This window comes from Pedobacter steynii (assembly GCF_001721645.1).
Classification (GTDB): Bacteria; Bacteroidota; Bacteroidia; order Sphingobacteriales; family Sphingobacteriaceae; genus Pedobacter; species Pedobacter steynii_A.
In genome coordinates, this window is record NZ_CP017141.1 from 2,249,186 (window position 1) to 2,306,856 (window position 57,671).

A 57,671-nucleotide genomic window follows, 5' to 3' on the forward strand; every position below is an offset into this window, starting at 1 on the left:
AGGAACAGATTTATATTGATCAGCTAAAAATGTTCAGCACAACTCCCAATTTATGTGGGATAGCTCCCTGGCTTTTATTTGATTACCGTTCATTGGGTAGAATGCACCCGGTTTATCAAAAAGGGTTCAACCGAAAAGGGCTGTTATCTGAAAAAGGGGAGAAGAAAAAGGCTTGGCAAGTCATGCATGAGCATTATTTGAAATACAAAAAATAAATTATTAAGGTGAAAAAATCTATAACACTATTCGTATTAACGATACTTATTTCATTATCGGTTGTAAAATCGCAGGAAGTGAATCCATTCTTCCCGGCAAAGGATCTGATTACAACCGGAATATACTATTATCCGGAACACTGGAAGGAAAGCCAATGGGAACGGGACATCAAGAAGATTTCAGATATGGGCTATGAGTTTGTTCATCTTGCCGAATTTGCCTGGTTTAAAATGGAGCCGAAAGAAGGGCAGTTTGATTTTGCCTGGCTGGATAAGGTGGTCGCCCTTTGTGTCAAACATAAACTTAAAGTGCTCATGTGCACACCATCGGCAACTACACCAGCCTGGATGAGGGTAAATTATCCTGAAACATTTGTGATGGACGGGCATTATATCCGGGCCGAGCATGGGACGAGGGGGCTTGGCTCAATCGTCAACCCTAAATATCGGTTGTTTGTAGAAAAGGTGGTTACGGAAATGGCAAGGCGCTACGGACAAAATAAAGACGTGATCGGGTGGCAGCTGGATAATGAACCGGATGCCAAACCAGATTATAGCCCTTCATCGCAGGAGGCTTTCAGGCAATGGCTAAAAAATAAATACAAAACGGTTGAGTCATTAAATGATGCCTGGGGTACAGCGTTCTGGAGCCAGTGGTACAATAACTTTAACGAGGTGATGATCCATAATACCAACCTGGTGGGTTGGTGGGGAAACAACCCTCATGCCTTACTCGATTTTAAGCGTTATTGTGCGGATGCTCAGGCCGAATTTCTTGATTTTCAGGCCGGCACCTTGCGTAACTACATTTCAAAGAATCAATACATCACCACTAATTATACTGCAGTTTCTCCGGGGTCTGATGCGGGAAGAACAAAGAAACTCGATTTTGCAGCCTACACCGCTTACCCTAACGGAGGCAGTGACAATATCGGGGAGCTTGGTTTCAGATTGGGAGACAGTAAAGTGATCCTTTTTGCATCAGCCTATTTTAAGCACTTGGGAGGGGTATCTGGAGTCATGGAGATCCAGCCGGGGCCGGTAAACTGGGGAGCATATAATCCGCTTCTTTTGCCCGGAACCGTACGCATGTGGTTGTACCATACCTTTGCTGCTGGAGGGAAACTGGCCTGTTCCTATCGGTTCCGGCAGATTTTGTACAGCTCCGAGCAATACCATGCAGGGGTCATTCAAACAGATGGGGTTACGCCTTCGCCCGGGGGTGAGGAGTATATCGAATTCATGAAAGAAATCAAGGAGCTGCGGCAGCAATACAGGCCGGGTGTTAAGGTGCCGGAAAAACTTGCCGCGAGGTCGACTGCAATTCTTTGGAACCTGGAAAACTATTGGACGATCGAAAGGCAAAAACAAACTACACAGTGGAATACCTGGAATTACCCGGTTAAGTTTCTGGAAATGGCGAAGTCTTTAGGCGCCCAGGTTGATGTGATACCTGAAACTACCGATTTGTCGGATTATAAAGTAGTCATCGTTCCCGCTTACGAACTGGCGGATGCCGCTTTAATTAAGAAATGGAATAATTATGTGTCCGCCGGAGGGCATTTAATCCTTACCTGTCGCACCGCAACCAAAGATCGTATGGGGCATTTCTGGGAGGCTAAGCCGGCAGCGCCAATCGCTGACCTTATCGGAGCTCAGGTGATCGCAACTGATATGCTTTCAGCTCATGCGAAAGGCGATATCCGGATGAAGTCAAAACATTACAGTTGGAATAACTGGGCGGATTTGCTATCGCCTGAGCGGAATACAGAAGTACTGGCAACCTATGAAAACCAATTTTACAAGGGGAAGGCAGCTGTGGTAAAACGGAGAATCGGTAAAGGGTCTGTAACTTATATCGGCGTAGATACGGACGATTCCAATCTGGAAAAGGACATCTTAAAAAACATCTACGCTGATGCGGGAGCAACCACAGAAGACTATCCGCAAGGTGTTTATGTGTATTGGAGGGATGGTTTCTATATGGCTGTAAATTATTCTTCTGCTGATTATACCATGAAGATCCCGGAAACTTCAAAAGTGTTTGTTGGAGAGAAAATATTAAAGCCTGCAGGCGTATTGGTTTGGAGCGAATAATCGGATCTGAAATACTATAATTCTCAAAAGATATGATGATTTAATCGTAGTTTAGCTATGTTAACAATAAACAACCAATTATAACTGCCTACGGCTTCAGCTTTTACCATTGAGGGATTTTAATAGAAAGATATATGTTTCAGCTTTAGTACTGATCAGCATATTCATCCTGTGCAATCCACTTTTTGCACAGGAAAATGTGTACCGGTTTTCCCATCTGGATATGTCAAATGGCTTATCAGATAATCAGGTTAATGCCATATATAAAGATCATAAAGGGTTTATGTGGTTTGGAACCCTGGCTGGTCTCAACAGATATGATGGGAATGAGTTCAAGGTATTTAAACACAATTCAAAAGATAGTACCAGCATACCGGATGGTTATATTATTAAGATATTTGAAGGGCCGGGGAAAGACTTATGGGTTAAGTCCAGTAATGGTTTTAACATTTATGATCCCTCAACGGAGAAGTTTGAGCGGTTTCAGGACAAGCACTTTAAAAAGTATAAAATCCCCGGAGGATACCTGAGAGATATCAAAACCAATAACCGGGGCAGGTATTATTTTTTTATCGAAAAGCAGGGTATCTTTTGTTACGATGAGAAGAGTAAGGTAACCACCCGTTATGCACATAAGAAAGGTGAGTTACAGTCTTTACATTCAGATCAGATTAATGATTTTGTAGAAGACCTAAAGGGTAATCTATGGGTGATTTACAATGATGGTGTCCTTGATAAATTTAACTTAAAGGAACGAAGAGTAATCAACCGATACCTTGAAGTCAGCAAACGTTTCAGGAAGCAGGAAACTTTCAACCTGAATCATGATTCAGAAGGCAATATTTTTATTTATAGCAGGGGTAATCCTTTCGGACTGTATTACCTTAATGCAGCTAGTGCTCAATTTAGTTATTTTGGGAAAAAGCAAGACCATTCGGGCCTGAGTTCGACCAATGTAAGTGATATCATTGAGGGCGATGATGGAAATATCTGGATAGGAACTGATCATGGCGGAATTAATATGCTGAATAAAAAGACGGGTAAACTCAGCTATATTTTAAGTAAAGAAGACGACCTCAGAGGCTTAAACGATAACAGTATCTCTACTTTATATAAAGACAACAATGGGATCATTTGGATCGGCTCCTTTAAAAAGGGGATTAGTTATTACCATAAAAGCATCTATAAGTTTCCCCAAAGTCAGTATTTAACCGCGAAAAACGCCATACATAAAGATGTGAACTCGTTTGCAGAAGATCATAAGGGAAATTTGTGGATTGGTACAAACGGGGCTGGCCTGTTGTATTTAAACAGGAGCACCGGTCAGATTAAAACTTACCGTAATGACCCGGGAAACAGTAATTCCCTAAGCAGCGATATTGTGGTCAGCCTTTGGATTGATCATTCTGGCCTGTTATGGATTGGCACGTATTTAGGAGGCCTTGATGCTTTTGACGGACAGAAGTTCAAGCATTTTAAGCATTCCGCAGACCCTTCCAGTCTCTCCGATAATCGCATTTATGCATTGTTAGAGGACTCCTCCAGGAGGCTTTGGATCGGTACTTTAAATGGTGGATTGGATTTGTTTGACCGGAACACTAATAAATTTAAGCACTTTAATCCCTCTGTTAAAAACACGCTGAATTCTTATGTCGTTTCTTGTTTATATGAAGATAAAAACAAAAATATCTGGATTGGGACTACAGCAGGTGTTAATATTCTGGATCATAAAACATCCGGATTTAAGTATTTAAAAAACAACAGCAAGGATACAAATAGTCTGGTACAGAATGATGTCAATTCCATTGTAGAAGATGCAAGAGGCTGGGTCTGGATCGGTACCAGGGAAGGTTTGAGCATTTACCATCCCAGGACGGGAAAGTTCAAAAATTTAAGCGAAGATGTTGGTTTGCCGGAAAATACAGTATTTGAACTTCTGGAAGATGAAGACCATCATATTTGGTATAGCTCCCGAAAAGGGCTATACAAGATTTCTGTAATTGCTGAAGGGAAAACGTATAAATTCAGGTATAGTAAATACAACAAATCTGATGGACTGCAAAGTACACAGTTTAATATCAACGCGGTAGCTAAAACAAGAGCTGGCGAGTTAATTTTTGGGGGACCAAATGGCTTCAATATTTTCAGGGCGGGTCAGATCAAAAACAGTCAGGTTCCTTCCGGCTTGCTACTGACTGATTTAGAGGTGTTTAATCATGAAGTTCGTGTTGGAGAAAGTATCAATGGACGTACAATTCTGCCCCAAACCATCACAGAACTTAAGAAGTTAACCCTTAGCTATAAGGAAAATGTCTTTTCAATCAGATTTGCCTTACTTAACTATTTTAATCACCACAAGATAACCTATAGGTACAACCTGGAAGGATTTGACAAGCGCTGGCTTACTGTTCCTTCTGAAATACCTAAAGCTACTTTTACCAATCTCGATCCCGGGGAATACACCTTTCATGTCAAAGCCTTTAATGGAAATGATGTGGTTCCTCTGGCGGAGTCAGAACTGAAGATCATCATTTTGCCTCCTTTCTGGCGCACAACATGGGCATATGTGCTGTACATTTTAGCAATTGGCATGCTGTTGTTATTTATTAGAAGCAGGGGGATCAACAAGCTGAAACGGGAGTTTGCGGTAGTGCAGGAAAGAAACCGCGCCCGGCAATTACGCGAAGAAGATCGTAAGGAAGCAGAAAGGTTGAGGGAACTTGACTTATTAAAAATTAAATTTTTAACCAACCTGAGTCATGAGTTCAGAACACCTATTTCCCTGATTCTTGCTCCTGTAGATACACTTTTGTCGGAAGCTAAAGAGCAGGAACGGAACGGCAAGCTGTCCATGATCAAAAGAAATGCCAGGCGTTTGCTAAACCTGGTAAACCAATTGCTCGACTTCCGTAAAATGGAGGAGCAGGAGTTGCGGCTAAATGAGGGGGAGGGCGAAATCGTGTCTTTTATCAGGGAAGCAACGGATTCTTTTTATGATCTGGCAGAACGAAAACGGATCAAACTGATCTTTAAAAGCGCTGTTGAAAATCTATATGTTTCTTATGATCATGATAAAGTGGAACGGATATTATTCAACTTACTTTCGAATGCTTTTAAATTCACACCAACTGGAGGAACAGTAAGTGTTGAATTACAACAGCTGTTCGATCAGACAAAGGATGACCGGGTTTCAGTGGAGTTGAAGGTGTCGGACTCAGGAATTGGCATCCCAAAAGATAAACAGGAAAAGATCTTCGAACGGTTTTTTCAAAATGAAACTTCTTCTTCCATTCTGAATCAGGGATCGGGTATTGGGCTGTCGATCACGAAAGAGTTTGTGAAAATGCAGGGAGGCGAAATCATGCTGAAAAGCGAGCCTGGTTTGGGCAGTTGCTTTACGATACACCTGAATCTTAGCCCAGTTGCAATAGCAGTCCAGGAAGACAAAGCGATCGGAAATGCGGATTCGCAATGCGGAAATCCAGCCGAAAAGAATCAGGAAAATAACGCTGCGGATAAACGCCTGCGCATCAGAAATGCTCCGGTTGTTTTGCTGGTAGAGGATAATGAGGACTTCAGATTTTATCTTAAAGAGAACCTGAGCTTTTTTTACAAGATCGTAGAAGCATCAAATGGTAAGGAAGGCTGGCAAAAGGCACTTGCCCTGCATCCGCACCTGATTGTTTCCGATATCAGTATGCCTGAAATGAATGGTACTGAATTGTGTGAAAAGCTAAAATCAGACGAAAGAACGAAGCACATTCCAATTATTTTATTAACGGCTTTAACTGCCGAGGAAGAACAACTCAAGGGGCTGGAAACAGGAGCGAATGATTACATGACGAAGCCATTTAATTTCGAAATTCTACATTCTAAAATCAAGAACCTGCTCACACTTCGTCAGACATTTAAAAAAACGTATTCCAGGCACATTGAAATGGCCTCACCAGAGATGGAAATTGAATCAGATGATGCTAAATTTCTTAATACTGCCTTGCTTTATATTGAAACAAATCTTCATAATTCCCAGCTATCGGTAGAGGATTTAAGTAAGCATATGGCGATGAGCAGGGTGTCCTTATATAAAAAGTGCTTAAAAGTTACCGGTAAAACCCCCGTTGATTTTATCAGGTCTGTTAAACTGGAAAAAGCAGCAGTTTTATTGGAAAAAAGTAATAAAACCATTTCCGAGATCTGCTATATGGTGGGTTTTAGTACCCCTAATTATTTTGCTAAGTCTTTTAAAGCAAAATACAATGTCCTCCCTTCTGAATATATCGTAGAAAAGAGAATTGGTTAACATTTCTTCTTACCTCTTTAACATTCCTGCCCCACCTTCAAAATGGGGCACCGTAGTTTTACCCTATTGGCGCGCAAGCTAAACCCGCGTTAATTAACTTTTTATGAAACAATTCCTTTTTTTTATTGCATTCTCACTTATCGTGGGAAAGCTGCTCGCTGCCGATCCAGTCCAAACGCTGGATAATGGCATGAAGCTCCATCCTAAAACCGGAGCGGCCAGGACCATCGAAATAAGTGTGATCAATAGCCGGGTTGTCCGGGTGCAGGCCTCACCGGAAAGCAATATCCCTTTTGTTGCAAGCCTTTGCGTATTGCCCGGACTAACGCCTGCAGTGCCTTTCAAAGTAAGTAGCAATTCAGAATTCGCAGTTCTCTCTACCGATGAACTTAGGGTAAGGGTTTCCCTTCTTACAGGTGAAATTTCATTTATGGACAAGTCAGGAAAAGTGTTGCTTCAGGAGGCAAAAAGGAGTTTTAGTCCTTTTGTGGTTGAAAACGATAAAGGATACACCATGCAACAGGTTTTCTCAGGAATGCCGGGCGAAGCCATTTATGGGCTTGGACAACACCAATCTGAGGACTTCAACTATAAACATAAAAGCGAAGACCTTTTTCAATACAATACAAAAGTAGCGGTGCCATTCATCCTATCTACTAATAACTATGGGATCTTGTGGGACAACTATTCGCAGAGCAAATATGGAGATCCCCGCGATTACAAAGATCTGAATCAGTTTAGCCTGTTTGATAAAGCAGGCAAAGAAGGTGCGCTTACTGCCACCTATACGCAAAAAAGCGGCAATCCGATTGTCCGACGGGAGTCGGCGATTGATTATGAAAACCTGACCACCGTAAAGAAGTTTCCTGCGGACTTTAATTTTAATGATGGTGCTGTGGTTTGGGAAGGAGAGCTCCTTTCGAGCCAAACTGATGTTTACAAATTTAGTCTCTATTATGCAGGCTATACCAAGGTCTGGATTAACGATTCCTTAGTGGTGCCCGAACGTTGGAGAACTTCCTGGAATCCGAACACTTACCGGTTTTCGTTCCCGTTAACAAAGGGGAAACGAGCTAAAATTAAACTGGAGTGGAAACCAGATGGAGGCGTTTCTTATGTTGGTCTTAAAGCGCTTTCTTCCTCTCCATTGGAAAAAAACGGAAACCTGTCCTTTTGGTCAGAAATGGGGGATAAGATGGATTATTATTTTGTCAGCGGTAAAAATATGGATGAGGTGATCAGTGGCTACCGCACGCTGACTGGTAAAGCGAGCATTATGCCAAAATGGGCGATGGGCTTCTGGCAAAGCCGTGAGCGGTACAAGACTCAGGATGAGCTATTGAATGTGGTAAGCGAATATAGAAAACGCAAGATTCCACTTGACAATATTGTGCTGGATTGGAGTTACTGGCCGGAAGATGCATGGGGCAGCCATCAGTTTGACCTGAAGAGATTTCCAGATGCCAAAGGGATGGTAGACACGGTGCACCGGCAAAATGCACATATTATGATATCTGTATGGCCTAAATTTTATACGACAACTGACCATTTTAAACAATTCAGCAAAAATGGATGGATGTATATGCAGGCGGTGAACGACAATGTCCGCGATTGGATTGGTTCCGGTTATGTCGGATCCTTTTATGATGCCTATAACCCGGAGGCCCAAAAGCTTTTTTGGAAACAGATGAAAGATAACCTTTATGTAAAGGGAATCGATGCCTGGTGGATGGATGCTTCTGAGCCCAATGTAAGAGACTGTACCGATATGGAATACCGTAAGAAGCTGTGTGGCCCAACTGCACTTGGATCTTCTTCGAAGTATTTTAACGCATACGCACTGATGAATGCAAAAGCCATCTATAACGGACAGCGGGAAACTGATTCCAACAAACGGGTGTTTTTGCTAACACGTTCCGGTTTTGCAGGCTTACAAAATTATTCCACTGCTACCTGGAGTGGCGATATTGCAACCAGGTGGGAGGACCTGAAAGCTCAGATTCCGGCCGGATTAAACTTTGCGATGTCGGGTATTCCGTTCTGGACGATGGACATTGGCGGATTCTGTGTAGAGAAACGCTATGAAAAAGGCCAGCTTATTTTTGACCAGACCGGTAACGAAAATGCAGATCTTAATGAATGGCGTGAATTAAATTTACGTTGGTTTCAGTTTGGCGCATTTTGTCCCCTGTTCCGCAGTCATGGCCAATTTCCTTACCGCGAGATCTATAACCTGGCACCTGAAGGTCATCCGGTTTACAAAAGCCTTGTTTACTATGATGAGCTTCGCTATCGCCTAATGCCTTATATCTATTCATTGGCAGGAATGGCTTATCATAATGATTATACCCTGATGAGGTCGCTGGCAATGGATTATACCGCTGATCAACAGACTTACGGCATCAGCGACCAATTCCTTTTTGGCCCGGCATTGATGGTTTGTCCTGTATACAGTTATAAAGCCCGAAGCCGTGAAGTTTATTTCCCGGCAGGAACCAGGTGGTATAATTTCTATACCGGCGAACAAATGGAAGGTGGAAAAAAGGTAACCGTAGCAGCAGCCCTGGAACGTATTCCTCTTTTTGTTCCTGCAGGGACTATCTTGCCTGTAGGAGAGGTGATGCAGCATACCGCTGAAAAGAAAGCGGATGATATTGAAATCCGGGTTTATCAGGGTAAAGACAGCAAGTTTAGTTTATATGAAGATGAGGGGACCAATTACAATTACGAAAAAGGTGCTTTTTCTACCATAGATTTTGACTATAACCATACTGATGGTACGCTTTCGATCAGCGACTGCAAGGGGAGCTACGATGGAATGTTAACCCAGCGTACTTTCCGTGTAGTTGCTATTGGTAAAACAACTGCAGCGCCCAGAATTGTTCCCTACAATGGCGTTAAAACAGTGATAAAGCTATAAAAACCGATAACAATAAAATATCAGAAGAATAAACAAATAATGAAATCAATAATTTTAACGATAGCAGGAGCAGGGATCTCGTTGATGGTTGCCGCACAACAGAAACAACCGGTTTACCTGGATGTAAATAAACCCATAGAAGAGCGGGTCGAAAGTGCACTTTCAATCATGACTACCGAAGAAAAAGTGTCCCTTTGTTATGCACAATCTAAGTTCAGTTCGAAAGGTGTGCCACGTCTGGGAATTCCCGAAGTCTGGACTGATGACGGGCCGCATGGGATCCGTGAGGAAGTTCTTTGGGACGAATGGGGCGGGGCAAACTGGACAAACGACTCCTGTACTGCCTTTCCGGCACTTACTTGCCTATCTGCGACATTCAATCCTGAATTGTCCCTGCTTTATGGCAAATCAATCGGAGAAGAAGCCCGTTACCGTAATAAAACGGTGTTATTGGGGCCTGGTATAAACATTTACCGTACCCCATTGAACGGGCGTAATTTTGAATATATGGGGGAAGATCCTTACCTCAGCTCCCGCATGGTGGTGCCTTATATTCAGGGAGTTCAATCCATTGGAGTAGCTGCATGCGTGAAACATTTTGCATTGAACAATCAGGAAGAGTGGCGTGGACATATCAATGTTGATCTTAGCGACCGTGCGTTGTATGAAATTTATCTCCCGGCTTTCAAAGCAGCCGTACAGGAAGGAAAAGCCTGGTCAATCATGGGCGCCTACAATCAGTTCAGAAAGGAACACTGTTGTCATAATGGTTTGCTTTTAAATGAGATACTGAAGAAGGACTGGGGATTTGATGGAGTGGTTGTGAGCGACTGGGGTGGTGTTCATAACACCGATCAGGCGGCGAAGAACGGACTGGACCTCGAAATGGGTACCTATACCAATGGTTTGACCACTAAAGGGAATTTTCCTTACGCTGAATACTATCTTGCCAATCCGTTTCTTAAAGGGATTAAGGAAGGAAAGTATGATATCGCTTTGCTTAACGATAAGGCCCGCCGGATACTTCGTTTAATTTTCCGTACCACGATGAGTGCCAACCGGCCTTTTGGTCGTTTCGTTTCTCCTGAACACAGTGAGGCTGCCCGTAAAATCGCTCAGGAGGGAATTGTACTGTTAAAGAATGAACAACGGTTTTTCCCTGTCCTTCCTGGCAAATTCAAGAAAATTGCTGTCATTGGAGAAAATGCCAGCCGCAGCCTGGTCATTGGTGGAGGATCATCGTCGCTGAAGGTCGCATACGAAAGTTCTCCATTGGATGGATTGATCGCTAAGTATGGGAAAGACCATATTGTTTATAGCCTTGGCTATGCTTCAGGGCCATCTGTATATGGACGGGAAGAACCCTCCAGATTAAATGCAGATTCGCTGATCGCGGCTGCGGTTAAAGCTGCTAGGCATGCCGAGGTCGTGTTCTTTGTCGGAGGATTGAACAAAAATCACTTTCAGGATTGTGAAGGTGGGGACCGCCGATCGATGAGCCTTCCTTTTGGTCAGGATCAACTGATTGATGCCTTGTTGAAAGTCAATAAAAATATCGCTGTGGTACTGCTTAGCGGGAATGCGGTGTCGATGCCATGGATCAATAAGGTGCCTGCTATCGTGCAGGGATGGTACCTCGGCTCTGAAGCTGGAAATGCATTGGCTGATGTCATCTCAGGTGAAGTAAATCCCTCGGGTAAGCTACCCTTCTCTTTTCCGAAAAAGCTGGAAGATAATGCAGCACATGCTTATGGCAAAATCTCTTATCCGGGAGACAGTGTGAACCAATATTATAAGGAAGATATTCTGGTCGGATACCGCTGGTTTGATACCAAAAAAATCACCCCTCAATATGCCTTCGGATATGGACTTTCTTATACCAGTTTTGATCTGGGAACGCTTTCTGCTGATAAATCGATCTATAGTAAGGATGAGGTTATTAAGGTCCGGTTCAGCGTAAAGAATACAGGATCTCAGGATGGTGCCGAAGTTACTCAATTGTATGTAAATGACCCGGTGTGCACGGTCAGTCGTCCGGTAAAAGAGTTAAAAGCTTTTAAAAAGGTATTCCTGGAAGCCGGAGAAACGAAATCTGTTGAAATGGAAATAAAAGTCGCGGATCTTGCTTTCTATGATGAGGGTAAAAAGGATTGGAACATCGAGGCCGGAGACTTTGTTCTTCAGTTGGGAAACTCATCAGCTAATATTTCTCAAAAGCTGAAAATAACGGTAAAGGAATAGATGGTAACGTTTGTGATGTCTTCAAAAAAATTACTTTTGTAAAGTATTGAAATAATGTAAGATAATCAAAATGAAAACCGATTACACAAGGGTGTTTAAAATGTCTTTTGCAAGTGTCTATCCCCATTACATTCAAAAAGCGGAGAAAAAAGGACGCACAAAAGCAGAACTGGATGAAATTATATTCTGGCTTACAGGCTATAACGAAGAAACATTGCAACATCACATTGACCATAAAACTGATTTCGAAAATTTCTTTGCGCAGGCCCCGCAGATCAATCCCAATGTGTCAAAAATCACAGGTGTAATCTGTGGATATAGAGTAGAAGATATAGAAGATGAACTGATGCAAAAGATCCGATATCTGGATAAATTAGTGGATGAACTGGCGAAAGGTAAGAAAATGGAGAAGATTTTGAGAAAGCCTTAGATTTTCTAAGGCTTCCTTGTTTTCAATACTTTGCAGGTTTAATTCTCTGCTAATATTAAAACAGTTTTTCCTGTGGAGGTTTAACACCTGCCAGTCGAAGGTATACCGTTGTTTGACCCCTGTGATGAGCCTGATGTTCAAAAGCTTTAGCGAAGGCTGCTTTTTTAGACAGATCAAATTTTCCAAACAATTTGATCGCTTCGTCTGCTTGTGCCTCAGGCATATTTTTTATCTGATCAATCACAAAATCATAGCTTGCCAGCACTAAGCTGCTCACGTTTGCCTTTGATTTATCACTGGTTTTTTCCAATTCGCCCTGACCAACGGGGCTTTTTGCACCAGTTGCTGCTGAAGCAAATGCATAGTTGGCATCGCCCAGGTGTAATACCTGCTCTGCAAAAGATCGCATTTCTGGTGTAGGCTTTAAGGCATACCCGCTTTCTGGCATGGCATCCAGGTATTCTTTAGTATAAGCCTTTGACCTTTCCCAGTCCTTTACCAGATCAGCTACTGTTCCTTGCGCCTTTGCCAATTGACTGCCTACTACTAAACATAGTACAACTACCAAACTTTTAAGTTTCATATTTTTTAGATTTAGGGTGAATATTTAGATTTTCATAAGAAATTTGATGTTTACAGGAATCCTGAATTTGCGCCAATGTCAAATTTACGAGAAAATTATGGGCTCTTGGATAGGGTAAACTGGACATTATAGCGGGGTGATCTGGACATTAATATTAGTTTAGAGATTCCTTATTATATTTTTGCCTGTATTCCAATGGCGATAGGCCCGTGATCTTTCTAAAGACTTCCCGAAAGGCTTTCTGGTCCGAATAACCTACAGCATACATGACCTCGCTAATCGTTTTCTGACTGGTTTCAAATGTTTTCTTAGCTGACTCAATTTTTACCCTTTGTGTGTATTCCACAGGTGTGTTTCCGGTAGCTTTAATAAACCTTCTGTCAAAATTCCGCCTGCCAATAGAAAAGAGCGAAGACAAATGTTCAACAGATATCTTTTCATCGATCTTGCTTTCAATATAATCCTGTGCTTTTCTGATCATTTCGTCGTCGTGCCTCTTCTGACCGGTAAATATGGTAAAGGCCGACTGGCTCTGTCTGTCTATCTCAATCTGAAATACTTTAGAACAGAAGATCGCAGTTTGCCTGTCGTAATATTTTTCTACCAGATAAACCATCAGATTCAGAAAAGAATACGCTCCTCCATTGGTATAAATGCCATTCTCATCAGTAATCAGCTGATCGGCATGTAAAATCACCTTAGGAAACATCATCCTGAAATTATCGGCTGCAGCCCAATGTGTAGAGCAATTTTTTCCATCTAATAAACCTGTTGAAGCCAGCAAAAATGCTCCGGTACATATGCTGGCAACTTCTGCCCCTGCTCGATACTGATTTGCTATCCAGGCAATCATCAACTCATTTCCTCTTACCGCATCCTGATAATTATGGTTTAACGAAGGGATAATAATGAGGTCAGTTTTGTCTAATTCTGTAATGTTAATATGTGGTTTCACTGTAAATAGCCCTTCATAAAGGTCCACTTCTTTAGAAATGCCAGCCAGTTGAATTTTAAACAATTCCTCTTTTCCGCTATTTACCCGGTATTGATTGGCTCTTGTAAATATTTTATAGGCACCGACGATGCTGCTTAGGTTATTCTGTCCATCCGGAACAACTATAGTAAGGTGCTTCATGTCTTCTTTTTAACGAATATAATGATTTTTGCTGTCCAAATCAACCCCTCGTAATGTCCATTTTGCACCCTGCTGATCAAAGCTTTAGGCCTTAATTTTACTTAAAAAAGGAGGACTTACTCATGGCAGATATCTTGCATAGAATTGGAATTAAATCGTCATCTCTTGACGATGTTTATCAGGCATTGACTACCGAACATGGTCTGGCCGGATGGTGGACCAGCAACACTCAGGGAGAAGGTAACCAGGTTGGCAATATCATTAAATTTCGCTTTGGTGCGGGAGGATTTGATATGAAAGTTTCCGAACTTAATGCACCTGATCATGTGGTATGGGAGCTTGCAGAAGGACCGGAAGAATGGATGGATACCACCATTAACTGGGAATTGAAACAAGACGGCGACTATATTATCGTTCTTTTCAAACACCTGAACTGGAAGGAGCCCGTAGAGTTTATGCACCATTGCAGTACCAAATGGGCAATATTTCTGATGAGCCTTAAAGCTCTCGTCGAAACCGGAAAAGGGGCTCCTGATCCGATTGATGTGAAAATAGACAATTGGAATTAGTGTCTAGGTAGATCCGATCGCATTGTCTATATTGTAAAATGAAATTACCACCTTATAGCGCTTTCCCAAATATTACTGGCGATAAGATCTCATTACGACAAATTCAGCCTTCCGATATCAATGACATTATTGAAATTTCCTATTATGACGCTGTTCAGGCAACAACATCGCAACAGGCGATAGAAATGCAGGATAAAATCAACAAGGATTATCTTGATGGCAATTCAATTCATTGGGGTATTGTAGATAATGCAAGCAATAAAATCCTTGGAACCTGTGGTTACTACCGCGGATTTGATCAGGGGAGCGGAGAACTTGGTTGTGTCTTATTGCCTCAGCACCAGGGAAAAGGTTTCATGACTTTGTCCATGTCCTTAGCTATAGAATTTGGCCTCAATAACATGGGTTTAAAACGGATCTGGGCAGCAACAGGTCAACAAAACGATAAAGCAAAGGCACTTCTTGAACGACTTAACTTCATTAAAGTTGCCGATCTGGAAGATGATGAAATTGAATATGAATTAAGGCAGGTAGATTTACTATAGCGCTGTAGCGACCTTCACACTGCAACTCGTTCTACTTTTAAGCTTGCTCTTGAATGCTGATGGTATCTCAACTTTAATGGTAACAGGGGATCTTTCAATCAATTTTATAAAGTTCCCACTACTGTTTTCTGGTGGAGTAATCTTAAAAGTATCTGCTTCATTTTTTCTACTGTTGATCTCTTCAACCTTGCCGGACAGATTAAGTTCAGGAAAACCATCTACAATAATTTTAGCAGATTGTCCCTTAAGCAAGTGTTGTACCTGATCTGATTTGAAACGGGCAGTAATATAAAATTCATCAACGCCATTTGTTTCTTTTACATCAAGATAGGCATCATCAGTATATTCAAAATTCCCTGTTTTTGATGGAATGATTTTGCTGTTCAACAAAATTTCCGACCATTGTTTCAGGAAGTCCGGGGAGAATTTTGATGTTTTTACTGAAATAAGGACAATGTGCCTGCAGGTTTTGCCATCTACCAGGTAAGTAAGGCTAGAAACTGGTGTTTGTTCAGATTTAAGCGTTCGGTTTTCCAGACTGATGAGCTTATAAGGGAAAGGGCCGCTTCTCTTTTCAGCAAGGAGGTTAAAAACGATACCTTTATCATTTGATAAGTCAGGGAGCACATTAATACTGTCCAGACTCTTTGTGTTTTTTGTAATGTCGTCATTGAATATCATCGCTATTTTTTGCCAGGTTCCCTGATCGTCTTTAAGATCCCATTTTTGACGACGGCGAGAAAAATCAACCTGGATCGATAGCTTTTCATCAAGTACCCATTTCTCGGTTTTAGGCCAGCGTATTTCTATATCTTCTCTATTGGATTGGGCCTTGGCCAATCCGCAGATTAACATTAAAAAACTAATTATAAAGATATTTTTCATGTAAGATACCGGCAATGCACTATAAAACTTCATTTAATATAATAAGCTCGATGAATCCAATTTGGATGGCTCAATTCAAATTTAATTTCTCCATTGGGATAGTTGCCAACCGGCGTCCAGCCCTGAAGATTATAGAATCGCTCAGCGCGGGTATTAGGCGCTGTGCCTAATACTACCTTTTCTTTGGTCTGCTCAAAATACCAGTCTATCATTAGCCTGTGCAGTTCCTTGCCGATTCCTTTTTCTGCAAAGTCGGGATCTACAAACAATGCCCAAACGCTTTTATTTTTCAGGTCAACAATTGAGAATCCTACTATCTGACCTTCTACTTCGCAAACCCAGCCCCTTCCTTTCTCCGTGATGTAATAGATCACATCCTTATCGGGGACAAGATTGGGGTTACTGAGTGTATTCTCTTTCACCAGATGTCTTACCTTCTGGATCTGCTTAATATCGGAAAGTTCTGCAATTCTAAAAATCATATTCAAATATATTAACATAAATTGTCTGTCTGTGTTTTTAAATCAGGAATTAAGAGTAATAAATATTTAAATTTATTGGACTAAAAAACAAATGGCTATACACGTCGCGATCACCCGAAAAATACTCCCTGGAAAAGAACAGGAATTTAAAGAATCTCTACGCCATTTCCTCGGAGAGTCATTTATACATGGTGGCGTGCATGGCGCTGCGATGATCTCTTCTTTCCCGGGAGCAGACAGTAATGAGATTGGTATTCTCAGAACATTTAAAGACGAAGAGGAACGGGACACTTTTTATAATTCGGCATTGTTTAAAGAATGGGAAGCCTATGCTTCAACACTTACAGAAGTTCCGGTTTATCGGCAACTCACCGGACTGGAGGCCTGGTTTAGATCTCCTTCGGCACCACCACGATGGAAAATGGCCATTGCCACACTATGCGGTGTATTCCCGACAAGTTTATTTTTGTATTATACCATGGGCATGTTTATTGGCGGTCTGCCACCCGTAATCCGGCTTTTTATTACAGCGGCTGCGATGGTTGGGATGCTCACCTGGGTAGTTATGCCGCTAGTGATCAAAATCATGAAAAGGTGGCTGCAAAGCTAAATAAGATTCCTGATCCTCCCTTCATTTAACATCTTGTTAATCTATCCGTCATTTGGCGGGTCTAATTTCGCTTCATCTTTTATGGGCGAAAATAATACTGTCGGATTTAACGGAAAACAGGTGAATAACTTCGATGGAAAAGCATTCGAAGATCTTTACCGTCGTATGTATCCTACGCTCAAAAAATATGCGGTTTATCTGGTAAAAGATACAGAAGAAGCGCAATTGATTTTAAACGATGTATTTATCGCCATCTGGAAAAATAACATCCCGATTTTAAATGAGAGAGCCTACCTGTTCCGCGCGGTAAAAAATGCTTCCGTCAATTACCACAAAACTTCCAGGACAAATTTTCTGCACATCGATGAAGAAGAGGTACCTGAAGTTTGGGATGAAACCGCAAATCCCGCCCAGCTTTATCAGGATAAAGATAGAAACCGGATATTATATCAATTAATTGATCAGATGCCCGAGCGCCGGCGTCTGGTTTTCTATATGTACCGGATTGATGGCTTCAGTTACAAAGAAATCGCCGATTTATTGGATATTTCTGTCCGCACCGTGGAAGATCACCTCGTTAAAGGCTTTCAGTTTTTACAGGAGCGGGTGCTTAAAAACGAAGCAGAATTCCGATAAACAGATCCTTAACCATTTCTTAATAAAATGTTAACGTTTTGCGGCCCGTAGTGCATGCCCTGTTTCTTGTCTTCTCTCTATAAAAGCATAAGAATGGACCAAGAGACCTGGAAATTTGTACTCGATTATTTATCCGCAAAGGAGAATGCCAGGGGCAACGTTCAGAAAATTGAACAGGAGGAGAAAAAGATACAAGAGTGGCTAAGCAAAGACCCCAAACATCAGGAGGAACTGGAACAAGCCCTATGGTTGTGGCAGCATACCTCGGCGCCGCCGCAAAATGAAGAATGGAAGGAAAGCTTTCAAACGATTCAGGCATCGTTAATTGAGGAGGCACCTCAAAAGACCATTAAGTTGAAGTGGTGGATGGCCGCAGCAGCTGTCTTTGCAGCAATAACACTATCTACGTTATTTTATAAGGTGCAACAGCCGGTTGTACAAAATGAGGAAATAGCATGGATCACAAAATCGGCAGCGTCGGGAAAGGTGATCAACATCATGCTACCAGACAGCTCGGAGATCTGGCTCAACTCCGGCAGTAGCATCAGCTTCCCAAAGAACCTGCAACATGCCGGTTTAAGAACAGTGAAACTCAAAGGAGAGGCATTTTTTAATGTAAAACGTGATCCGCAGCACCCCTTTATTGTGCATAGCTCAAACATCCGGACCCAGGTGCTTGGAACCAGTTTTAACATCCGGGCATGGGAAGGGCATGAGGCCGAAGTAACGGTGCTGACCGGTAAGGTCGCTGTTTCCAGCGATTCTGCCGGGAAACAGTCGGCCGCAATTTACCTGCTGCCTAACCAAAAGGCAGTAGCTGATTTGAACCATGCTAAACTACACCTGGAAAATATCGAAGATGCCCGGACTGCCATTGGCTGGCGGGAAGGAAAACTGGTTTTCGATCAGCAGCCTGTTAAAGAAGTTTTTGAAGCCCTGGAGCGGAAATATGCGGTGAAAATCATCTCGGATCAATCTTTTAAAGACTGTAAACTCACCGCAAAGTTCAATAACATAAGTCTGAATGAAGTGTTGCAAACCATTCAAATGACGCTGGATATCCAATATACCATAAACAAACAGACCATTTATATAAAAGGAGGTAAATGTAATTAGACAACTATAAAGAAAAAGCCGAAGCATGTTGACGCATGCCCCGGCTAATAATTTCAATTTTATTTTAACCCATCAATGATTAAAACATTCAAAGTTATGAAAAAGTCCGTAGTGACTAATCAATTAATTTTTAAAGTAATGCGTTTTTTTACCCTCATTTATTTTATGCTTTCTGTTCTGTTCTTCAGCGGACAAGCATCGCCATTAAAGGCGCAGGAAGTAAACAGCAGGATCAGCTTTAATTTTAAAAATGGCACTTTAACAGAATTGCTGAAAAGCATAGAGAAGAAAACCAATCTATCCTTTGTGTACACCAATAAGGATGCAGTATTGAACCAAAAGATCGAGTCTTTTACCGCAGAAAACGAAACACTGAGTAGCCTGCTTAACCGCGTACTCCTCCCCAGGCAATTGACTTATGTAGTTCAAAATAACCAGGTCATTATTAAGAAAGCTGTTCGGATTAAGGGGAAGGTAACCGACGAAAAAGGTTTGCCCGTACCTGGCGTAAACGTAATCGAAAAAGGCAGTAGCAATGCCACAATGACCAATTTTAATGGCGATTACAGCCTGAACGTAAAAGACGGCTCGGCCACTATTCTGTTTAGAATGATGGGCTATCAAACCAGGGAGTTAGCCCTGAATGGAGAAACGCTGGTTAACATCAGCCTGGTTCCGGATCAGACTGCTTTGTCGGAGGTGGTAGTTACTGCCCTGGGAATTAAGCGGACGGAAAAAGCGCTGGGTTATTCCATTGCTACCGTAAAAGGAAGCGACCTGAATACCGTAAAAGAAGTAAACGTGGTGAATTCCCTTGCCGGAAAAGTAGCAGGGGTAAATGTGGTGAGTGCCGGTTCCGATCCGGGAGCTACTGCGCTGATTACCATCCGCGGACAATCCTCAATTGCAACAGATAACCAGCCACTTTTTGTAGTAGATGGTGTTCCTGTGGCACACTCGCTGCGTCCAACCTCAGAAGTAGGCCGGTCTTCGGTAGATTATGGGAGCCCGGTTGCAGACATCAGCCCGGACGATATTGAGAGCATTAGTATCTTAAAAGGAGCCAGCGCTGCCGCTTTATACGGCAGCAGGGCCGGAAGTGGAGTAGTACTGATCACCACAAAAAGCGGTTCATCCAGTAAAAAAGGATTGGGGATCAGTTTCAACTCAAACGCCATGTACGATCAGGCCTGGTTGTTTCCGCATTTCCAGAACCAGTTTGGAGCAGGAGAATATACCGATGATCCGGCTTCTAACACCACATCAGCCTGGGGGCCACGTCTTGATGCAGGAACCAAACACCTGCAGTGGAATAGTCCGCTTGATGCCAGCGGAAACCCGGTGCCTACAGACTGGGTATCACACCCGGATAATGCCAAAGATTTTTATAAAACAGGGGCTACCTATACCAATAATATTGCCATCACCGGAAAAAATGCAGATGGTAATTACAGGTTGTCCTATACCAATATGTCTAATAAAGGGATTGTACCCAATACCGACCTGAGCAGGAATACCCTGAACCTTGCAGCAACTTACATCCTGCATCCTAAGGTAAAAATCAGCACCAATGTGGGTTATGTAAATAATAAAAGCGATAACCGCCCTTCGGCCTACCGGGAAAGTGTAACGCAAATGGTGTATTCTATGCCTTCGAGTATGAGCATTAAAGACCTGAGGAATTATTGGAAACCAGGCAGAGAGAATATCGAACAGTTTTCTCCGGATGATTCTGATAACCCGTACCTGGTGGCTTATGAACATACCAATGGTTTCGACAGAAACCGCTTAACCGGAAACGTACAGGCGGTAGTCGATATCACTAAAGAGCTGAGCTTAATGGTACGTACCGGATTGGATATGTACAATGAAGAGCATGAAACCAAACGCCCTTTCAGTTCCAAACGTTTTAAATTTGGAGGTTATGGTGTAGATCATTCTTATTTCAAGGAGCAGAATACAGATTTCCTGCTCAGTTATAAGAAAACCTTAAACCAGGATTGGTCCTTCGGCCTTTCGGTTGGTGGTAACCAAATGGACCAGACCAGCAGAAATTCCGCTCAGCGCACCGAGAGTCTGAGTATTCCCGGAATTTATAACATCAGTAATGCGCGTGCAGGAACCATCACCAATACACAGTACAATTCCCGTAAACGCATCAATAGTTTATATGGAATGGGACAGGCCTCATTTAAGGACATGGTATTTCTTGATGTAACCGGCAGAAATGACTGGTCAAGTACCTTGCCTGCACAAAATAATTCTTATTTCTACCCTTCAGTTTCCTTAAGCACCGTATTAACAGATGTGCTGAAAATCAAGTCAGGCCCTTTGTCATTTGCCAAAATCAGAGCCAACTGGGCGCAGGTAGGAAGTGATACGGATCCTTATCAGTTGTTTAATACCATCCCTTTTAATCAGGATTGGGGAGATGTGAAAAGAGCTACTATTGAGTTTAACCTGAAAAACAATTTCCTGAAACCTGAAATTGCCACTTCCTATGAGTTTGGCGGGGACCTGCGCTTTTTTAGCAATAGGTTAGGGCTGGATGTAACCTGGTATAAAACCAACAAAAGAAACCAGATCATCAATATTCCAACCACCATTGCCTCGGGTGCATCCAACCGTTTAATCAATGCCGGAAACATCCAGAATAGTGGATGGGAAATCGGCTTAAATGCAGTTCCGGTTCAGGGGGCATTTAAATGGGAAATCAATGCCAACTTTACCAGGAACGAGAATAAGGTGATCTCTTTATCTGAAGGTTTGTCGGAATATTCTATGGGGAGTGCCGATGGGGATAACATCCGCTATTTAATTAAAGAAGGCACTAAAATAGGAGATTTCTATACGCCAAGTTATACCAAAGTACCAAACGGACAGTATGCCGGAGCAGCTTTATTAGATAAAACCGGACACTATATCCGTAACAATTCAGAATATATAAAAGTTGGAAACTATAACCCCGATTTTACCATCGGCCTTAACAACACATTCAGCTATAAAAACTTTACCCTGAATTTCCTTTTTGACTGGCGTAAAGGGGGTAATTTCTACTCCTATGTGGTTAAAAGTTTAATCAATGCAGGTTTAACGGATAATACCTTAGCGGGTAGAGATGCACAAACCGGAGGCTTGTCATGGGTAGATTCGCAGGGAATGCAAAGACATGACGGGATGATCATTCCAGGATATATAGATAACGGAGACGGGACTTATAGTGAAAACAAAGTCGTTATCGCGGCTGCTGATTTTTACAACAACACTTATAACAAATACTATGAGCGTTTAACTTATTCTGCCTCTTTCCTGAAACTGAGAGAAGCTTCTATCACCTATGTATTTAGTAAAAACGTGTTGGGTAAACTTCCGGTAAGCAACCTTTCTATTTCCCTGATCGGCAGAAATCTATATACCTGGACTGCCAATGGTCTGGGCTATGATCCGGAAACTACCATGAGTGTAACCGAAGGATTTAAGCTGGGTGTTGGACATTGGACCTTGCCGGGGACACGTTCTTTTGGCTTTAAATTAAGTTGTAATTTTTAATCCGCATAAAAATGAAATTCAAATATAAAACCATCCTGGTGTTGTTTATGGCCCTGTTGGCTGCCTGCACCAAAGATTTTGAAGAGATCAATGCAAACCCAAACTCTCCGGAAACCACCAATACAGAATTCCTGATGTCTGAAGTGGTCTTATCTACCGCGTATGCTTATCAGGAAAATGCAGTAAGCAGAAGACCGGCTTCGGCAGCAAGATACCTTACATTGGTTCGTAATACCGGCTATGATTTATTAGACTGGGGACCGGTAGACTGGAACGATATCTATGCCCGTTTATCGGTCAATAAAACCCTGCTGGAAACCGCAGAAAAACGTTCTGAAAGCCAATACATTGCCATCAGTAAAATTATGAAAGCTTTTAATTTCGCTTACCTGACGGATCTGTATGGAGATGTTCCCTATACCCAGGCATTGAAGTCGAAAGAAAGTAACCTCATTTATCCCGAGTACGACCAACAGCAGGTCATCTATCCTGATTTATTGAGAGAGCTGCGGGAAGCCAACGATCTTTTAAAAGGAAACACTGCCGAAATTAACGCCAAAGGGGATGTGATGTTTAAGGGGAAGGCCTTGCAATGGCGCAAATTTGCCAACACGTTGCGCTTAAGGATGCTGTTGCGCATTTCCAAAGTGTATACTCCCGCATTTACTGAAATGCAGGCCATTATGAACGATAAAACTGCTTTTCCTGTTTTTGAAAGCAGTGCTGATAATGCAGAGGTTGCTTACCTGGGAAATCTGGCGGCGTATAGTTGGCCTGGAGGCCCGCTGGCCATGATTGATTTTGACTATCAAAAAACGAAAGTGAGTAAGGAATTGGTAGATCACCTTATTCAAAGAAACGATCCACGATTGGCCGTCTGGGCAGAACCGGTTAAAACTACTACAGGATCACCCGTAGATCCAAATCTCTATGTTGGCGTGCCCAATGCCATTGATGCTCCTGCTTCCTATAACGGGGGAGAAGACCATGTATCTGTTTTCTCTTCTGCATATTTCAGAAAAAATGGAGGCGCTGCCAATCCATTATTGAAAGCCAGTCTGATGACCTATACCGAGCAATGCTTTATTCTGGCAGAGGCAATTCAGAAAGGCAAAATCACCGTGCCGGGAGAAACCGCAGAATCCCTGTACTATAAAGGAATCAGAGAATCTATGAGCAGTTATGGAATCAGTGCTCCTTTAAATTACTTTGACCAAAGTATCGTAAAGTATAACGGAACGCTGGAACAACTGATTACCCAAAAATGGCTGGCTATGTTGTTTAAAGGATCCGAAGGCTGGTTTGATCAACGCCGTACCGGTTATCCTGCTTTTGTGACCGGCCCATTGGCTGCAGGTAGGGGAATTCCAAAACGCTATGTTTTTCCGGATTCTGAAAGTGCGAAAAACAGAGTGAATTACCAGAAAGCAGTTTCTGCTTTTGGCCCCGACAAAGAATCTACACTCATGTGGTACCTGAAATAATTTAAACTCCTTACAAGATGACTATTTTAAACAAATCTATAGCTATTGCTGCCTTGCTTATTGCGGCTACTTTTACGAATACCCAGGCACAGGATTTTGATCCAAAACCTTTTCCAGACCGTGTAATTTTAACCTGGAAGGGCAACACGGCTGTTAGTCAGACCGTAACCTGGCGTACAGACACCACGGTTGTGGGTTCTAAAGCACAGATCAAAGCCGAAGATTCCAGTCCGGCGCTGGAAGATGCGATTACCACCTACGATGCGGATTCCCGTATACTATCTGGTGGTAAAAATTATGCAACCGCAAAGTACCACAATGTTACTTTTAACAACCTGAAGCCTGGAACGGTATACGCTTATCGTGTTGGTGCTGGTGAGCATTGGAGCGAATGGTTTCAGTTTACCACCGCTTCAGATCAGGATAAGCCTTTTTCTTTCATTTACCTTGGGGATGCACAGAATGATATCCGTTCAAAATGGTCCCGTGTAATCCGCAGGGCATTTTCTCATGAGCCGGATGCGCGGTTTATCATTCATACCGGCGATTTAATTAACCGCTCTAACAATGACAAGGAATGGGGCGAGTGGCATTATGGTGGTGGTTTTATCAATGGAATGGTTCCAAGCATGCCTTCTCCGGGAAATCATGAGTATGTGCGTGATGAAAAAAGAAAACTGATATTGGATCCGCACTGGGGCGTACAATATACTTTACCTGGCCACGGGCCGGCAGGTTTGGAAGAGTCGGTTTATTATATCGACTATCAGAATGTACGGGTGATCTCATTGGATTCTCAAATGATTATCCTGGACGAGGCTTCAGCAAAGGTTCAGTATGAATGGCTGGAAAAGGTATTAAAGGAAAACACGAAGTTATGGACGGTGATCACTTTTCATCACCCTATCTTTTCTACTGCCAAAAGCAGGGATAACAAAGAATTCAGAGAACGGTTTAAACCTTTATTTGACAAATACCACATCGACCTGGTTTTGCAGGGACATGATCATACCTATAGCCGCGGACAAAACCTACCACGTGGATTATCGGGTAGGGAAGCCAGCGGGCCGGTATACCTGGTTTCTGTTGCCGGTCCCAAAATGTATAAAGTGGATGGTGCCAAATGGATGAATGTTTCCCTGGAAAATACACAGTTGTTCCAGGTGATTCACGTTGATGGTGGGAAGCTGAAATTTCAAGCTTATAAAACCTCAGGAGAATTATTTGATGCTTTTTCCCTGAAAAAATTAAGTAGAGATCAGGCTGCAGAGTTTACGGATATGAACCCTGCGGCAAAGCAAGCTCATTGATACTACTGTTTAGCTGTTTGATTTGATCATAATTTGGGAAGCGGGCATTCGTGCTGCTTCCCATTTTTTATTACCTTAGATAAAAAATTGAATAAGAGAGAATCAATCTATCCTTAAAAATTTTATCATTTAATACATTGAAAATACGTATCCTTATTTTAGCCTTAAGTCTACTTCCTTTTGTAGCTTTTTCTCAAAAAACGATAGTTCCTGGTAGCCAGGACATTAAGACTTCTTATCTGAAACCTGGAAAGTCCCAGTACACGGTTTATTATGTTAAAGATACCAGCTGGGCAAAGCAGGGATCAATGACTTACGATATCTCTTTTTCCGATAACAAGTTAAATCTGTTTTATAAATACACAGAAAAAGATAATAAGTGGACTACACTACGGACTTCTATTGCTGATGCAAAAACCCTGCAATCGATCAGCTATAAATCGGAAGGTCAAAAAAGTAAATTGGAGCTCAACTTTGGAGAAACTATAAAAGGAAATTATTACTCCAAAAAAGACAAAAAAGATAAACTGTTGAATCTACAGCCGAAAGGTAAATTTGTTGATTTCAATCTGGCGGAACATATGTTTACCACCTTGCCGCTGGATGTAGGATACAAAGCGGTTATCCCGGAGTTCTATTACGATAACAATTCCGATATCTTAATCTCTAACTACATCATCAAAGAGGTGAAAAGCTATGTCTATCATTCGCCAAGAACCGGAAAACATGAGACCTGGCTGGCAACCGTGTTGGAACAAAGTACCGGGGCCATTTACAACTATGTGATTGACAAAAAAGACCGTCGTCTTTGGCAAAGAGAAATGTCTATGGGAAAGGGAATGTGGGAAATTTGTGTAAACGAAGAACTTGACTACCAGCCCATCAAAAATATGTTCAATAGGGAGCAAGCGGTACAGCAGATCACCAAAGGAAATAGTGTCATTATCGGAAGAGCTTTTGCTAAAGGAAGTTCAGGCAAAACGCTTGGAGGTTTGGTTAATGTGTCCAAAAAGCAGTTTGCGCCGAGGGGTACTGAAATTACACTCTTTCCAAGTTCAGCCTATTATGAGGAATGGGTTTCGGTAAACAAAAAAATCAAAAAGCAGGGAAAAATGCCGGAAGTCCCTCTGGATCCAAAATTTGGCGCCTCCATCAAAAAAGCGAAGGTTTATGATGATGAAGGGCATTTTGAGTTTGCTGATCTGATGCCTGGTACTTATGTAGTCATGGCCAGTTTTGATTTTACAAATTCTTACAACTATTCTTATGTGTCTGGTTATACCAACTATTATAACTACTGGGGGTATACCGGCTCTACCACGAATTATGGGTCTGCCAGACAGAGCTATCGGGATAAAGCAAACATAGAAAAACAGGTGACCATTGATAGAGATGGCGAGAAAAAAGAGGTCAGCTTGAAAGAAAATTAACAGGTCTTGCAGTTTGTTTGGGTTGGTAGTCTATTGAAGATATAGAATGTAGTTTATTGATCAACAAAAATGAATGTGATTAAGCGCGTAGGAATAACGATGGCCATTGTGTCCGTAATATTTTCATTGGTATTGATCGCATCCATGCTCCTATCGGAATCCAAAGACCCGGACAGCATAGATATGGACCGTGAAGGCCAGAAAATAGGAGGAGTCTATCTTCGGTATCAGAACCAGGTGTACGCATCCGTGCCGAGTAATGGTTACTATCTGATCAAAGAAGCTGATGTCAACAGCTTTAGACTGCTGGATGATAGCTACCGAAACCGTCAGTTTGGAGTAGATAAAAACCATGCTTACTGTGGCAATCTAATTGTTAAAGATTTTAATCCATCCACAGCTAAAGCAATTGGCAATGATTATTTCAGCGATGGCAAGCAAACGTGCTACTGTGCCTTCATGAGTGTAAACAATAAAGCTTTATCGATGGTCTCAGAATTAAGCCAGCGGATGCGATATGGTTTTGGAATTGGAGATAAGCCGCAAACTTATATTTATCCCCTCTCTAAACTTGAAGCCGGTACAACTCCTTATAGTGCGATACTGAAAACGGAAGTGGCTACTGACGGAACTTTGTCTTATTATGAAGGCCAGATCCTTCCCAAGGCCAATCCGGAGCGCTTGAGACAGATTCCAAAAAAGTACAACGATGGTGATATTCGTGAAAGCGAGCACTATCTGGCAGATGGTCAGCATGTATATTATGAAAATACAATGCTACCACTCAAAGATCATCCTGATTTGTATGCGATTGTTATTGATGCCCAAAACCAGGAAAATTACCTGATTGACCCCAAACAAGGGATGGTTTATGTCAATGATATTGCTTTCGAAAAACAGTACAGCCCCTACCAGGTATTGTCGCTAAATGGAGGACATACTTATCATGCACTATTTCTAAGCAAAGACGGGATTTTCTACTTTGATACAAAAAAAAAGAAGGTGCTGAGAATTGATGACAACCCGTTTAACAGCGGGAAATTTACAGAAATTGCACCACTGATCTTTTCTGATGGCCAGCAAATTCTATATACGCAGACAGAGGAAGCCTGGGGTAACAACAAGAGCCCCGGACTTAAATCCAGGTCGACCAATATCTATCGACTGGACGAGCCCGGTACAGGCACCTGGGAAAAAATTGGTATGGTCAATAACACTTCCGGGTCTGTTTGGAAAAAGGGTGCTACCTATTATTACTTTGACCAACTCGGCGATACCCAGCTGATTGGAGAGACGATTTATCGCATTACTGATCAGGCTACGGTTAATGAGCTACTCTCCCCGGAAATCCGTACAGACGATATCCGCAACCTCGTTCGCACAGATCATATGGCAAAGGTCAAAAGTACTGAATTACTGAGTGCAAAGACTTCCTATTCCAGTGCGTATGGTTGGTTTATCTGGATTCCGATATTTCTTGTCGCAGGTATTCAATTGTTGTTATGGATGCTCAGGAAACTGGGTGTTAATCCAAAGCCTTTTAGTATCAAAAATCAACGCCTCAAGGTGAACAGCTTGTGGGCCAGGTCTTATGCGTTATCAGATATTGATACTGTTGTTTTCTCCATCGAATCTGCCATTCGGCAAGCCGGGTATTCCGGACGTTTTCAGATTCAGACAAAAGATGGAAAGCGGTCCCGTAAATATATGTTTGCAACGCAAGTACGGTTAAGCGCAGATACAAAGCAAGAACTGGAACTTTATATTACTGATTTGCAAAATATACTGAAACAGCATCGGATTAATAGTACGATACATAATGGCTTATAACTTTAGTGATTTCTGCTTGCTACAACGTTCGTTGTGGATCGGGATGGCGAGAAAAAAGAGGTAAGCCTGAAAGACAACTAATTCAATAATGATAAAAGAGTTTTCATACAAACAGTTCGGCAATTTAGAATTTACGCAGTCAAGCCTTGATGAGCATAAACTTTTGTCGGTCCATGACCATATCAAAATACTGTTTATCCCCGAAGGAAATAAGGTCAGGGTTGATTTTCAGGAATTCGTAATAGCAACAGATTCATTGCTATTTATTAATCCAAAAGTAGTGATTAAACCAAATGACGCTGAGGAAACCGGAGGGACACTACTGCATTTTAACAAAGATTTTTATTGTATTGAAATTCATGACCAGGAAGTTGCTTGTGATGGTATTTTATACAATAATGTATTTGAAGTCCCATTCATTGAGTTGGACGAAAATCAATCGGCAGATATACAGAAAATAATCCGGGACATACAGCTTGAAATGCAAAATGAAGATGCCAGCACTGAAGAAATGCTGCGGATTTTACTAAAGCTGATTATTCTGAAATCAACACGAATTTGGAAACAACAACATCAACTGTCACAGCAAGAGCAGCAAACGGATGTTCAGTTTTTAAGGAAATTCAGCAAACTGGTAGAACAGCATTACAAAACTCACCATACTGTAGCTGACTATGCGGATATGCTTTTTCTTACGCCAAAAAACCTTAGTAAAAAAATAGGTTTGCTCAGTAAAGACACGCCAAACGACATTATTAAAAACAGAATTATCCTCGAAAGTAAACGCCTTTTGGCTCACACCACCATTACCGTTAAAGAAATAGCCTACAGCTTAAATTATCAGGACGATGCTTATTTTGTTCGTTTCTTTACAAAAAACGCAGGCATTTCTCCGCTTTCATTCCGCAAACAATTCTAAGATAATATTGCCAAATATTTAAAAAGCATGATTGTGAAATCATGCTTTTTGCGTTAAATCACATTTCAGGAAAAAAGTGCAATTGAAGGAGAAAAGTATCCATTGATGTGCTTTGCTATAGGACTGATCTTTGGATCATCAAATAACAAATCATCAAAAATGGAAATGAACATAGGAATTTCAGAAGGAAATCGCGAAAAAGTAGCCATAGAGTTATCAAAATTACTGGCCGATGAATATGTGCTTTATACAAAAACAAAAGAGGCACATTGGAATGTAGAAGGCATTGATTTCTACGATAAACATAAGCTTTTTGACGAGCAGGCCGGTCAGTTATCAGACATGAACGATAGTGTGGCCGAGCGAATCCGTACTTTGGGACATTCGGTTCCAGCTACATTAAAGGCTTTTCTCGAATTAACTCATTTGACGGAAAATTCATTGCCGAAAAGCAATAGCCGAACTTTTATTAATGAGTTACTTATAGCGCATGAAATCATCATCGTTTTTCTGAGAGGAAACATTAACCTTTTCGCGAATGAATATGAGGATTTGGGTACAAGTGATTTTGTTACTGGCCTGATGCAGGGACATGAAAAAATGGCCTGGATTTTAAGAGCACATTTAAAATAAATGGTCTGGGGAAAAAGTGCAATTCAAAGCGAAATACATCCATTGATAGGCATTATGAATAACCCCAACTTTGGAATATCAAATCAATAGAAACAATTAAAATTATAAAGACATGAACAAGTTAACAGTTAAAGACGGAACAGAAATTTACTTCAAAGATTTAGGAACAGGACAACCAATTTTCTTTCACCATGGATGGCCATTGTCATCTGACGATTGGGATGCGCAAATGATGTTTTTTTTAAACAAGGGATATAGAGTTATTGCCCACGACAGACGCGGTCACGGCAGATCAACTCAAACGTTCACAGGTAATGATATGGATACCTATGCATCAGATGTGGCAGAATTAATCACATTTTTAGACCTTAAAAATGTCATACATGTAGGTCATTCAACAGGGGGTGGCGAAGCGATAAGATATGCTTCGAAGTTTGGCAAAGAACGTGTGGCCAAGGTGGTACTTATCAGTGCAATTACACCTTATATGATTGCGGATGAAAATAATCCTGAAGGGGTGCCATTGTCAGTTTTCGACGACATCAGAAACAATACACTCCACAACAGACAGCAGTTTTACCAAGATCTGACCGTTCCGTTTTACGGTTACAATAGAGAAAATGCCATCGTAAAAAAAGGCATTCAGGATAACTGGTGGAGACAAGGTATGATGGGCGGGATAAAAGCGCAATACGATTGTATAAAAGTGTTTTCGGAAACTGATTTTACAGAAGATCTTAAAAGTGTAGAAATGCCGGTACTGGTACTTCATGGCGACGATGACCAGATTGTACCCTACGCTACTACGGCTGTAAAAGCTGCAGAACTGCTAAAAAATGGAAAGCTTATTATTTATCCAGGATTTTCACACGGAATGCCTACCATCAATGCAGAAACAATTAATAATGACATTTTAGAATTTATCAATTCTTAATCCTGACAAAATGAAAAATTTAAAGATAAAAACACATAGAAAAAATTTATTTGCTGCAGTTGCTCTCTTCAGTTTCGCGGCATTTTTCACACCTGAATCTGCTTTTGCACAACAATCAGGAATAAGTCGTACAAACTTGCAAAGACATAATATTGAGATTTTGGGATATGAAACTATTCAGGCACGAATAGATTTTGAACCAGACTCCGCCTTCGGCATGCATTCACATCCAGGAGAAGAGATTATCTATGTACTCGAAGGTATATTTGAATACCAGATAGAAGGGGAGAAGCCAGTTGTTCTTAAAGCAGGCGAAGTACTTTTTATTCCGGCTGGAAAGAATCATTCCGCCAAAAATATTGGTAAAGTTAAAGCCTCTGAGCTTGCAACTTACATTGTGAGGAAGGATAAGCCTCTTCTTGTAATGAAAAAATAAGCAATCCTAAATAAGGGGCGTGCTAAAGAAAATTAATTCTTCTCTATTCATTAAGATCCTCTTTTCCGTTGCCGGGATACAATAAACTGTCAGCTCGCTCTGAAAAAGATTCCCGGGCGGGAGTTTTTAGTTTGGCTGTTGGGTCTTTTTGAATTCGCTTGGCCGCATACCGTATTTTGATTTAAAGACTGTAGAGAAATAATTTGGGGAAGAAAAACCAACCATATAGGTAATTTCTGCTATGCTATAACGTTCGTTGATCAGCAGGTACTTTGCTTTTTTCAACCTCCTGTTCATAATATAGTCCGTTACACTGCAACCCAGTAAAGCTTTAACTTTCCGGTACAACTGAACCCTTGAAATTCCTATTTCCTTACTGATTTCATCAACACTAAAATTTTCATTAGAGAGGTTCTGCTCTACAATTCCTGCGAAGTCGTTGATGAACTTTTTGTCCAGACTTTTTGAAATAGGTGGTTTACCTGAAGTACTGATGTCACTTACATAGTGGTTTTTGAGCAGGGAGCGGTTCTTTAACAGGCTTTTTACCGTTGCTACCAGATATTCGTAATTAAAAGGCTTTACAATATAAGCATCAGCCATACTTTCCATGCCGTTGATTTGCTGTTCAAGGCTACCGTGAGCAGACAATAATATAATCGGAATATGAGAAGTCCGGACATCAGATTTTAGCTTTTCAGTAAGCGAGCGTCCCGATGACCCTGGAAGCACAAGATCTGATATGATCAAATCAGGGACCTGTTCATATGCCGCGGTGATGCCTTTATCACCTGTGTCTGCAAGGAAAACTTCATAGTCTTCATCAAATTTATTACCCAGGTAATTCAGCAAATCATGGTTGTCCTCAATGATCAGGACTGATTCCTGTTTTATCGTTCTTAAGACATCCTGATTTCTTGGCTCAGGGGCATCATTGAGTCCTGTTGTATAAATTTTAGCATCCTCATACAGTGCTTCTTTGCTGGCTTTTCCTTTCCGCTTTTCCTCCTCCGCGAAGTGCGCATCACCCAGTTGAAGCCTGATACTGAACTTTGTTCCCTGCCATTTTGTACTTTCAACTGTAATATCGCCGTGATGTAAGTTCATCAGTTCTTTAGATAATGATAAACCGAGCCCGGATCCCTTTACTGCATTCGTTTGTGCCTGGTAGAAATACTCAAATACGTGCTCCATCTCTTCTGCTGCGATCCCTGGTCCGTTGTCTTTGATGGAAAGAAAGACCGATGCAGAATCATGAGTGATTTCTGCATAAATGATCCCATTGGCCGGGGTAAATTTCAACGCATTAGACAGTAGATTGAAGATGACTTTATCGAGCATGTTGACATCAAACCATACGTTGATTTCCTGGGCATCTGTAATCAATCTGATGTCAATGTTCTTCTTTTTTGCACTATATTGAAAGCTCTCCAGAATGTCTTTTAAAAACGCTACAATATTATTCTGAGAAACGCTAAGCAACATTTTGTCGTGTTCAATCTTCCTGTAGTCGATCAGCTGATTGATGAGCCTAAGCAACCGATAAACATTTTTGTGGATGAGATTTAGGTTTTTTTCAGCAACAGGCCTGATTTTTTCGTTATGGATCAGGTCTTCAAGCGGGGAGAGAATCAGCGTAAGCGGAGTACGAAATTCATGAGACATATTCGTGAAAAAGTTTAGCTTGGCTTCCGTTGCAGCTTCGGCTTTACCTGACATTTCTATCAGCTGGTTCCGTTGATTTAATATCTCCATGTTATTTGCCTCCAGGTCTTTATTAATCTTTCTGTTTTCCAGCAATGCATAAAGCGCGAGGCCGCCAAACACTACGGAAAGAACCAGGGTGATTACGGTTACATTCAATACGATCTGCTGATTTTTGAAAAGTACCTTTTGCTCTTCGAGCAAGGTTCCCTGGCGTTCGATATCTTTTTGCTGACTGCTGAACTTATTCCATTGGAGCTTCATGAGGTCAACGTTTGTGGAATCGATGACTAGAGACTGTAAAATATTCTCTTTTGAAAATGACTCTCTGTCCAGGATTTTAAAAGCGGTGCTAATGGCTTCCTTTCCCCCGGTGGGGTAAAGCACGCTGGCAGTAAGAATTTTGCTGCTCACCATTTGTAAGCCACCTCCCTGTCCGGGTAAAGCATCTATTCCGATCACTTTAATCTGTTCAGACAACTTGAGGTCATTTAAAACTTTCCTGCTTCCCGATGCCATCTGGTCATTGTGTGCAAAAACAGCATTCACATTCGTCAGGGAGTTTTTGATTTTAACCAGTTGCTCTTCGGTGTCTTTTTTTAGCCAGTTGCCATAAACCTGATTTATAATTTTTATGCCGGGGTACTTTTTCAGCCCTTCATTGAATCCGCGCTGCCGTTCAATTGTTGGCGAAGAACCGGGAAGCCCCATTACCTCTACAATATTTCCTTTACCTTTAAGTGCTTCTCCAGCGTACTCTCCCGCCATTTTTCCGATCTGGAAGTTGTCTGCCCCGACATAAGCCGTATAAGCGGAAGAAGCAGTCTTCCTGTCAATGATAATTACAGGGATTCCCTTGTTGTAGGCTTCCTCTACGATTGGAGTCAGGGGTTGGGCTTCATTTGGAGATATAATCAGGATATTGATCCCTTTATTGATCATTTCCCCTGCTTGTTTGACCTGAAGCTTACTGTTACCATTTGCATCCGCATAGATCAGCTTCGCACCGGGATGCAAAGAAAGTTCCATTTTTACTTCTTCCAGCATCGTTCTTCGCCATAGATCAGAGCCGATACATTGAGAGAAGCCAATGGTATATACAGAATTTTCCTTTTGCTTTTCACAACCCGAAAGGCTGAATAACAGAAAAAACACTAGGATAATGTTGTTAAGTCGACTAAATATGATTTTCATGGCATTGGTTCTCCAACTCACAGGGCAGAATAGCAGAGTTAAATATATAGAAAACGCTTCGATAACGAAAATGACTCCCTATGTTGAGCTTTCGAATGTTCCGGTATCATGTATCAAAACCTGAGTTTTTCTGATTCAAAATTGAAAGTCTTCAAAAATATAATTTATTAAAAAATTCTAACTATCTGATTTGTAGTTGGTTGTATGGTTGTTTGAATTTGTAGTTTTTAGAAACGATTTTGATGTTTTTCCTTTTCTCTTTGGTCTAATTTGCCATCATTAACCAATATAAACTTTGAGCATGAAAAAATATTCCGTCCTGGCCTGGTCCATGGTCGTAGCCCTTGGAGGCTTTCTTTTTGGATTCGATACTGCTGTTATTTCCGGAGCGGAAAAGTCAATCCAGCAATTTTGGCAACTGTCTTCTTTCCAACATGGCTTTACCATTTCTATAGCACTTATTGGAACCGTAATCGGCTCACTTATAGGTTCAAGACCTTCAGATCATTTTGGCCGTAAAAATACTTTGTACTTTGTTGCTATCGCCTATTTGCTTTCTTCTATTGGTACTGCACTGGCCGGAGACTGGTCAGTTTTTTTAGCTTTCAGGTTTCTTGGCGGACTTGGAGTCGGGATATCATCTGTAACTGCACCGATATACATCTCAGAAATTTCTCCTGCACATAAAAGGGGAAGACTTGTTGGGTTATTCCAGTTTAATGTGGTTTTAGGAATTCTGATCTCTTACCTGTCCAACTACCTGATCAGTCAGGGTGGAGATTCGTCATGGCGATGGATGCTGGGTGTTCAGGCATTTCCTTCCTTTCTCTTTTTTGTGCTGATTTATTTCATACCCGAGAGTCCGAGATGGTTGATCTTAAAAAAGGGAGCTACCGAAAGTGCTTTAAAGATACTTAAGGTCATCAATCCGCTGAATTGTGAAGAGGAACTGGCAGCTATCCAAAATTCTGCTTTGAAATCCTCTTCAGGAAACGAAGAAAATCTTTTCTCCAGAAAATATAAAACTCCGGTTATGCTGGCCATACTTTTTGCTTTTTTTAACCAGGTTTCGGGAATCAATGCCATCATTTATTATGCACCCAGAATTTTCGAAATGGCAGGTCTTGGCGCACACTCTTCTTTGCTTTCCACTGTAGGAATAGGGATGATCAATTTCATTTTCACTTTAATTGCAATCAATTTTATTGACCGGATTGGAAGAAGGGTATTGATGTTGGTCGGTTCTTTTGGATTGATTGCTTCTCTTTTTCTGGTTGGTTTTACTTTTTATACCGAGAATTTTTCAGGCTTCGCAATTCCCGCTTATATGATGTTATTTATTGCTTTTTTCGCTTTCTCTCAGGGTGCGGTGATCTGGGTTTTTATCTCCGAAATTTTCCCGAATTCGGTTCGTGCAAAGGGGCAGACCCTTGGCAGCTCCACACACTGGATCATGGCCGCAGTTATCGCATTTTGCTTTCCATACCTGGCAGAAACCTTAGGCGGCGCGACGACCTTTTTCTTCTTTGCCGCAATGATGGTGCTTCAGCTAATTTTTGTCTGGAAACTAATGCCGGAGACCAAAGGCAAATCATTAGAACAGATTGGAACTAATTTAATCATGCATTAAAATAAGACAAATATGAATTCCTCAGCTATAAAATCAGTAGTGTGTTTTGGTGAAATCCTTTGGGATAACCTTCCTGATGGCAAAAGACCGGGTGGTGCTCCTATGAATGTCGCCTATCACCTTCATAAATTAGGACTGCAAAGTCATTTGATCAGCAGCATTGGAAATGATGTTGCCGGAAAAGAGTTATTGGATTTTCTGAACGGGATAGGTATAGAAACGACCTGGATACAGACCAATGACAACTATGAAACCAGTCAGGTATTGGCGGCTATCAATGAGGAAAATGAAGTGAGTTATGAGATTGTCGCTCCTGTTGCCTGGGATGATATCAGGTGGGAGGGAGAAATGGAAAACCTGATTAAAACAGCTGATGCATTTGTGTTTGGAAGTCTTTGTTCCAGAAACGAAGCTTCACGCTCCACATTATTAAAAATGTTGACCCATGCCCGTTACAAGGTGTTTGATGTGAACCTGAGGGCACCGCATTACAGCCCTGAATTGGTGTCAGATCTGCTGCGGCAGGCTGATCTGGTTAAAATAAATTCAGCTGAACTTCGCTTAATATCCGAATGGAGTAACATTTCCTATACAAGAGAGCTGGATTGCATTGAAGCCATTTTCGATAAGTTCGGAATGAAAGAAATCCTGATTACAAAGGGACCACATGGTGCAACTTATTACAATAGAAGCCTGACCTATGAATATCCTGCGTATAGCATCAGTGTGGCAGATACCATAGGAAGCGGAGACTCCTTTCTGGCCGCATTTCTTGCCATGAAGCTTGCCGATGAACCGCTTGATGTTACGCTGGATTATGCGGTGGCAATGGGCGCATTTATTACGGCGCAGTCCGGAGCTTGTCCGGCATATTCAAAATTTGATTTCGACAGATTCATCTGGAAGCGGAAATGGTGCGCACCGGACATTGCTTTCCAATAATTAAACCAACCAATATAAACTTAAACCAAATTGTATGAAAAGAAATGATACTTCACCACCATAGCTAAAGGCAATTTTCGCGAGCTAACTAACCAAATAGGGATAGGTCAATTGTAAAATTGACCGGTCTTACCATACACTATTAATTATAACAAGGAAATGAAAATAAGATATTTTCTAATGCTCCTGACCATGTGCCTCTGTTCCCAAAATCTGAGCGCACAAAACAATACTACAGTTACCGGAACAGTAACAGACAACAAAGGAGAAACATTGATTGGCGTCGGCGTTTTACTCAAGGGAACCAAAACGGGTACCAGCACAAACAATCAGGGCCAGTATTCTCTATCCATCCCGGGAAATAATCCAATATTGGTGATCTCGTATCTTGGTTTTTTAAGCCAGGAGATTCCCGTAAACAACAGAACAAAAATTGATGTGTCTTTACAGCCGGACGCTAAAAACCTCGACGAGGTTGTGGTTACCGGTTATCAGACAGAAAAGAAAAAAGACCTCACCGGTGCGGTCTCAGTGGTCGACATGAAGGATGTTGCCAATATTCCCAGTGGGAACGTGATCTCTACCTTACAGGGGCGGGTCCCGGGTTTAAATGTGACCAATAGCGGTCAGCCGGGCGGAGTTGGAACAGGTGTTGGCATCCGTGGAATTACAACTATTAACAACAGCAGCCCGCTCTATGTTGTGGATGGTGTTCAGACCAGAAGTAATATTGCCACACTGCTTAACCCAAATGATGTAGAATCTATCCAGATCTTAAAAGATGCTGCCTCAGCATCTATTTATGGTACACAGGCCGCAAATGGGGTCATTATCATTACTACCAAAAAAGCAAAAAGAAACGAAACACATATTGATTTTGACGCTCAGCTAACCACCCAGTCTTTTCATACGGGTATAAAAATGCTGAGTGCCCAGCAATGGGGGGATGCTTACTGGCAAGCGAATATAAACGATGGCCGGGTGCCTAACCATGACCTTTATGGTTCAGGGGCAACAGCTGTGATTCCGGAATTTATTGATGCAGCGCAGCGCATCCGTTCGGCAAATACCAATTGGGCCAATGAGGTGTATGGTAATTCATTATTACAGAACTATAATCTGTCGATAGCAAAAGGATCCGAAAATGGTTCCACCAGTTTTTCAGTCAACTATTTTGATCAGGATGGCCTGGTTAAGTACACCAATTTTAACCGTCTTAACATGAGACTAAATTCTGATTACGGTTTCCTGAACAACAGAATCAGGGTTGGAGAAAACATGAACATCAGTAGGTGGACTGAAAAACTAAAACCCGGGGGAATAGAGGAACTGGCGATCGCACAACATCCAATCATTCCGGTATATGATATCTTAGGTGGGTACGCAGGACCTACTCAGGGTATAGGTGACAAGCCCAATCCTGTCAGGTTGCTGGATCAGCAGAAGCAAAATCGTCTGGAACAGTGGCGTATTTTTGGTAACCTCTACTTAGAAGCAGAGCCGGTCAAAAACCTGGTGTTCCGCTCCAACTTCAGTTTAAACTTCAGGAATGGCTTCTCCTCGAATTTTGAACCAAAATGGGCCGAAGGTGATAGAAAGGTAGATAAGAACAACCTGGTTACGGTAAATGATTACGACCGGGATTGGATATGGACCAATACTGCAAACTATAGCCTCAATGTTGGGAAGCATACGCTTACCGCATTGGCAGGTGTGGAATCCAAAGAATCTTATTTCGAAAATATATCAGGCAGAAGAGAGAATTACATTATTGAAGCTCCGGACTATCGCTACCTGGATGCCGGAGACGGTGCACAGACCAATGGTGGTACGGCTTCAAGAAATGCTACAGACTCTTATTTCGCAAAAGTAAACTATACCTTCAATGACCGGTATCTTTTGATGGGAACAGTGAGAAGGGACGCCTCCTCCAGGTTTGGAAAAAATAATAATGCAGGCATTTTCCCGGCCGCTTCTGCCGGCTGGAGGATCAGCCAGGAAGATTTTATGAAAAAAGTGGACTGGATCTCTGACCTTAAAATCAGGGCGAGCTGGGGTCAGAATGGGAATGACCTGCTGGACAATGAAGCTACCTACACCAAATATTCTACCAATCTGGTGAGTGGTGGCTATGATATCGGCGGGATCAACCAGGGCGTAATTCCCCGTGGCATCCTGAAGGACAGGACCGGAAGTCCGAATGTAAAATGGGAGGTGACTACACAAACCAATTTCGGACTCGATGTAGCCATGTTAAAAAACCGCTTGAACCTGACCCTTGATTATTACATCAAAGATACTAAAGACATGCTGATTGACCGTCCTTATATCGCATTGATTGGAGAAGGAGGGTATATGGCTTATAACGGAGCCTCTTTGAATAACAAAGGGTTTGAAGCCATTGTCAACTGGCAGGATAAGGTCGGTTCAGATTTTACCTACGACCTTACCTTCAGTGCATCAGCCTATAAGAATAAAGTAACTTCAGTGCCTGATGATATTTTTTATACCTATGGTGGAGGAAACGGGATTGACCGCACAATTGTGGGGCAGCCCCTTGGCTCCTGGCTGGGACTCCAGACCGACGGCCTTTATAAAACGGATGCCGACCTGAACAATGGAATCAACCAACAGGGTAAAGGTCTTGGCAGAATCCGCTATGTGGATACCAATGGTGACAAAATCATCAATGACCGGGACAGGGTATGGCTTGGTTCCGACCAACCCAAATTTATTGGGGGATTAAATGTTGCCCTTACTTACAAGGCCTTTGATTTCTCTTTCTTCGTCAACGGAATGGTTAGGAAAGCTTATAACAATTCGAAGTTCTACACCGACTTTTTTCAACTCTGGACCGGTAATCATGGAACCAGACTTCTGGATGCCTGGAATCCAAACACCAATCCGGATTCAAACATTCCCGGACTTACTGCACTTAATCTGGGCAATGAAGGGCAAACCTCAGATTATTTCGTTGAAAATGGCAACTATCTTAAATTAAAGAACATTCAGCTGGGCTATACGCTACCCGCAGAAATTGCTTCCAGATTTAAGTTGAAAACGGTAAGGTTTTATGTACAGGGACAAGACCTCTTTACCATCACTAACTATACGGGGGCGGATCCGGAAGGTTTGGGTTATCCATATCCATTGCCAAGGACATTTACATTCGGTGCCAGGGTTGGATTTTAAGTATTATACCTAGTTAAAAGTATACGATCATGAAAATTAAATATACATTGTTAGCGGTTCTCTTTGTTTTTTCCGCCTGCAAAAAAGACTTTTTGGATAGCAAACCAAAAGCAAAGCTCAGTGATGAGCTGTTAAATACACCAGAAGGAATTGAAGGACTTTGCATCGCTGCTTATGCTGCACTTGCGGGGCCGGATGGTCAGGGAACACATGAAAGGCCTACCACCAACTGGATCTATGGAGACGTTAGAGCGGAAACAGCTTATAAAGGTGGCGGAGGTGTTGGCGATATCAGCGATTTTAATGCTTTTGAAACCTTTACCGGAGTTTTTCCAACATTTTGGTCTCTGGATGGCAAATGGTTTGACCTATACCGAAGCGTACAACGTGCAAACAGTGCGATCAGACGTTTGAACGCTATTTCCGAAACTGTAATGCCGCAAAAAAATATACGTTTGGGAGAAATGCGGTTTCTGCGGGCACACTATTTTTTCGAATTGAACCGCTTATTTAACAGGGTTCCATATTTCGATGAAAATGTTGAGAATACAGATTACATCAAGATTCCCAATACGCAGTTCAGCAGAGATCAGCTGCTGGAAAAAATAGCTGCGGAGTTTGCTGCGGCATCGGATCTCCTGCCAGCAACTCAAGCAGAACCGGGCAGAACAACTAAATATGCCGCCAAAGCTTACCAGGCCAAAGTGGTTTTGTATAGGGCGTACAAACAAAAAGATGATAACACTTTTAGCTCAATTGATGCAACTTTAATGAACAATGCGCTGACGCTTTGTGATGAAGTTATCACCCAGGGTGGCTATTCGTTACTGGACGATTTTCAAAAACTTTCCCAGGCTGAATTTGATAACAGTAAAGAATCTGTTTTTGCAGTTCAACATTCAATCGGTGACGGAACAACAAATGGCAGGATCAACTGGAGCAATCTTTTGAATGCCCCAAAAGGACCTGCTTACGGAGGGGATGGTTTTTTTCAACCCAGTCAGAATCTGGTAAACTCTTTCAAAACGGATATCAACGGCATTCCAATGCCCGACACTTATAACAACGGCAATCTCATGACTGTTGCCGATGGGCTGGCGACCAACGTGGATCCAAGACTGGATTTCACTGTGGGCAGAATCGGGGTAAGATGGAAAAATTACACTGCTTCTGCGTATGCTGCCAACTGGGCGCGTGAACCAGCCACTTATGGCTACTACCACAATAAGAAAGCATTGGTTTCACCTGAGTCACCGTTTATGGTGAAAGGATTTCCATGGGGAGGTTCAGCTTTAAACTGGACGATTATCCGATATGCAGATGTCCTTTTATGGAAAGCTGAGGCACTAATCGAGCTCAACCGCCAGAATGAAGCTTATCCACTCATCAATCAGGTAAGGGCCCGCGCTAAAAACAGTAAATACGTATTGGCATTCCCAAACACAAGTGCTACTGACTACGCCGCAAAATATAACATCGAAACTTATCAGCCAGGGTTGAACTGCGTATGGACCAATGATTATGCACGTAAAGCTTTGAGGTTTGAGCGTAAGCTGGAATTTGCAATGGAGGGCGAACGTTTCTTCGATCTGGTTAGGTGGGGGATTGCTGATCAGGTGCTGAACCAGGAGTACTTTCCAAAAGAAAAGATACTGAGAACTTATCTGCAGAATGCAAGGTTTGTAAAGGGAAGAGATGAATACTTTCCTATTCCTCAGGCCCAGATTAATTTCTCAGGCGGTTTGTATAAGCAAAATCCAAATTATAATTAATGTATTATTCGCCTGATAATTTATTGATATGAGAACTAGTCACGTTTATATTGCTTTACTGACCCTGACCATTTCATTTTTTCTGCATTTCCCTGCAGACGGACAGGAAATCTTCAGTTTTGAGGGCAAAGAGCCGTTAACATCTGCATCCGGCCATATGAAGCTTATTCTGAAAGGCAGGTCAGCCGTTGCAGAGTTGTCTGAGGGGCTCAGTGGAAAGGGCTTCAGGACTGATGGTTACTCAAGCTACCTGCAGCTGAGAAATCCGGATCGAAAGAACATCCAGGGAGTTTCAGCCTGGTTTGCACTGGAATCTTTTCCAACAGATACTGCCGCATTTTTTTCAGTTAAAGACAGCACAAATCATATTTATCTGGGACTGTGTACTGATCGGTTCGGAGCACTGATGTTAAGTGTCTCAAAAGATAATAAGCTAAATTACATCGCCCTTGGCAGATCTGTTCAACGATTTAAGTGGATTAATCTGGGTTTAGCCTTTAATGAAACAGGATTATCAATCTTATTGAACGGTTTGCCTGTCCCGCTTCCCAATGCGGTAAAGTTTCCGGGAAGGGTCAGTCAGATTCTTCTGGGAAAGGATTTTAGAAATAAAAATCTCGATCTCCTGGATTTAACCACAATAAATGGCCTGGTCGATGAAGTCAGTGTATGGGATTTGCCGATTGATGAGAAACTGATTACTAAGGGGATAGCAACTTATTCAGCCAGAACTCCTATACTGGCAATTCCTTCAAGCAGGTTCAGGGATGATTTCAGCCGTCCAAAATACCATTTGCTTCCTTCGGCTAACTGGACAAATGAGACCCATGGATTAATCTTCTATAAAGGGCTATACCATATCTTCAATCAGAAGAATGCTTCCAGCCTGGCCCTGAGGCAGATCAATTGGGGGCATTTCAGTAGCCCGGATCTGGTCAACTGGACAGAGCACAGGCCTGCACTAAGTCCGGAAAAAGGCTATGATGAAAATGGGATCTGGTCGGGACATGTTGTCGCGGATGACCAGGGAAACCCAGTGATCAGTTATACCGCAGGAGGACCTAAAATGGGAATTGCCCTTGCTTATCCAAAAGACAGCACCCTCATCGAATGGACAAAGTACAAGGACAATCCAGTTATCGGCGGTCAGCCGGAAGGTTATACCAGAACCGACCTCAGGGATACCTATATGTGGAAGGAAGGAAATAAATGGTATATGGTGGTGGGTTTTGGGATAGCGCAAAACAATGAACAAAAGGGCGCTTTATTGCTGTATTCTTCTGATGATATGCAAAAATGGAAATTCCTGCATACCCTTTTTGAAGGAAATCCTGATCGGGACAATTCCGGGATTTTCTGGGAAATGCCTGTATTCAAAAAAATTGGAGATAAGTATATTTTGTTGGTGAACAGGGTTCCTGATAGAGGCGTTCCTGCAAGGGCACAATATTGGATAGGCAGCTTTGTGAAGGAACGTTTTGTTCCGGACCATCCGATGCCGCGCAACTTAGAAGTGATCAACAGATTGCTTTCGCCTTCTGTGGCTGAAGATAAAGAAGGCCGGATCTGTGCAATTGCGATCATTCCTGACGAGATCAGTTCAGAGGCAGCTTATCAACAAGGGTGGTCACATCTTTATAGCATTCCAAGGATCTGGAATTTGTCAGATGGAAAATTAACACAGTCTCCACATCCCGCACTCCGGTCTTTAAGAGCAGCTAACAGCAGCGTGTTGGATACTACGGTTGTCAACCATCAATCGGTTCCGCTTTTTTCCGGGCAGCAATATGAGGTCCTGGCAGAGATTATCCCCAATAAGGCAAAACAATTTGGGTTCGTACTGCATAAAAATGCGGATCAGTCTGAATACACAAAAATATACTATGATGCTGATGCAAAAGAGATGGTTGTGGATCAGCTCCACTCCAGTACAAAAAAAGGAATACCGTTGCGGATTAAAAAAGATGCATTTTTATTAGATACCAGCAAGCCTGTCCGTTTTCATGTTTTCGTGGATGGGTCGGTAATCGAGATTTTTATTAATGATCAGCATGCATTGACCACAAGGATTTTTCCTTCCAAACGAAATAGTGATCAGGCAGAGGTCTTTTCTGAAGGAGGCAACATTGGTGTAAAAGCAGAAACATGGGCAATCAGTCCAGCCCGGATGAACACAGACTTTTGATAACATTGACAAATAAAAAACTGAATAAAATTAACACATCAATATGAATAGGAAATCTTTAAAAATTGCTTTTTTTAGTGTACTGCTACTCTGTACATCAGTCAGAGATACAGCAAGAGCTCAACAGCAAGTAGCCGGACAGATGGAACAACATCGTCCGCAATTCCACTTTTCGCCAAAGAACAATTGGATGAACGACCCTAATGGAATGGTGTATTTAAACGGGAAATACCATCTGTTTTATCAGCATAACCCGAATTCGACAGTCTGGGGGCCCATGCACTGGGGACATGCAACAACACGTGACTTCTTTAATTGGGAGGAGCAGCCTATTGCCCTTTATCCGGATAGTTTGGGAACGATATTTTCGGGTAGCGCAGTAGTAGATGTCAATAATACGGCGGGCTTTGGTAAAAATGCACTGGTCGCAATATTTACCTATCACAATCATAAAATAGAAGAAGCCAAAACTGGTCTTCATCAATATCAAGGCATTGCCTATAGTAATGACGAAGGAAAAACATGGACAAAATATAAAGGAAACCCTGTTCTCCCAAATCCGGGAATAACCGATTTCAGAGATCCAAAAGTAATGTGGTATGAGGCTGGTAAAAAATGGATTATGACCTTGGCTACAAAGGATAGAATAACTTTTTACTCGTCGGCAAACCTAAAGGATTGGAAGAGAGAAAGCGACTTTGGGGATAAATTTGGTGGTCATGGTGGCGTATGGGAATGTCCTGATCTTATCTCATTTGATGTTAAAGGTAAAACGGTATGGGTACTGTTGGTTAGTATCAACCCAGGAGGACCAAATGGAGGTTCCGCAACTCAATATTTTACCGGCGATTTTGATGGGAACAAGTTTATACCCAGCTCCACTGTAGAAAAATGGCTGGATTATGGTACTGATAATTACGCCGGAATTACCTGGTCGAACACAGGTAAGAGGAAAATCTTTATTGGCTGGATGAACAACTGGCAGTATGCAAATCAGGTTCCGACAAAGAACTGGCGTGGTGCAACAACAATTGCCAGGGATTTACATTTGGATCAGATAGCGGGAGATTTTTATGTGCGGTCTGTCCCGGTAAAAGAGATGAATGCATATGTCAAACCGGTCTATAAAAAGAAATCTTTAACACTCAACAAGGAAATTGATCTGTCTGCTTACGCAAAAGGTCTGGATGGAAAGCTAAAGCTGGATTTTACCTTTAACACCACCAAAAGCATTGAGATTGTTTTGAGCAATAAAGAAGGGCAAAAGCTCCTGATTGGCTATGACAATAAAACAAAGACATACTATATTGACAGAACTCATTCCGGTGCGAGTGATTTTGAAAAAGGTTTTGCAAAAAAGCATAGTGCACCAAGAATAGCCAATACGACAAACGCCAAAGTTAGCCTGATATTAGATGTTGCATCAGCAGAGCTTTTTGCTGATAATGGTTTAACCGTGATGACCGATGTGTTTTTCCCTGAAAGTTTAATAAACGGAGTTAAGCTCTCCGGAAATGGAAATCAGGTTATTAATAACCTGATCATCTCATCAATACCTTCTTTTAAATAGGTGGATTAAATTGATCTGAATCGCTGTATAAAACAGCTAATTGATGTGAATGCAGAGAAAGAATTTATATTTCTCTGCATTTTAATGTCCGATTTGTGATGACTCTGAATTTTCTTTCTAGGCCTTCTTCAAAGTGGTTTCATAGATGTTTTTTCCGCTATGGTCTATTATCTTCGCGTTTAACCGGGTTTGATCCACCGAAAAATACATAAAACCATACTCCGAAGCTTCGAACTTGCTGTAAGGAATTCCAGCTGTTACCGGAGTGACCTCAGAACCTGCACCTGAAATAAACTGTTGGGTAAAACCTCCCGTGCTCAGGTGTTGTAGCGAATGGTCGTGCCCCGAAAGGTAAACATCCACTTTATTGCGTTCAAAGATGTCAGAGAGTACTTTTCTAACAGCCAGGGTATCATAATTCCTGATTCTCGGTCCAACCGTATACATCGGATGATGCCCCATCACCATTTTCCATTTTACCTCCGAGCTTGCATTTTTTAAAGTTTCATCCAGCCATTTAAGCTGCATTTCAGGCTGCTGGTCTTTTACCCAGGGCCCGTATTGCTCGCTGGTATGAAATTCAGGTATCAGCGGACAGGTATCGATAAAAACCATTAGCAATTTTCCTCCACCTTTTATCGGCACTTCTTTCGAGTAGTACCTGGAAGGCATTTTCCATCTCCTGCTGATCTTACTGTACCTTACCTGTGCATCAGGATCTGAGATGTAATCGTGGTTTCCGAGAATCGGATACCAGTCCCACTGCAAAGAAAAATCGGTATAAATATTCTCAAACGAGTAATGCCATAGCGGATCATGTTCGCTGGTCACCCCTTTAGGATAGAAGTTATCACCAAGCGAAAGGATAAAGTCGTTCGGATTTTCGGTAGCCCATTTGCCCATTTGCGTGGCAACATGTTTCTGATGATCGGCACCATTACGTCCCCAGTCGCCTACTGCCATAAAGTGGACCGGGTAGTCATCTTTTAACTCACTTCGTGGCGCTACGTCTTCACTTTCCAGATGTGTCTCCGGACTGGCAGCAAATGATTGAAGGGGTGCAAGCATGCTTGCACCTATCGCTGTAAGGGCGGTACCCTTTACAAAATCTCTTCTCTTCATGTTAATAACCGCTGTTTTGTATCAGTTTTTTATTCAGTACCAGTTCCGTAGCCGGAATTGGGAAGATATCTCTGGAAGCACCTTCATTACCTGTTTTAAAACCCCATTTGCCCTGATATTTTCCAAAGCGGATCAGGTCATTGCGGCGCCATCCTTCCCAGGCAAGCTCACGTCCTCTTTCCTCCAGAATGCCATCGAGGGTAATGGTCGTAATTTCTCCGGCCTTTGCCCGAACACGAACCTTATTTACCAGCCCAACTGCTTCAGTCATAGACCCACCTGTTCTCAGTAAAGCCTCTGCTTTTAGCAGATACACATCTGCAAGCCTGAAAACCGGCATGTCATTGCCCTGAAAACGGGTGCTGCTATTGGTATTCGGATCAGGAAAGAATTTGATGGATCTCACGCCTCTGGATACCCCATTTACTTCCGCACCAACATCCATGGTTTCTGTATTGGTCAATACAATCTCCGGTGTAAAATCAAGTTGCGCCGAACCGTTCATAATTTTGGTAGTACCATCGGCAAGAAACTGTTTCCCCGCCAGCCAGGTTGTATTTCGGATGTCTCCAGGTAAGTTAAAGGTATCATAAAACTCCTTTAGCGTACACTGTGCATTACTTGGACTAAAGGGAAGATTATACTTCGCCCTTAGCGTGCTATGAAGCGTAAAACGGGTAATTGCATTTCCGCCCGAATAATTAGGATCATATATCGCAGCAAAGATGGTTTCGCTATTCGCAGCATTTGTTGGCGAAAACAGCGTGTTATAATCGCTCACCAGTGCCATCGATGATCCGTTAATGATTTTATCCCCATAGGTAATAGATTCTGCATACATGGGTTTTCCGATGTAATGCGCTGCATTGATGTACAATTTTTGCAGTAGGGCATAGGCCATCCATTTCGTTGGCCGGCCATAGAATTCTGAAGTAACGGTAGTGGGAGAAGACAAGCCTTCAGCTACCTCAAGCAGCTCCTTCTCTATGTAAGCAAATACTTCTGCGCGCGTAGATTGCTTTGGACTTTCAGCGGTTCCGAAGCGGGTAATGGGAATGTTGCCGAACATGTCCATCACATAGAAATAGTATAGGGCACGCATGGCGCGTATCTCATTTAAAAACTGTGTTTTTGTTGGACTGTCTGCTGATTTCTCTAACAGATTGAGTACCCGGTTACAATCACTTATCCCCGCATATCCCCATTGCCAGGCACTTTGAATGATGGGATGATCCGGCAACCAGTTGTGTTTGTGAAGGGTCTGGTATCTTCCCTGGTCATAATAACCACCGTTCCGGGCGGTAATGATTGCTTCTTCACTCGTCAGTTCGTACATCCTCCAGATATCGACACCGAAACCGGCATTAAATTTTTGATAAACGGTGCCCGTTGCTGCTACAAAGGCATCCGGTGTTACCGGGAAGTTTCCATTTGTCAGTTGCGATTCCACATCAACATCCAGTTTTGTGCAGCTTCCCAGGGTTAAAGCCATCAGGGCTGCAGCTGTTATATATTTTTTCATGTCTCTTTTTTCTTTTTATAGAATGTTATAAATTGAAGTTCAGCCCAAAAATTGCAGCACGTGTTTTAGGGTAGAAATTGCGGTAATCGATGCCGGGAGTCTGACCCGCCATGTTGATCTCCGGATCTACGCCTTTATATTTTGTAATGATAAACAGGTTATTACCTGAGGCATAAACCCTCAGTGTTTTGCTGCCTTTTATTTTGAAAGTATAGCCCAGAGTTGCATTGTCCAGACGAAGGTAGGAGCCGCTTTCCAGGTAACGGTCTGATACAAACTGTGCTTTATCATCGCTGATTGGCTCTGTTAAAGTCACTTTCGCGATGTTGGTTTGAGAGGCATAGATCGGTGCGTTCATATCCGCAAGGGTGGCATTCAGGATTTTGTTTCCATAAACGCCTCGAATGAAAAAGTTAAAGTCGAACTGTTTGTACCTGAACGTATTGTTCCAGCCATATAATAACTTTGGCTGCGCAGAACCCGTTACCGTGAAATGCTCAAATCCTGTATTTCCTGTAGCCGCATTGCCATCTTTATCATAGAACATTGATTTCCCATTGGCATCTTTACCTGCATACCTTAAGGTGTAAAATGATCCCAGTGGAAGACCTTCTTTAATCACCTGGTAACCCAGGGCTCCCGACTGGCCTCTGCCGCCCACATTGGCCGTATAAAACTCATTGGCCTGGAAAAGATCGTTAGAGATCGAGGTGATTTCATTTTTGTTGTGTGATAAATTAACCGCCGTATTCCAGCTGAAATCTTTCGTCTTAACCGGCGTGCTGTTCAGCGTAAATTCGATCCCCTTATTGGTCATTGCGCCAACATTTGCCGTTAACACATTGAAGGGATACTGGGTAGTTGATACCGAATAAGGCGCGATAAGATCAGTGGTTTTCTTATTATACACCTCAATTGAACCAGATAGTTTGTTGTTAAAGAGACCGAAGTCTAAACCTATGTTCAATGTGGCCGTACGTTCCCATTTTAGGTTCGGGTTGTCGTTTTGGATGGGGCCGATTGCTGTTAACCATTTTCCATTCGAATAAAAATACGACCCGTTCTGTGCCCCATAAACCAGTCTGGCCGTGTAGGCGTCAAAACCTACTGAATTTCCTGAAACCCCATAACCGGCACGCAGTTTAAGCTGGTCAATGAACGTTACATTCTCCATAAATGCTTCCCGGTCTATGTTCCATCCTGCGGAAACCGAAGGAAACATTCCCCATCGGTTGTTAATCCCGAAGGCCGACGACCCGTCGCGGCGAAGGGTTGCCTGTAACAGATATTTTCCTTTGTAATCATAGATGGCCCTTCCATAGAAAGAGATCAGACGAAGTGTGGAGATGTACGTATTGCCATAATTCACAACAGTAGATCCGTTTCCATTACCCAATCCCAGATTGTTCCATAAAAGGTCATCAGAAACAAAGTTCTGTCCCGAAGTCTGGAAGCCATCCCCATTGCGGTTTTCCTGCCAGGAGTAGCCGGCCAGTAATTTCAGTCCGTGGTCAGCAAAAACCTTATCATAATTAAAGTATCCTTCAAAAACCTTTTGCGTATTTTTTACTGATGAGCGTTCTGCATAACCATTAAACCCCTGCTTTAACATAGAAGCCCTGTTGTTATACAGATTCTCGTTGATCTGCTCATTTTGCATGGATACCATGGCATTGAAGTCCAGGCCATCAATAATATTAGCTTTCAGTCCGCCATTGATGAGGTAGAGGTTGGTTTTTCCCTGAAATTTGTTGTTTTCCAGCAATGCTACCGGGTTGTAATATCCTCCCGTTCCCGTAGTTCTTGATGGATCTTCGGAGAAACTTCCATCAGCCCTCCTTACCCCAACGGTGGGCAGGTAGGTGAACATGTTATTGTACACCTGGCTGGCGATTCTGTCGTTAACCGTATTGCTGTTTGTCAGGTTAAGGTTTAACTTCAGGCGGTTGTTGAGCAGCCGCTGTTCCATATTTGCCCTTGCAATGAAGCGCTCTATTCCTGAGGTCTTAATAATTCCCTGATTGTCTAAGTAGTTTAGGCTTGCTCCGTAAGAAGAGTTTTCGCCCCCTCCATTAAAGTTGAGGTTATGATTTTGAGAGAAACCTGTTTTGGTTACCTCTTTTAGCCAATCTGTATTGCTGCCATCGTCACTGATCTTATCCAATGTTTTTCCATTGTCTTTTAAATAGGTCCTCAGTTCGTCTCCGGTAGCCATGTCGATGCTGTTAGAAATACTTTCTGAAGCCGCATAAGCACTGTAAGATAGTTTACCAAGCCCTTTTCCTGAATTTTTAGTATTGATCATGATGACCCCATTTGCTGCCCTGGATCCATAAATGGCAGTCGACGAGGCATCTTTCAGTACTTCCATACTGATGATGTCATCTGGTGCTACCAGATCGATCGAAGCTCCGGGAACCCCATCAATCACATAAAAAGGCTCCTGAGCACCTTCTCTGAAGCTTGAGGGGCCACGCAGGATCACTGCAGGTTTATCTGTCGGGTTACCACTTCTGGTGATGTTGAGACCGGCAACTTTTCCCTGAAGCAACTGGCCTGGAGAACTCAGTACACCGCGGTTAAATTCTTCGGGTTTTACAGACGTTACCGCTCCGGTAATTTCGTTCCTTTTACTTTTTCCGTATCCAATAGTTACTTCCTGCAGGTCGTTTGATTGTTCCTTAAGTTTTATGCTCAGTGCAATTTGCTGACCTGTAGTAACGGTATAGCCAGACAGGGTATCTGTTTTAAAACCGATGGAACTGAAGATAAACCGGTAGGGGCCGCCCGGGCTGATGTTTGCAAAGCTGAACAACCCTGTACCCGTAGAAGTTGTTACCAACGACTTACGGGTTTTTTCATTTTCCGCTTTTATGGTAACCCCTGGAAGGCCTTGCCCCGAGACATCCAGAACTATTCCTTTGACAGGTGCTTCCTGTGCAAATGTTGGACCTGCCCAACCTATGATGCCAAGGCATAGCATACGTTTCAGGATTTTGAATCTTGTTGAGTGCATAATAATTTTGGATTCTTTGGTTTTATTTATCGGTTCTTTTGTATAAGAAATTCTTGTTCTGAGGTTCTGGTCAGCGTCATATCATTGATCAGACAAATCAGTTTGAGTACATCTTCAGGCTGTTCTTTACCCGTATCCACGCTGCCAGTGAAAGTGATTTTGTTGACGTCTGTCAGATTCGAATTCACTTTAATGCCATAGGCTTCATTTAAAAGCTGCAGCACTTTTGTCAGCGGTATATTTTTCATGATGATCAGGCTGCCCTCTCTTTTCAGCAGCGCTGTTGCTGGAGGAATGACTGTTGCTGGTTTGACAATCCTGGAAAATCTGAGGGATGGATCGTAAAGGAGTGTGGTGCCAATACTGGAAATATAGGCCAGGGTTTGTTGGGTCAGGGTATCGGCAACCACAATTTTCCCGGTATGAAGCTTAACAGAAATGTGTTTCCCACGGGTATTGATGGTGAATGATGTACCCAGGGCTGTGGTCTTCAATGTGCCTGAAAACACGCTGAAAGGCCTCATCGGATCTCGTTTTACTTTGAATCGGGCCTTACCCAGAAGGTAAACGTTTCGGAGTTTTTGATCAAACTCTCTTTTAAATCTGATTGTGGAGGCTGGATAAATGGTTACGAATGAGGAATCCGGTAACCGGTACTTTATGATGTCCGTTCCGGGATTGGCCACCTCTTTCCAGCTGCTGGTAGTGACCTTTGCCTGCAACTCGTTTTTTGCCGTAACGGGTAGCTCCTGGTGTTTGGTATTCTTTGGCCGGATGTAGAGTGCAAATCCGATTATTAAAATTATCGAAGCCGCAGAAAGATATTTCGTTACCCGGATGAGCTTTAGCCTACGTTGTTGTTTTGAGGAGATGTGCCCGAGTATAAAGCGGTGCATCTCATCTGATTTTCCTTGTGGCATCGGTTCATCGGAATCAAAAGACTCCCATTGCTGATCACTAAAATTTTCCTGGATGAACGCTTTATGGTTTGGCTTACGTTTTTGTCCTTTGTTTGGCTTCATACTGTTATTACGTATGCCAAAGCCTTAGCCCTTACGGCTTAACAATTATTTAACATTGCTACAGCAAGATGGTATACATATAGTGTTTAAGGCGGGAAAGCACCTTTCCGATATGGCTCTCAACGGTCTTTGGGGATATTCCCAGCATCTCTGCTATTTCATTATAGGAGAGCCCATTTTGTCTGCTGAGGTTAAATACCATTTTTCTCATCGGCGGCATGGAATCAATCTCCTGCTCAAAACGTTTTAGCATATCCCGGCTTTCGATCATTTTCATCAGGTTGTCTGTAAATGGATATTGATCAGACCTGGTATTGTATTTTAATCTCGCAGCTTCTTTTCTAAGCTCATCAATCATCACCTGACGCGCCATTCCAAATAACTGAATATTTAATTCGATATGCTCATTTAGTGATTGTCTTTTTTCCCATAGCCTGATGAAGCAAAGCTGGACTACCTCTGTAGCAATGTACTCAGACTGTGTTTTCTTGAATACAAACTGATAAATTTGTTTATGATAGCGGGAATAAGCCTCATTAAAAGCCCTGAGTTCTCCGGCTTTTATTTCACATACCATACCTTTGTCCATTGTTGCTGCAAAATTATCAGCTTTAAAATTGAGATATTTTAAGCTAACATTATGAAAATGTGAAGCTTTTATTTCTCTCTTTTTCAAAGAAAGTATAACAAATCATTGTATCATGGCAGAAGTTCCTCTGATCAGCTGTAACTACAGTCTACCTTTTGTGTCCTAACATAAAATCAGTCATGGAAGCACTGTCATCTGGAAACTTTTTTGGCAATACTGATCAGACCATTGATTTGGGTGGGCTCATTATCACCAATACCGAATATACGCATGAATTCGTTGACTGGCACTTTCATGAGAATGCTTATTTCACTTTCCTGTTAGCGGGAAGGGTTGCTGAGATTAACAAAAAGGAACAGCATAACTGCGGTTCGGGAACTTTGCTTTTTCACAATAGCCAGGAGCCGCATTATAACCTGAAGCCAAAGGGTTATACCAGGGGAATGCACCTCGAATTATCTCCGGAATGGATTAAGCAATTTGCTGGTAACCATATGGCTGCGGGGAGTTTTGAGGTGATCAATCCTTTAGTGAAATCGCTCTTCCATCAAATCTTACTGGCCACTAAAAACACTGATGATACTACTCCGTTATCCCTCCATGCGTTTGCGCAGGTTACGGTAGATCAGCTTTCCAAAAAATCAGATCTTCGGGATTACAAACAACCACCAGCCTGGGTTGATCAACTGGAACAGTTAATTCAGGATAGCCACCGGTTAAGTCATTCTCTGGAATCTTTATCCAATGCTATCGGTGTGCATCCTGTTCATCTATCCAGGTACTTTCCAAAATATTTCGGCTGTAATCTGGGCGCTTATATCCGGCGTGTGCGACTTTGCCGGGCGGCTGCTGAGTTCAACGCCGGCACCAAATCTGCTATCCAGATTGCTTTTGAATGTGGCTTTTATGACCAGTCCCATCTCATCCGATGTTTTAAGGAAGAGTTTAGTGTTACGCCCCATCACTATCTGAGTCATGTTAATTCTGTACTATTTTCCGGATTGAAAAAGACTTAACCTTGTCAAGTTAATATTTCTATATGAATCGAGTTTTATTTTTAGCCTTATTTGCCACGTCTTTTGTTCTTAATTTTACCACAACCGCTCAGGTAAAAGAACTGAAGTTTCTTGACCACCGGCCTGATTCCCGAAGGGATTCGGCTTCAAAAGATCAGGCAATTTCCAGTTATAATATTGGAAGCAATAAAGATCTTTATCTGCAGTTCAGTACCGGGAAGTCGCTTGTTGAAGAACTTGCTGAGCTGGTACCAGAACTTAAGGCCGATTCTGCGATGAAGCTTGGAAATTTTCAGCTTTCTTTTCTGATCGATGATCAGCCTGTTTATAAGGAAGATTTGCATCCAGGTGCTATTCTCCGCCAGGATAAAATCGTTAGAAAGTCGCTCGAAGTAGCTCTGATCAGTGGGAGCAGGTCCGGACTATGGAGTCTGAATATGTGGGACCGGTTTATGATTAATTCAGGTATAGAGTTATTGGGTGCAACGCCAAAAAAACTTAGCATACAGATCAGAGTTTATATTAATGCGGGGAAGAAAATCTATTCGCCGCTTCTCCTGGCAGCAGATATCAGGATGACCAGGATTCTACCCGCCCTTGATCCACAGTTAATAAAACCCCAACTGATTCAGTCCGGCAGCGGCTGGCCACTTTATACCGGAAGTTATGATTCTGAGCTTATCGGGCAGCTCAATACTAAAATACTGAACCAGTCTTATAGAAAAATCAATTCTATCGTGGTGATCAAAAAAGGAAAACTACTATTGGAAGAATATTTTAATGGCGCATCCAGAACCAGCTTGCATGATCCCCGCTCGGTTAGTAAATCTTTTACGGGTACCTTACTTGGTATGGCCATTAGCGATGGTTATATCAAATCAGAGGAGCAAAGGCTGAGCGAGTTTTACGATTTAAAACAATTTAAACATCCATCAGCGAAAAAGGAAAATGTACGCCTGGTTGATCTGTTGACGATGAGCTCTGCTTTTGATGGGAATGACGATCTGATGGAATCTCCCGGTAATGAAGAAAATATGTATCCTACTGCTGATTATGTGAAGTTTGCCCTGGATTTGCCAATGGCAGAAGATAAACAGAATGGAAAACAATGGTCTTATTTTACCGTTGGCACGATGCTTCTGGGAGACATTATGGATAAAGCAATACCAGGTGGTTTGGAGTTGTATGCCAAAAAGAAACTGTTTGCTCCTTTGGGTATTGATTCGCTTGAGTGGGCACGTACCCCTCAAGGGAAACCTTTTACGGGTGGGGGATTACGATTAAGAGCCCTGGATTTCGCTAAATTCGGACAGCTCTATCTTAACAAAGGGATATGGAATGGAAAACAGATCTTGCCAAAATCATGGGTGGAAAAGTCATTTAGCCAACTGCAAAGGCTACCTGCAGACCGGCCGGGATTTTATGGATTCCTTTTCTGGAATAAAACTTTCCATATCAATGGGAAGGATCTGGAAGCTTATTATAGCTCAGGTAATGGAGGAAATAAAATCTATGTTTTTAAGGAAATAGACCTGGTTGTGGTGATTAATGCGTCTGCCTATGGAACCTCTTTTGCCCATCCGCAGGCGGATCAGATTATGGAAAAGTATATTCTTCCGGCAGTACTTTAGCCGAAGAAAATAGTTACCGATTATAGCTGCGAAATATATACCTGGTAGTTAATTCGATTTTTCCTTCCTGACTAATGGCTGTATCCCGATGATCAAATGATCTTTGTCAAATAGTACCCTTAGAATTTCGTTAGGAGGGTTTGGCGTATTGATATGGGCGAACTCGATCATCAGATAGCTACTCCCGTTATTGATCGTTGTCATTCCTTTGGTCCAGATGCGAAAAGCCTCTGGTTTGATCATCCCTTTCAACTCTCCAAAAAAGGCCTCGGTCAGGTAACTGCGGATGGTCTCTGATAACTCTTTTCTGGCACTTTCTATTTCTCCGGCTCTTGCCGCGACTATGAATTGATCAAAGGTTTTTTGTGCTGCCTTGATATCCTGTGGATCCAGCTTTGGTGTCGTGTTTTTGGGAGTACGATTGATCAAAAGGCGGATCCTGTTGGTTGGTTCATAAGTGGCATCACCCTGTTTTCTCTTGGTATTACTAAATACAGAATAGAGATAAACATCTGTTGTGTCGTTGGGGTTCCATCTATCACTGCGATCCAGTCCATGAGGTTGGTCAATTTTCGAAAGATCAGATAGATCTCCTTCCTGGCTGCCAGCACCTAATTTTTTCGTACACAAGTCCAACAACGTCATGTATTTTTTAATCATTGCTTTTTGCAAGGTTAATGACTGAGCCTTGCGTTCCTTTTCAAAGTTCAGCATGTCCCATTCATATTCAATGGACTTGATTGTAGAATCTTTTTCAGAGAAGGTATAGGTGACCAACAGATCGGGGATACCCTGCTGAACCCTGCGGTAAGTTACTGGTATTGCCATACCTCCAGGAATAATGACATCCCACTTGCTCTGGAAAAGAGCACTTTTCAGTTTCTTTTCCATTGCCTGGAAGCTTTTGAAATTTTTCCCATCAATATCGATGGCTATATCCTGAGCTAAGGTTTGGTTAGCGGAAAATGTAAGTACTGTAATCAGTAAGGCGAGCAAGAGCTGTAGGCGATTTGTCATTGATTTTAGAAATTATATATTCACAATTATTTTTTTGCCTTGACTACCCTTGCTCATAACTGACAGGGATTTTATTAGATTTCCCTTCATAGAAATTGTAAAAAGGTATTTCTTATTGTATTTAACGATATAAATGCTGTCCTTAGGCTCGGTCTCTGTCAAAATATTTTGCTCTTCTTTTGGCAAATCTTTATAGGAGATCATTACAAGCTTTTTTATGTCTTTATCTTGTAAATCCTGATGGTATGAATCTACTAAAAGGTAAAAGAACTCACGTCTCTTTGATGTTAACGAGCCGGTTTTAGATTTAAGCGGAATAATAAGTGCTTCAATCTCCTTCTTCTTATCTTTGAAGTCTTTTGCGGCTATTATTGACAAAAACTTTTCAATCTGTGCCTTTCCATTGTTTTGAGCAGGATTTAGACCTATAAAGGCAATAAATAATGGAATAGTTAAGAGTGTGTTTTTCATTGCGATAATTATTCTACTTTTGATGTTTGTTGTGGTTTGTCTTATATATTACATTTGTGTTATTAAATTCATAACATTAAATTTATGCAATTAAAGTGATTAAAATTGATAAAAAATTAATTGATCGGTTGTATGACGAATTGTGTTAGCGTTTTCACGAGTATATTAAAGTCTCATTTTGTATTTTTAACAGTTCTATTGTTTGTTTTCTCTTCGTGTAGAAAAGAACATTCAGCCGAATCAGAACCAAACATTATTCCTAAAAATGTACTTTCAAAGGAGGATCCAGATTTTGCTTCGAGACTTGCTGCTATAAAAGAAAAATTTTATTCAGATGAGTTGGAGGAAAAGCTTATTCCAAATGTTAAACAGGATATAGTTTGGATCCCCGATTGGGAAAATCCAAACACTCAAATTGTTAACGATTCAGTTTCCTATGTCCTATATCCTTTAATCGGGAAATACTCAAAAAATGGGAAGTCGGAAAAAGCGATGCTAATAGGAGGTAAGCCTTATTTAATGGTGAAAAATGAGAAAGAATTTTATCGGGCATTCTATTACAGTAATGATAATTCGTTACAATCGATGACAAATCCAACTGAACTGAAAATGGATAATTTCACTGGTAAGCTTCTTCTCTCTAGCCTTACTAATAGAGGTAATTATTTGCTTGATTACGTGAATGGTGAAGTGAGCTATTCTTATAAGGATTTACAAAAACGTGGTGCGAAGAAGGCAAACGGCATGAGAGGCAAGCTTTCATATATTGAAACGCAATGCCATACTG

41 protein-coding genes (2 of these 41 running past the window's edge) are annotated in these 57,671 nt (G+C 42.0%); 29 read left to right on the plus strand and 12 right to left on the minus strand.

Annotated elements, in window-relative coordinates; genetic code table 11:
• From BFS30_RS09260 to BFS30_RS09285, 6 genes are all read left to right on the plus strand, one after another.
• Positions 1–215, plus strand: partial view of a glycoside hydrolase family 2 protein gene (locus BFS30_RS09260; RefSeq protein WP_069379023.1) — the final stretch only. The gene continues 1,585 nt to the left of window position 1, outside the view; 215 of the gene's 1,800 nt are visible here — the last part of the coding sequence; its start codon lies off the left edge, out of view; it ends in the stop codon at positions 213–215.
• Positions 216–224: 9 nt separating this feature from the next.
• Positions 225–2,312, plus strand: coding sequence for a beta-galactosidase (locus tag BFS30_RS09265; RefSeq protein ID WP_069379024.1), 2,088 nt, complete (start codon positions 225–227; stop codon positions 2,310–2,312).
• A gap of 109 nt (positions 2,313–2,421) precedes the next feature.
• Positions 2,422–6,612: a hybrid sensor histidine kinase/response regulator transcription factor gene (locus BFS30_RS09270; RefSeq protein ID WP_069379025.1), complete on the plus strand. Its 4,191-nt coding sequence runs from the start codon at positions 2,422–2,424 to the stop codon at positions 6,610–6,612.
• A 103-nt stretch (positions 6,613–6,715) separates the two neighbouring features.
• Entirely contained in the window at positions 6,716–9,532 is a 2,817-nt protein-coding gene (locus BFS30_RS09275; protein ID WP_069379026.1) for a TIM-barrel domain-containing protein, read from the plus strand.
• Positions 9,533–9,571: 39 nt separating this feature from the next.
• Entirely contained in the window at positions 9,572–11,773 is a 2,202-nt protein-coding gene (locus BFS30_RS09280) for a glycoside hydrolase family 3 C-terminal domain-containing protein (RefSeq protein ID WP_069379027.1), read from the plus strand.
• Positions 11,774–11,843: 70 nt separating this feature from the next.
• Positions 11,844–12,203, plus strand: coding sequence for a DUF2200 domain-containing protein (locus BFS30_RS09285; RefSeq protein ID WP_069379028.1), 360 nt, complete (start codon positions 11,844–11,846; stop codon positions 12,201–12,203).
• 55 nt (positions 12,204–12,258) lie between these two features.
• Here the strand turns inward: BFS30_RS09285 and BFS30_RS09290 are convergent, their stop codons facing one another.
• Together BFS30_RS09290 and BFS30_RS09295 are read right to left on the minus strand one after the other, a co-directional pair.
• A complete protein-coding gene (locus BFS30_RS09290; RefSeq protein ID WP_069379029.1) occupies positions 12,259–12,786 on the minus strand; it encodes a DinB family protein in 528 nt (175 codons plus the stop codon).
• 154 nt (positions 12,787–12,940) lie between these two features.
• Positions 12,941–13,921, minus strand: a complete 981-nt coding sequence (locus BFS30_RS09295; RefSeq protein ID WP_069379030.1) for a GlxA family transcriptional regulator — start codon at positions 13,919–13,921, stop codon at positions 12,941–12,943.
• Between the two features lie 122 nt (positions 13,922–14,043).
• Here BFS30_RS09295 and BFS30_RS09300 point away from each other — a divergent pair, with 122 nt between their 5' ends.
• Together BFS30_RS09300 and BFS30_RS09305 are read left to right on the plus strand one after the other, a co-directional pair.
• Positions 14,044–14,490: an SRPBCC family protein gene (locus BFS30_RS09300; protein WP_069379031.1), complete on the plus strand. Its 447-nt coding sequence runs from the start codon at positions 14,044–14,046 to the stop codon at positions 14,488–14,490.
• 38 nt (positions 14,491–14,528) lie between these two features.
• Complete coding sequence (locus BFS30_RS09305; RefSeq protein WP_069379032.1) at positions 14,529–15,035, plus strand: GNAT family N-acetyltransferase; 507 nt, start codon at positions 14,529–14,531, stop codon at positions 15,033–15,035.
• On the opposite strand, the gene BFS30_RS09310 is transcribed toward BFS30_RS09305, so the two are convergent.
• Together BFS30_RS09310 and BFS30_RS09315 are read right to left on the minus strand one after the other, a co-directional pair.
• Positions 15,030–15,953: a hypothetical protein gene (locus BFS30_RS09310; RefSeq protein ID WP_069379033.1), complete on the minus strand. Its 924-nt coding sequence runs from the start codon at positions 15,951–15,953 to the stop codon at positions 15,030–15,032. The genes BFS30_RS09305 and BFS30_RS09310 overlap by 6 nt on opposite strands.
• Positions 15,950–16,402: a GNAT family N-acetyltransferase gene (locus tag BFS30_RS09315; RefSeq protein WP_069379034.1), complete on the minus strand. Its 453-nt coding sequence runs from the start codon at positions 16,400–16,402 to the stop codon at positions 15,950–15,952. The genes BFS30_RS09310 and BFS30_RS09315 overlap by 4 nt, the downstream gene beginning before the upstream one ends.
• Positions 16,403–16,493: 91 nt before the next feature.
• On the opposite strand from BFS30_RS09315, the gene BFS30_RS09320 reads away from it, so the two are divergent.
• The 12 genes from BFS30_RS09320 (at position 16,494) to BFS30_RS09375 (ending at position 31,289) form a co-directional block, all read left to right on the plus strand.
• On the plus strand, positions 16,494–17,012 hold the full coding sequence (locus BFS30_RS09320) for an antibiotic biosynthesis monooxygenase (protein WP_069379035.1): 519 nt from the start codon (positions 16,494–16,496) through the stop codon (positions 17,010–17,012).
• Between the two features lie 81 nt (positions 17,013–17,093).
• Complete coding sequence (locus BFS30_RS09325) at positions 17,094–17,648, plus strand: RNA polymerase sigma-70 factor (protein WP_069379036.1); 555 nt, start codon at positions 17,094–17,096, stop codon at positions 17,646–17,648.
• A 93-nt stretch (positions 17,649–17,741) separates the two neighbouring features.
• Positions 17,742–18,764, plus strand: a complete 1,023-nt coding sequence (locus BFS30_RS09330; RefSeq protein WP_069379037.1) for a FecR family protein — start codon at positions 17,742–17,744, stop codon at positions 18,762–18,764.
• Positions 18,765–18,860: 96 nt separating this feature from the next.
• On the plus strand, positions 18,861–22,313 hold the full coding sequence (locus tag BFS30_RS09335) for a SusC/RagA family TonB-linked outer membrane protein (protein WP_208603047.1): 3,453 nt from the start codon (positions 18,861–18,863) through the stop codon (positions 22,311–22,313).
• A gap of 11 nt (positions 22,314–22,324) precedes the next feature.
• Positions 22,325–23,797, plus strand: coding sequence for a SusD/RagB family nutrient-binding outer membrane lipoprotein (locus tag BFS30_RS09340; protein WP_069379038.1), 1,473 nt, complete (start codon positions 22,325–22,327; stop codon positions 23,795–23,797).
• 17 nt (positions 23,798–23,814) lie between these two features.
• Complete coding sequence (locus BFS30_RS09345) at positions 23,815–25,107, plus strand: purple acid phosphatase family protein (RefSeq protein ID WP_069379039.1); 1,293 nt, start codon at positions 23,815–23,817, stop codon at positions 25,105–25,107.
• Between the two features lie 137 nt (positions 25,108–25,244).
• The gene (locus BFS30_RS09350; RefSeq protein ID WP_069379040.1) at positions 25,245–26,537 is read left to right on the plus strand and encodes a hypothetical protein; all 1,293 of its coding nucleotides are present in this window, start codon (positions 25,245–25,247) and stop codon (positions 26,535–26,537) included.
• Positions 26,538–26,606: 69 nt separating this feature from the next.
• A complete protein-coding gene (locus tag BFS30_RS09355) occupies positions 26,607–28,367 on the plus strand; it encodes a DKNYY domain-containing protein (protein WP_069379041.1) in 1,761 nt (586 codons plus the stop codon).
• 88 nt (positions 28,368–28,455) lie between these two features.
• Positions 28,456–29,286: a helix-turn-helix domain-containing protein gene (locus BFS30_RS09360; RefSeq protein ID WP_069379042.1), complete on the plus strand. Its 831-nt coding sequence runs from the start codon at positions 28,456–28,458 to the stop codon at positions 29,284–29,286.
• 159 nt (positions 29,287–29,445) lie between these two features.
• A complete protein-coding gene (locus BFS30_RS09365; RefSeq protein ID WP_069379043.1) occupies positions 29,446–29,919 on the plus strand; it encodes a Dps family protein in 474 nt (157 codons plus the stop codon).
• Between the two features lie 112 nt (positions 29,920–30,031).
• Positions 30,032–30,853, plus strand: coding sequence for an alpha/beta fold hydrolase (locus BFS30_RS09370; protein WP_069379044.1), 822 nt, complete (start codon positions 30,032–30,034; stop codon positions 30,851–30,853).
• Between the two features lie 10 nt (positions 30,854–30,863).
• Entirely contained in the window at positions 30,864–31,289 is a 426-nt protein-coding gene (locus tag BFS30_RS09375; RefSeq protein ID WP_069379045.1) for a cupin domain-containing protein, read from the plus strand.
• Positions 31,290–31,415: 126 nt separating this feature from the next.
• Here BFS30_RS09375 and BFS30_RS09380 read toward each other — a convergent pair whose 3' ends face one another.
• Positions 31,416–34,148, minus strand: a complete 2,733-nt coding sequence (locus tag BFS30_RS09380; protein WP_237028731.1) for a substrate-binding domain-containing protein — start codon at positions 34,146–34,148, stop codon at positions 31,416–31,418.
• Positions 34,149–34,488: 340 nt separating this feature from the next.
• Between BFS30_RS09380 and BFS30_RS09385 the strand changes: the two genes are divergently transcribed.
• The 6 genes from BFS30_RS09385 (at position 34,489) to BFS30_RS09410 (ending at position 45,478) form a co-directional block, all read left to right on the plus strand.
• A complete protein-coding gene (locus BFS30_RS09385) occupies positions 34,489–35,817 on the plus strand; it encodes a sugar porter family MFS transporter (RefSeq protein WP_069379047.1) in 1,329 nt (442 codons plus the stop codon).
• A gap of 12 nt (positions 35,818–35,829) precedes the next feature.
• On the plus strand, positions 35,830–36,759 hold the full coding sequence (locus tag BFS30_RS09390) for a carbohydrate kinase family protein (RefSeq protein ID WP_069379048.1): 930 nt from the start codon (positions 35,830–35,832) through the stop codon (positions 36,757–36,759).
• 159 nt (positions 36,760–36,918) lie between these two features.
• On the plus strand, positions 36,919–39,951 hold the full coding sequence (locus BFS30_RS09395; RefSeq protein WP_069379049.1) for a SusC/RagA family TonB-linked outer membrane protein: 3,033 nt from the start codon (positions 36,919–36,921) through the stop codon (positions 39,949–39,951).
• A gap of 29 nt (positions 39,952–39,980) precedes the next feature.
• Positions 39,981–41,723: a RagB/SusD family nutrient uptake outer membrane protein gene (locus tag BFS30_RS09400; protein WP_069379050.1), complete on the plus strand. Its 1,743-nt coding sequence runs from the start codon at positions 39,981–39,983 to the stop codon at positions 41,721–41,723.
• Positions 41,724–41,751: 28 nt separating this feature from the next.
• Positions 41,752–43,908: a GH32 C-terminal domain-containing protein gene (locus BFS30_RS09405; protein ID WP_069379051.1), complete on the plus strand. Its 2,157-nt coding sequence runs from the start codon at positions 41,752–41,754 to the stop codon at positions 43,906–43,908.
• A gap of 43 nt (positions 43,909–43,951) precedes the next feature.
• Positions 43,952–45,478 (plus strand): glycoside hydrolase family 32 protein, encoded by a 1,527-nt coding sequence (locus BFS30_RS09410; RefSeq protein ID WP_069379052.1) that lies wholly within the window; start codon positions 43,952–43,954, stop codon positions 45,476–45,478.
• 117 nt (positions 45,479–45,595) lie between these two features.
• Here BFS30_RS09410 and BFS30_RS09415 read toward each other — a convergent pair whose 3' ends face one another.
• The 5 genes from BFS30_RS09415 to BFS30_RS09435 are packed head-to-tail and all read right to left on the minus strand — an operon-like array spanning position 45,596 to position 52,749.
• Entirely contained in the window at positions 45,596–46,600 is a 1,005-nt protein-coding gene (locus BFS30_RS09415) for a metallophosphoesterase (protein ID WP_069379053.1), read from the minus strand.
• A gap of 1 nt (position 46,601) precedes the next feature.
• On the minus strand, positions 46,602–48,122 hold the full coding sequence (locus BFS30_RS09420) for a RagB/SusD family nutrient uptake outer membrane protein (protein ID WP_069379054.1): 1,521 nt from the start codon (positions 48,120–48,122) through the stop codon (positions 46,602–46,604).
• Positions 48,123–48,147: 25 nt separating this feature from the next.
• Entirely contained in the window at positions 48,148–51,138 is a 2,991-nt protein-coding gene (locus tag BFS30_RS09425; RefSeq protein ID WP_069379055.1) for a SusC/RagA family TonB-linked outer membrane protein, read from the minus strand.
• Between the two features lie 26 nt (positions 51,139–51,164).
• A complete protein-coding gene (locus BFS30_RS09430; protein ID WP_069379056.1) occupies positions 51,165–52,160 on the minus strand; it encodes a FecR family protein in 996 nt (331 codons plus the stop codon).
• A 58-nt stretch (positions 52,161–52,218) separates the two neighbouring features.
• Positions 52,219–52,749, minus strand: a complete 531-nt coding sequence (locus BFS30_RS09435; RefSeq protein ID WP_069382366.1) for an RNA polymerase sigma factor — start codon at positions 52,747–52,749, stop codon at positions 52,219–52,221.
• A gap of 179 nt (positions 52,750–52,928) precedes the next feature.
• Here BFS30_RS09435 and BFS30_RS09440 point away from each other — a divergent pair, with 179 nt between their 5' ends.
• Positions 52,929–53,765 (plus strand): helix-turn-helix transcriptional regulator, encoded by an 837-nt coding sequence (locus BFS30_RS09440; protein WP_069379057.1) that lies wholly within the window; start codon positions 52,929–52,931, stop codon positions 53,763–53,765.
• A 23-nt stretch (positions 53,766–53,788) separates the two neighbouring features.
• Positions 53,789–55,396 carry a serine hydrolase domain-containing protein gene (locus tag BFS30_RS09445; RefSeq protein WP_069379058.1) on the plus strand — a complete coding sequence of 536 codons (1,608 nt, stop codon included), beginning with the start codon at positions 53,789–53,791 and terminating at the stop codon, positions 55,394–55,396.
• 48 nt (positions 55,397–55,444) lie between these two features.
• Here BFS30_RS09445 and BFS30_RS09450 read toward each other — a convergent pair whose 3' ends face one another.
• Positions 55,445–56,413, minus strand: a complete 969-nt coding sequence (locus tag BFS30_RS09450) for a hypothetical protein (protein ID WP_069379059.1) — start codon at positions 56,411–56,413, stop codon at positions 55,445–55,447.
• Positions 56,414–56,425: 12 nt separating this feature from the next.
• Complete coding sequence (locus BFS30_RS09455) at positions 56,426–56,884, minus strand: hypothetical protein (RefSeq protein ID WP_069379060.1); 459 nt, start codon at positions 56,882–56,884, stop codon at positions 56,426–56,428.
• Between the two features lie 132 nt (positions 56,885–57,016).
• Between BFS30_RS09455 and BFS30_RS09460 the strand changes: the two genes are divergently transcribed.
• Positions 57,017–57,671 carry the 5' portion of a SprT-like domain-containing protein gene (locus BFS30_RS09460; protein ID WP_069379061.1) on the plus strand. 797 nt of this gene lie beyond the right edge of the window, so 655 of the gene's 1,452 nt are visible here — the first part of the coding sequence; its start codon is at positions 57,017–57,019; its stop codon lies off the right edge, out of view.

Coding starts and splice junctions, on each gene's coding strand:
- BFS30_RS09355 (WP_069379041.1), top strand. CDS start 26,607: ATGAATGTGATTAAGCGCGTAGGAATAACGATGGCCATTGTGTCCGTA.
- BFS30_RS09425 (WP_069379055.1), bottom strand. CDS start 51,138: ATGCACTCAACAAGATTCAAAATCCTGAAACGTATGCTATGCCTTGGC.
- BFS30_RS09455 (WP_069379060.1), bottom strand. CDS start 56,884: ATGAAAAACACACTCTTAACTATTCCATTATTTATTGCCTTTATAGGT.
- BFS30_RS09345 (WP_069379039.1), top strand. CDS start 23,815: ATGACTATTTTAAACAAATCTATAGCTATTGCTGCCTTGCTTATTGCG.
- BFS30_RS09340 (WP_069379038.1), top strand. CDS start 22,325: ATGAAATTCAAATATAAAACCATCCTGGTGTTGTTTATGGCCCTGTTG.
- BFS30_RS09395 (WP_069379049.1), top strand. CDS start 36,919: ATGAAAATAAGATATTTTCTAATGCTCCTGACCATGTGCCTCTGTTCC.
- BFS30_RS09440 (WP_069379057.1), top strand. CDS start 52,929: ATGGAAGCACTGTCATCTGGAAACTTTTTTGGCAATACTGATCAGACC.
- BFS30_RS09275 (WP_069379026.1), top strand. CDS start 6,716: ATGAAACAATTCCTTTTTTTTATTGCATTCTCACTTATCGTGGGAAAG.
- BFS30_RS09360 (WP_069379042.1), top strand. CDS start 28,456: ATGATAAAAGAGTTTTCATACAAACAGTTCGGCAATTTAGAATTTACG.
- BFS30_RS09400 (WP_069379050.1), top strand. CDS start 39,981: ATGAAAATTAAATATACATTGTTAGCGGTTCTCTTTGTTTTTTCCGCC.
- BFS30_RS09385 (WP_069379047.1), top strand. CDS start 34,489: ATGAAAAAATATTCCGTCCTGGCCTGGTCCATGGTCGTAGCCCTTGGA.
- BFS30_RS09320 (WP_069379035.1), top strand. CDS start 16,494: ATGGCTATACACGTCGCGATCACCCGAAAAATACTCCCTGGAAAAGAA.
- BFS30_RS09420 (WP_069379054.1), bottom strand. CDS start 48,122: ATGAAAAAATATATAACAGCTGCAGCCCTGATGGCTTTAACCCTGGGA.
- BFS30_RS09300 (WP_069379031.1), top strand. CDS start 14,044: ATGGCAGATATCTTGCATAGAATTGGAATTAAATCGTCATCTCTTGAC.
- BFS30_RS09365 (WP_069379043.1), top strand. CDS start 29,446: ATGGAAATGAACATAGGAATTTCAGAAGGAAATCGCGAAAAAGTAGCC.
- BFS30_RS09315 (WP_069379034.1), bottom strand. CDS start 16,402: ATGATTTTTAGAATTGCAGAACTTTCCGATATTAAGCAGATCCAGAAG.
- BFS30_RS09430 (WP_069379056.1), bottom strand. CDS start 52,160: ATGAAGCCAAACAAAGGACAAAAACGTAAGCCAAACCATAAAGCGTTC.
- BFS30_RS09310 (WP_069379033.1), bottom strand. CDS start 15,953: ATGAAGTTTTATAGTGCATTGCCGGTATCTTACATGAAAAATATCTTT.
- BFS30_RS09405 (WP_069379051.1), top strand. CDS start 41,752: ATGAGAACTAGTCACGTTTATATTGCTTTACTGACCCTGACCATTTCA.
- BFS30_RS09415 (WP_069379053.1), bottom strand. CDS start 46,600: ATGAAGAGAAGAGATTTTGTAAAGGGTACCGCCCTTACAGCGATAGGT.
- BFS30_RS09445 (WP_069379058.1), top strand. CDS start 53,789: ATGAATCGAGTTTTATTTTTAGCCTTATTTGCCACGTCTTTTGTTCTT.
- BFS30_RS09335 (WP_208603047.1), top strand. CDS start 18,861: ATGAAAAAGTCCGTAGTGACTAATCAATTAATTTTTAAAGTAATGCGT.
- BFS30_RS09375 (WP_069379045.1), top strand. CDS start 30,864: ATGAAAAATTTAAAGATAAAAACACATAGAAAAAATTTATTTGCTGCA.
- BFS30_RS09290 (WP_069379029.1), bottom strand. CDS start 12,786: ATGAAACTTAAAAGTTTGGTAGTTGTACTATGTTTAGTAGTAGGCAGT.
- BFS30_RS09450 (WP_069379059.1), bottom strand. CDS start 56,413: ATGACAAATCGCCTACAGCTCTTGCTCGCCTTACTGATTACAGTACTT.
- BFS30_RS09410 (WP_069379052.1), top strand. CDS start 43,952: ATGAATAGGAAATCTTTAAAAATTGCTTTTTTTAGTGTACTGCTACTC.
- BFS30_RS09305 (WP_069379032.1), top strand. CDS start 14,529: ATGAAATTACCACCTTATAGCGCTTTCCCAAATATTACTGGCGATAAG.
- BFS30_RS09280 (WP_069379027.1), top strand. CDS start 9,572: ATGAAATCAATAATTTTAACGATAGCAGGAGCAGGGATCTCGTTGATG.
- BFS30_RS09325 (WP_069379036.1), top strand. CDS start 17,094: ATGGGCGAAAATAATACTGTCGGATTTAACGGAAAACAGGTGAATAAC.
- BFS30_RS09370 (WP_069379044.1), top strand. CDS start 30,032: ATGAACAAGTTAACAGTTAAAGACGGAACAGAAATTTACTTCAAAGAT.
- BFS30_RS09435 (WP_069382366.1), bottom strand. CDS start 52,749: ATGGACAAAGGTATGGTATGTGAAATAAAAGCCGGAGAACTCAGGGCT.
- BFS30_RS09295 (WP_069379030.1), bottom strand. CDS start 13,921: ATGAAGCACCTTACTATAGTTGTTCCGGATGGACAGAATAACCTAAGC.
- BFS30_RS09285 (WP_069379028.1), top strand. CDS start 11,844: ATGAAAACCGATTACACAAGGGTGTTTAAAATGTCTTTTGCAAGTGTC.
- BFS30_RS09330 (WP_069379037.1), top strand. CDS start 17,742: ATGGACCAAGAGACCTGGAAATTTGTACTCGATTATTTATCCGCAAAG.
- BFS30_RS09390 (WP_069379048.1), top strand. CDS start 35,830: ATGAATTCCTCAGCTATAAAATCAGTAGTGTGTTTTGGTGAAATCCTT.